Here is a 54,594-nt window from a genome sequence, read left to right as displayed (position 1 = left end):
TGCCTACTGCTTATTGGCTGGTACCCATTGATTCAGTGCGCCTCGCAGGCCTGGCCGTAACCGATAAACGTGGGAGGGGGATGTTGCAGCGAAAGTGAACGGGTCCCAGCAACGAAGGAAGAGCCGCAAGCCGTGGCCGAGAACCGAAACGGGCATCGTAGCCCTGGCCGTAGCCGAGCTCCTAGAAATGAGTTGCCGGTGGCTCCGAATGTTCTTTGCTGCGCAGTCATTCCTGCCATCACATCAGGAGGGTGTTTCCATTGAGCAATGTTGCGTATGAAGATTTGCCGGGGGCCGTGGCCGAGAACCGAAACGGGCATCCTAGCCCTGGCCGTAACCGATAAATGTGGGAGGGGCATCTTGCCGCGAAAGTGAGCGGGTCACAACAACGAAGGAAGAGCCGAACAACGTTGCCGGAAGCCGAAACGGGCATCGTAACCGTAGCCGTAGCCGAGCTCCTAGAAATGAGTTGTCGGTGGCTCCGAATGTTCTTTGCTGCGCAGTCATTCCCGCCATCACCATCAGGAGGGTGTTTCCATTGAGCAATGTTGCGTATGAAGATTTGCCGGGGGCCGTGGCCGAGCACCGAAACGGGCATCCTAACCCTGGCCGTTTGCCGCGAAAGTGAGCGGGTCACAGCAACGAAGGAAGAGCCGAACAACGTTGCCGGAAGCCGAAACGCGCATCGTAGCCGTAGCCGTAGCCGAGCTTGCACATGTCGACGAAGATGAAAAAGCCGGAGTAAGAGATCATGGGCTTCCTCGCTGACAGCATCTTTTCAGCAATTCTTCTGGTGGGCTCGCTCGATCCTGAGCTCGTCAACATCGTCTCGGTGTCGTTGAAAGTGAGCCTCAGTTCCACCCTGATTGCCAGTGTTGCTGGCATCCCGGCAGGCTTTTTCATCGCCTGCCAGGATTTCCGGGGCAAGCGGCTGCTGATCACTATTCTCAATACTTTGCTGGCTCTGCCAACAGTGGTGGTGGGCCTGCTTGTTTACAGCTTCATTTCGAGACGAGGAGTTCTGGGGGCTCTCAATCTACTCTACACCCAGAAGGCAATCATTCTTGGGCAGGTGATTCTCATCCTGCCAATAGTAACCGTGTTTACCATCTCTGCCATCAGCAGAATCGATGAACGCTACAAACAGACCGCCATGACTCTCGGAGCTTCTCCTCTGCAGACAGCTCTGATTATTGTGCGGGAAGCACGTTTTGGCATCGTGGCAGCGGTTATTGCTGCCTTTGGCCGGGTTATTGCCGAGGTGGGGATCAGTATGATGCTGGGTGGAAATGCCCGGGGATTCACGCGAACCATGACTACCGCAATGGCTCTGGAGTACGACAAGGGAGAATTTGTTCTGAGTCTGGCTCTCGGAATGGTCTTGCTCTCGGTGAGTTTCGCGGTGAACCTTCTTTTCAACTACGTACAGGGCAGAACCGAAACATCGGAGGCTTGAACAAGAGCGGTGCTCTACGAACTGTTTGAAGTGAAAAAGGTGTATGGCGATCGTGCGGTTCTGGACCTCCGTGAGTTGTCGCTGGAGGCGGGCAGAACCATAGGGCTCCTGGGACCCAATGGCGCGGGCAAGACCACTTTGCTGGAAGTGCTGGCATTTCTCTCTCAGCCCACTGTCGGTGAAATTCGCTTTCAAGGGAAAAGGGTTCTCTTCAATAGAAACAATTTGCAGAAACTGCGTCGTCGGGTGGTGCTCGTCCAGCAGCAGCCCATCATGTTCACGGGAACCGTCTGGAGCAATGTGGAGTATCCCTTGAAGATCCGGCAACAGCCAAAAAAATCTCGCCACAGCACAGTCAGAGAATATCTCGAACTGGTGGGCATGTGGGAATTCAGAAACGCTGAGGCATCCAGGCTCTCCGGGGGTGAAACGCAAAGGGTGGCCATAGCGAGAGCGCTGGCATGCTCCCCCGAGGTGATACTCTTCGATGAACCTACAGCCAGTGTTGACGTGGAGCACCAGAATGTCATCGAAAACATAATAGAGCACATCAGCCGCAGTCAGGGGATCTCCGTGATCTTCAGCAGCCATGACATGAGTCAGGTTTCCAGATTGGCTCAGGAAATCGTCTTTCTCTTTGAGGGCAAACGGGCGCCGTTCCCTTATGAAAATATTTTTAGCGGCCATGTCGAGCGTCGCCAGGATGGCAGCCTTTGTTGTGCCATACAAAGTGGTCTGCACTTGAGACTGCGGGAAGGCTCCCCGGGGATGGTGCGGCTAGCCATCAATCCAAGGCTGCTTCGGGTGGAAGGTGATGCGGCTTGTCTTCCACCTGAAAACACCTTTGCCGGCAGATTGCTGCAGTTGACAGAACAAAAGACAATGGTGCGGGCCCTGGTCGATGTGGGCCTTCCCATCAGTGTGCTCATCCCCAAACAAGACTTCTCCCCCATGCGTGTGGGGGAGAAGGTCTGGCTGAACTTTCCAGCGGAGAGCATAACAATAATCTGAGATTCTCTCTGTCACAACCCTTGTTGACTTTGTTTTACCTTTGCTCTAGGGTGAGAGCAAATCGTGCCGCACAGTTCAGATGCAGCTTGTCCTTTTTTTTACAGATTTTTACAGACCCTTGCCCTTGCCAGATTTCGGAGGTAGCTTGCCATGGCGATGAAAAGAAACAAAATCACAGTAGTAGGTGCTGGCTTTGTAGGTGCGACTGCGGCCCACTGGGCGGCAGCCAAAGAGCTGGCAGATGTGGTTCTGGTGGATATCATAGAAGGGATGCCCCAGGGCAAAGGCCTTGATTTACAAGAGGCTGCCCCAGTAGAAGGCTTTGATGTCCGGGTTGTGGGAACCAACGATTATGCAGACACTGCGGACTCGGATGTGGTGATAATCACTGCCGGCATTCCCCGCAAACCAGGAATGAGCCGCGACGATCTCATCAGCACCAACACGGGTATTGTGAAGGCGGTTACTGAACAGGTGGCCAAATATTCGCCCGACTCTTTTCTCATTGTGGTGTCGAACCCCCTCGACGCCATGGTGTATGTGGCTCACAAGGTGAGCGGTTTTCCCACCAACAGGGTCATGGGCATGGCCGGAGTCCTGGATTCGGCTCGTTTTCGCGCCTTTATTGCCATGGAACTCGGCGTGTCGGTGAAAGACATCCAGGCATTTGTTCTGGGTGGCCACGGAGATTCCATGGTGCCGCTGCCCCGCTATACCACTGTTTCCGGCATACCAATCCCTGACCTGATGCCCAAGGATCGCATAGATGCTTTGGTGGAGCGGACTCGTAAGGGAGGCGGAGAGATCGTCAGCCTGCTGAAAACTGGCAGCGCCTTTTTTGCCCCTTCAGCCTCTGCTGTGCAGATGGCAGAATCCATTCTCAAGGATCAGAAGCGGATTCTGCCGTGTGCTGCATATTGCGACAAGGAATATGGTGTGGGCGGCTATTTTGTCGGAGTGCCGGTCATGCTAGGTGGTGCCGGAGTGGAAAAGGTGATCGAGATCGAGCTCACTCCAGAAGAAAAGGCAGCGTTCGACAGGTCGGTAGCCGCGGTGAAAGAGTTGGTAGCAAATATCAAGATCTGATGGTCCATAATTGACCCGGGACATTGCCTTGCCAGGGTGTGGCATCGCTAAAATAGTTTGACTTTGGGGAAAGACCTTAATATAATTTTGTTGTTTGTGAATTTATTTGCAGTTACTCCAGATTTTGTCACTTCCCAAAAAGCCAGAGATCAAGAGTACAACCATCACTAGAGGAGAGCTATTCATGGAACCGTTGAAGCTTGAGGGCAGGCCGTTTACGCTGCGTGACCATTTCATGAAGGAGGAAGTCACAACTGGACCGGGGATTCTCGACCTCTGCCTTACCTGTGGTACCTGTGCTGGTGGCTGCCCAGTGACCGGAGTGGACGGTTGGGACATGCGCAAGGCGGTACGCGCGGTTCTCCTGGGCCTGGAACAGGAGCTCATCGACTCAAAATTTCCCTGGGTTTGCACTCTATGCGGCCGTTGCGAGCACGGTTGTCCGATGCACATCGACCTGGTCCGGATGATTCGCAGCGCACGCTGGCTGCGACCGCGGGAGGAGGTGCCCGGAGTTTTACACAAGGGAGTGGCCCAGTGCCTAAAGTCGGGCAACAACGTGGGCATCCCCAAGGAAGATTATCTGTTTCTGCTGGAGGATCTAGCGGCGGAGTTGGCTGAGGAACTGCCAGGTTTCGAGGTGCCTGTAGACAAGAAGGGCGCCAGGATCATGCTGACCATAAACTCCAAGGAGCCTTTTGGTGAACCCGAAGATATGTTCTTTTGGTGGAAGATCTTTTACGCTGCCAAGGAATCCTGGACCGTCCCCTCGGAGAACTGGGAAGGGGTCAACTGGGGCCTTTTCACCGGCGACGACGAGGCCATGAAGGAGATTGTCCGGAGGATTGTGGAGAATTATAAAGAGCTGGAATGCGAGTATCTGCTCTTGCCGGAGTGAGGCCATGCCTACTTCGCGACCCGTGTTGGTCTCGAACTGTGGTTTCCCGGTGAAGTCAAGTACATGAGCGTCCACGATTTGTTGAAGGAATACCTCGAAACCGGGCGCATCAAGGTGGATAAGTCCAAACACCCGGAACTTACCACCTTTCATGACCCCTGCAACTACGGCCGGAAGTCGGAGATGGTCTTTGGCCATGGCTACTATGAGGAACCGCGCTGGATCACCCAGCAGTGCGTGGATAATTTTGTCGATATGTATCCCAACCGAGCCAACAATCATTGTTGCGGTGCCGGCGGCGGCGCCTGGGCTTCGCCCTATGCGGAGGAGCGCATCTATTACGGCAGGGTAAAGGCTAGACAGATCAAAGACACCGGAGCAGAACTTCTTATAGCACCCTGCCACAACTGCCGCGATCAGATCATGAAGAGTCTGCGCAAAGAGTATGACATGATGAACGTGGAGGTGAAGTATCTCTGGGAACTGGTGGCCGACTCGCTGGTGATCGAGGGAGTAACTGACACGGAAGAATGATGCTCGCTTGAGCGTAGATAATAAGCCCCTGGTCAATGCCTTACCAGGGGCTTTTCTTGTTTGAGATTTACCGGAGAGTGCACAAAGAATTGAGGCCCAGTTTTCTCATTGACTTGATCTCGAAGTATCCATTACTTTTATAGGCTAACGGTTGATGGCAAAATGAAAGTGCACCTTGATAACCAATATTGGTCAACAGATGGTGCAGGAGGTTGGCTGCAGGGCAACAAGCTGGTAGCCGCAGGCTTTAGCCTGCGTTGCCCATTGTTGATATCCATTCCCAAAAGAAATTGCGCCATGCTCCCATAATGGCCGCAGGCGCAACCTGAAGGTTGCGGCCTGTCCAGAGACAATAATTAGACTCGGGAAATTCCATGACAAAAAAAAGACGCCGCCACAAAGAAAGAAAAAGACGAGCACAGCAGCCATTGTCAGAGGAAGATCAACTCCAGTTGCAAATGCTGCTGGATCGCATAGCCGCCCAGGACCCCGAGGGAGCCAGTTTTACGCAGTTCCTGGAAAGTGTCAAACCGCTGCTCTCTTCTTCTCCCGCCCTCTTTCATGCACTGGTGGATGCTCTGGGCAAGCTGGCAAACCCAGCTGCGGTTGCCGCCCTGCAAGCATTACAGGAGATCCCCGCTGACAAGCCGCTCAGGCGAGCGGTTAAAGCCGCGCTTTTTCGCCTGCGCCGCCAGGGTTTGCTGGCTGAAGAAGAGACTGCCGAACCCCGGGTGCTGGTGCCCAGACCTGCTGAGCGGCAGCCGCAGGCGTGGGCAGCGATGCCAGAGGCCCTCGGTAGCCAGGCCGTGGTGGTGAAGCTTCCTGATCCTGAGGGCGGCTTTTTTCTCACCCTGGCTGTGATGGATCCAGACAGGGGCTTTGAAGACTTCAGTGTGCTCAAGACGAGCCACAAGGAATTGCGCAGTCTTCTCAAGGAGATGGAGGAAAGGGGGCCGAGCAAACTAATAGAAATACCCATGGCTCACCTGCGCTATCTCTTTGAGGAAATGACAAAAATCCATCAGGAGCAGCATCTGCCTCTACCCAATGAGTCCGCGCTGCTGACAAAGTATCTTTCTTCCTGGGCTGCGGCTGCAACCCAGCCATACGTCTATGAACTCGTGAAGACCGAGGAGGTGGCAGGAAATCTCATGTTGTTGAGGTCTTCAGACAGTTTGCTCGAATTGCCGGTGCTGGATTCATGGCGGCTGCCTCCCGAAACGGTGCAACCTTTTGTGCAAAAGATGAAGGAGTTAACTGAGAGTCGCCTGGTCATTTCTGAAGCGATGCAGCTGGACAGAATGGAGCAGATCATAAGGGAGGCCACCGCAGAAATCTTCTCGGAAAAAGTTCGCCGGCGATACCGCAGGATAATGGAGGAGTGCAGTTTGCTTCTCTGTCTGGAGGAAAGTAAAGAAGAGGCAAAGCGGGCGCTTGCCGTGGCTGTTGACCTGCAAGCAGAGGTAAGCCTGCTGACAGAGAATACTTTCCTGCTGGGCCTTGTCAGGCGTTCCATAGGCGCCGACGTAATCCAGGATTTTGAAGCACAAAAAGAGGGCGCCGAGCGCACCACTGATTCAGGTTTGATCATCCCGGGAAGATAACAGAAAGAGCGAAGGTTTTCCCTCTGTGCTCAGAGGTTAGCGCCCCCAACCGGGAAAACGGCTTCGTATGGCGAGGCAGATGCCCAGCAATAGAAGTTCGGAGGCTGCCATGATCAAGACCATCCAGGTAAAGAGTTCGACCCGCACCGAGATGATAGATGTAACCAGCCAGGTGACAGGCGAGCTGGCGGGGACTGATATGCAAGAAGGCATACTCACCCTCTACGTGCCACACACCACTGCGGCCATTACCATAAATGAGGGGGCGGATCCCGCGGTCAAGGCTGACATTTTGATGGTTCTCAACAAAATGGTGCCCTGGGAAGCTCCTTATAAACACATGGAGGGCAATTCACCCGCCCACGTAAAGGCGACCCTGGTGGGGGCCTCCGAAACTGTTCTGGTCAAGGGAGGACGTCTTCTGCTAGGAACCTGGCAAAAAATATTTTTCTGTGAATTTGATGGTCCTAGAAATCGGCGTCTTATAGTTCAGTTTCAGGCCATATAGGTAGGCGTTGCTTTGCTGGTAGACTTGACCCGTGTGGGCGGACACCTGTACGTTTAATGGCAAAAAATGGTTCAACTCCGCGAAAATTTTCCTTGACATGTCGGGAATTTTTCCCTAAAGTGCACATCCTAGAAATAACTTTCACAAAGTGGCTTGCTGTTGGCTGAGTCCTCTTGGCCTGTCAGAGATGACGGGTTCAAGAGAAATTCGAAAATACCGATTACAACTATACAGAATATAAGGCTCTTCCCACGGGAGGAGTAAATGAGTTACACGCAACTAGGGTACCACCATCACAAATGGCTAGGCTTGGGCAAGCGAGCGTGCCGTACTGCATGGATTGCCAGTAAATTTGTTCCTGTCTGTGGGTGAGCCTTGATATGAACTTGACGGATTTTCTCGAGCAAAAAAGAGCCGCCATTTTAGACAGGTGGTTTGACATCATCTTGCAGACCTACCCGGAAGATACGAGAAGATTTCTGAAGAGGCAAAAGAACCGCTTTGCCAATCCCGTGGCGCACGAGATTATCACAGGCATGGAAGGGCTCCTTGATCAGCTTGCCTCGGGTTCTGAAGCTGAGGAGTTTTCTCCATTTCTGGACAAAGTCATAAGAATCAGGGCGGTGCAAGAGTTTTCTCCTTCTGAGGCGCTCGGCTTCATATTTGCTCTCAAAGATGTGGTAAGGGCGGAATTGAGCAAAGAGGGCCAAGAAGAACGATATGGCACCGATCTTTCCGATTTTGACCGGAGTATTGATGAGGTGGGATTGCTTTCACTCGACCTGTATACAAAGTGCCGTGAAAAGGTCTACGAACTAAGGATAAAAGAGGTTAAAAACCAGGTTGGTAGACTCTTGGAGAAAGCTGATCTGATTTGTAAGAATCCGGAGATCTCTGATGATCTTCGTGACATAAATCTGGATCTCGTAACTTGAAGCGAGGGGACGATACATGGGAGCGTGGTTTTCTTTTATCTCGGTTGTGGTCCTGATTCTCGTTGCCTGGGTGGGGGTAAAGGGTATGGGGCTCTATACCCTTTTCGGCATCATTGTCCCGTATCTGGCGGTGCTCACCTTCCTTGTGGGCATAATATACCGCATTGTCCAGTGGGCTAATGTGCCAGTGCCTTTCCGTATTCCTACAACAGGCGGGCAACAGAAGTCTCACTCATGGGTGAAAGCTAGCCCTCTTGACAATCCTACTACCACTGCTGGTGTCATCGGTAGGATGATTCTGGAGGTTTTCGCTTTTCGCTCTCTGTTCCGCAACACCCGGCTCGAATTAAGGGACGGCCCCAAACTCGACTATGGTTCCAACAAGTGGCTGTGGCTGGCAGCACTGGCTTTTCACTACAGCTTCCTGGTAATTTTTCTCAGGCACTTCCGCTTCTTTGCCGATCCTGTTCCCGGCTTTGTTACTCTGCTCGAGAGTGTGGACGGCTTTTTCGAGGCAGGCATACCAGGACTGTTCATTACGGATATCATCGTAGTTCTTGCCTTGCTTTATCTGTTCTTGCGGAGAGCGGCAGTTCCGCAATTGAGGTATATTTCTCTGGCTTCAGACTACTTCCCTCTGTTTCTGCTCCTTGGCTTGACTCTGTCCGGCATCCTCATGCGCTACTTTGTCAGAGTGGATATTGTCAGCGTCAAGGAGCTGGCCAGTGGTCTCGTGAGCTTCCGACCCACGGTCCCGGAGGGAATCGGCAGCATTTTCTTTGTGCACCTTTTCCTGCTCTCTGTTCTGCTTGCTTATTTCCCTTTCAGCAAGCTGTTGCATATGCCAGGTGTCTTTTTCAGCCCAACGAGAAATCTTGCCAACAACAGCCGCATGGTCAGACACATCAATCCTTGGGATTATCCTGTTAAAGTGCATACATACGAAGAATATGAGGACGAGTTCAGGGAGAAAATGAAAGAAGTCGGCCTCCCGGTGGAAAAGGAGTAAGGAATGGCTAAGGTTGCGCCTCCTGAAGAACTTGTACAGATTGAGCACAGGCCTCCTGACAAAGCATGGATGGATATTCCCCCCGAGTTTAGGGAGGGAAGGTGGTGTTACGGCTCAAAGCCGAAGGATCATAAAATTGTAGATTTTCCCAACCCCAGAGATTGGTCTCCCCTGGATGAGGACTGGAAACTGCCGGAAAACTGGCTCGAGATTGTCCTCGAGGGCATGAGGGAAAGGCTGCACAAGTATCGTTCGTTCAGACTCTTTATGGATATCTGTGTACGCTGCGGCGCCTGTGCAGACAAGTGCCACTTTTTTATCGGTTCCGGAGACCCAAAGAATATGCCCGTATTGCGGGCCGAACTCATACGCTCCGTCTACCGGGGAGAATTTACCAAAGCCGGTAAAATTCTCGGCAGACTTGCCGGTGCCAGAAAACTTACCTACCAGGTGTTCAAGGAATGGTTCTATTACTTCTTCCAATGCACAGAATGCCGCCGTTGCTCAGTTTTCTGTCCTTACGGCATCGATACTGCTGAAATCACCATCATCGGTAGGGAGTTGCTGAACCTAGTCGGCTGTAACCTGGACTGGATTATGGCGCCGGTGGCTAACTGCTACCGTACGGGGAATCACCTTGGCATCCAACCACATGCCTACGTTTCCATGCTGGAGTTTTTTTCTGAGGAAATAGAGGAGATAACGGGAGTCACAGTTGAACCAAGCTTTAACAGAAAGGGCGCTGAGATTCTTTTTATCACACCCTCCGGTGATGTCTTTGCTGACCCTGGTACCTATACCTGCATGGGTTACATGATGCTTTTTCACTATCTACAGGATCTTGGGCTCGACCTCACCTGGAGTACGTATGCCTCGGAAGGCGGTAATTTCGGCTACTTTACCTCGCATGAGATGGCCAAGAGGCTCAATGCCAAAATGTACGCCGAAGCCAAAAGGTTGGGAGTCAAGTGGATTCTTGGCGGAGAGTGCGGCCACATGTGGAGGGTGGTCAACCAGTACATGGACACTTTTAATGGCCCTGCCGATTTCCTTGAAGAACCTGTTTCGCCAATTACAGGAACCAAGTTTGAGAATGCCAAGTCGACAAAGATGGTTCATATCACCGAGTTCACCGCTGATCTCATCACACACGGCAAACTGAACCTCGATCCGAGCCGAAACGATCATCTTAAGGTTACCTTTCATGACTCATGTAATCCAGCCAGGGCAATGGGGATTTTTGAGGAGCCACGCTATATTATCAAGAACGTCTGTAATAATTTCTATGAGATGCCGCCGAATACCATCAGGGAGCAGACCTACTGTTGCGGTGGGGGTTCCGGTTTGAACACAGATGAATATATGGATATGCGAATGAGGGGAGGTTTTCCAAGAGCAAATGCAGTCAAGTACGTTCATGATAAGTACGGGGTCAACATGCTGGCCTGCATCTGTGCTATAGACAGGGCCACCCTGCCACCCTTGATGGAGTATTGGGTACCAGAAGTGGACGTTACCGGTGTTCACGAGTTGGTCGCCAATGCCCTCATACTAAAGGGGGAGAAGAAGAGAACCATGGACCTCCGTGGAGAACCTTTGCCTGGCATGGAAGAAGAGGAGGACGAGGAAGATGTATGATAAAGGTAAGGTCATCACCGGCATCGTCGTGTTTGTCATCTTTTTCACTTCTCCCTTCTTGATTGGGCTGGTACGACACGGGCCGGCTCCCGAGCCTGAACTTTCACCCAAGGCCAAGCAAGCTAAACAATGCGTGGAGTCCAAGGCGTATATGACTGAATATCACATGCAGCTGCTTGACCAGTGGAGAAATGCTGCCGTACGTCAAGCTGAAAGGGTGTATTTGTCCAGCACTGGCAAGCACTATACGGTAAGTTTGCAAAACACCTGTTTGGAGTGTCACTCCAACAAGAGCAAGTTCTGCGACAAGTGCCATAATTATATGGATGTGACCCCCTACTGCTGGGAATGCCATATTGAGCCGAAGGAGACGAAGTAATGGAGAGCAGCAGACGACGCTTTCTGAAGTTGGTGGGTATCTCCATGGCAGGGCTGGGGGCCCTGTCAGCTTTCGACCTGTTTGAGCGAGTGGAACTGGGTGCGCAGGAGCTTACCACAGACAGCAAAGCTCTGACAGGGAAGCGATGGGCCATTGCTGTAGACGTGGCAAAGCTTGACGAAGAGACAGTAAAGAAGGCCATTGACGCTTGCAACCGGGAGCACAACATCCCCCAGTACGATAATTCGGAGGAAGAGATCAAGTGGATCTGGCATGATTCTTTTGAGCACGTATTTCCCGGTCAAGAGTATGACTACCTGCCGGAGGAGATCCACGAGAAGCCGTTTCTCCTCCTTTGTAATCATTGCAGCAACCCGCCCTGCGTGAGGGTGTGCCCTACCAGGGCAACCTGGCAGCGGCCTGATGGTGTGGTCATGATGGATCAGCACCGCTGCATAGGCTGCAGGTACTGCATGGCGGCCTGCCCATTTGGGGCTCGCAGCTTCAATTGGAGGGATGCCAAGGCAACATACTGGAAGGAGAATGAACCGCCCAACCCGAAGTATCCTTTGCGGGGAAAGGGCGTGGTGGAAAAGTGCACTTTTTGCGATGAGAGGTTGGCTGAAGGGTTGCCTCCTGCCTGCGTGGAAGCGGTTGCGGATACCAAAGCGCTCATTTTTGGTGACCTGGACGACCCGGACTCTGAGATCAGGGAAGTGCTTCGCACACGATTTGCCATTCGTCGCAAGGCCGAACTGGGGACAAGCCCCAACATTTACTACTTAGTGTGAGGTGGCTATGTTTGAGACTGCGCTCAAAGGAAGCAAGAAATACTGGGGACTGTTGTTTCTCTTGTTTGGTCTCCATGGGTTGGGTGCCAGCTGTTTCCTCTATCAGCTGAGCAAGGGCTTGACCATAACCGGCATGAGCAGAGATGTGTCCTGGGGACTCTATATTGCTCAATTCACCTTCCTTGTTGGGGTGGCGGCTTCGGCGGTGATGGTGGTGCTGCCATATTACCTTCACAACGTCAAAGAATTTGGCAAGATTACCATCCTGGGGGAGTTTCTGGCTATCGCGTCGGTTTCCATGTGTTTGATGTTCATTCTGGTGGACCTTGGCAAACCCATGCGGGCCCTGAATGTAATTCTGCACCCCACGCCAAATTCGATTCTGTTCTGGGACATGATAGTGCTGAATGGCTACCTGTTCTTGAATCTCCTGATCGGCTGGACTGTGCTGGCCGCGGAACGGAAACAGGTAAAGCCGCCCGCCTGGATCAAGCCTTTTATTTACCTGTCCATACCCTGGGCAGTGAGCATCCACACTGTTACGGCGTTTCTATATGCTGGTTTGCCGGGCAGGCACTTCTGGCTCACGGCCATCATGGCCGCCCGCTTTCTCGGTTCAGCATTCGCTGCTGGTCCGGCTCTGCTTATCCTCCTTTGCATGATTGTCAGAAAGGTCTCCAAGTTCGATCCGGGGGAAGTTGCTATTCAGAAGCTGACCAATATTGTCCTCTATGCGACGATCATCAGTATTTTCTTCGTCATCCTTGAACTGTTTACCGCCTTTTACAGCCAGATTCCAGGCCATACCAGCACGTTTGTTTACCTGTTTACCGGTCTGCATGGACACAGCAACCTGGTTGCCTGGTGGTGGGCCTTTGTGGTTCTCATCTTGATAGCCACCTTGATGCTGCTCACTCCCTCTTTGCGACAAAACGACACCACCCTGGCCATTGCCTGCGCCATGGTCTTCCTGTCTTTGTGGATAGAAAAGGGAATTACCCTGGTGATTGCCGGTTTTATTCCGGATCCATTCGAAAAAATCACCGAATACGCCCCTACACCCCCTGAAATCGGCATTACTTTAGGGGTGTGGGCCACCGGCTTCCTGATCCTCACGGTTCTCTATAAAATTGCCATCACCGTGAAAGAGGAGACGGCCTAGCAACCATTCACACTGCTCCATAGTGGCATTCATGGCCCCCAGCTCGAGGTGGGGGCCATTTTTATTTAAGCCAGATGTTCTTGTCGGCACGTAGCAGCTCCAGGCCCTCCCCAGGATAGACCTGCCGATCTTCCTCGAATTCGCCCTTTTCCGAGATGGGCCACCAGTCTAAAGAAGGCTCGGGTCCTTCTCTGGTTGCTGCTGAAGGCGACCTGTCCACCATTGTGGGCTCCTTGCGGATATCGACCCCCTTCACACAATGACTGAACTCTATGGGAATTCCGTTCGGGTCGAAAGAGTAGAGTGAATGAATAAAGCCATGGTCGATTATTTCTGAGGCCCAGAAGCCTGCCAACTCGAGCCTGTTCTTGAGTTCCCAGAGATCATGCACACTTTCTACACCGAAGGAGACGTGATCAAAGATCACCGGACCAGCCACCGGGTAGCCGTGGTCCTTTTCCTTCACGGGTTCGGCTCCAGACCATTCAAAAAAAGCGAGCAGGTCATGTGGAGAAATTTCAAAAAAATAGTGACGATAGCCAGGTTTGCCGAGACCAGCAACCAGTCGCATGCCAAGAAGATCGCGCCAGAAGCGAATGGTTCGGTCCATGTCTGCCGTAACCATGGCCAGGTGATGAATGCCAGTGAATTTGATCATAGTTTTCCCCCAGCTGGTAAAGAAGTCCGCATACGGATCAAAAGAATAACACTTGACGGCTGATTGATCTACAAGTATAGAAAAGGCGCTTGCAACCCAGCTCTTTGCTCTGGGAAAGGAATACTGAGCCGATTCGACCAGTGAAATCATGAAAGGCACCTCGTTTTTGCTGTGTAGATCTTTTGCCTCGTACGCTCCAGGATCAAAAACGAGACGCGGCGGTAGCGAGAAAAGGTTGACAAAAGAAAATATTCACGATAGATTGGGCGCTGGCAGATGCTAGGTAGATTTTAAAGCATTAACCACTTGGAATCATTGTTTATCTTAAGAGTTACCTGGAACCGTATTTTGGTGAGGTAAACGCAGAACTTCTTAAGGAGGTGACGAATCGATGTGGGAAGTAACTGTGGATAAGGACAAGTGTACAGGCTGTGAGGAATGCGTAGAGGTCTGCCCAGTGGATGTCTACGAAATAGAGGACGGCAAGTCCGAACCAGTGAATGCCGAGGAGTGCCTGGGTTGCGAGAGTTGTGTCGAGGTCTGCGAGGCAGGTGCGATTACAGTGGAAGAAGTCTAGCACGGTTCGCACCCCGGATGTTCATGTTCATAGAAAAGCTTTGAAAGCCGGAGTCCTGCAAACAGGACTCCGGCTTTTCTATTGTCGGGAGAGAGGGTATTGTTAGCGGAGATTTCTGTCTGTAGCGAAAGGAAACCCTGATGGTCTGGTATTGCTTTACTGGCATAAAGAAAGATCAAGCCAAACAGCTGTCTGGCAGGAGGGATGGAACGTATGTGGCAGATTACTGTGGATAAGGAAAAATGTGTCGGTGACGGCGAGTGCGTTGATGTCTGTCCTGTTGACGTCTACGATCTGGTGGAAGGTAAGGCAGAGCCAGAGAGGGCCGATGAATGCCTCGGTTGCGAAAGCTGTGTTGAAGTCTGCCCGGTGGAAGCCATCACTGTAGAAGAAGTCTGATCTTTTGTGAAACATCTGGGCTTGAAAAGTTTTGGGGTCGCAGTTGACTCACTAGGAAAAAAACAACCGGGGCCACTTTCAAAAGGCCCCGGTTGTTTAGCTCAACAGCAGCAAATCCTCTGGCTGCAATTATAACAGTTTTTCTGTTACTTTTTCTTTGGATGACATTTGGCACAAGTTGTCGGAATTTTGGCGTACTTTTTCCGGTCTTCTTTCTTCAGCTTCTTGTGACAGCCAATGCAATTGTTGTGGAAGGCAAGTTTTAGATTGAGCTTTTTCTTGTCCGGCGGCAGCTTCATCTCGCCTTTCACGGTGGGCTCGTTGTGACAATCCTGGCATTTCTTGACAGGATCCCCCTCTTTCCAGACATTCTTGCCGCCCTCATAGTGGTGATGACATTCGGTACAGGCAATCTTGTACTTTTCAATGTGGTTTTTATGGTGGAATTCCACGGCACTCTTGGTGTGAGTCGTCCACAGGGTTGACTTCAGGCTGATCACATCAGGCACTTTGGGAGCGTCTGCTGCACCGCTCAAGCTCAAAAACACCGCACCGCTCAGAAAAGCCGCAATCGCGAGTACTATCAGAGTTTTTCGACCCATGACTCTGTTTCACCCCCTTTCTCGAGGTAGCCTCGTCAAACAAAACCTCACCCACAGAATAATGCATATACAATATATGATGTATACCGAAATGTGAAAATTTTGTCAAGCTGGATTCATGAACACCGCTGGTTATGGGTCATTGGGTATCGGTTGTCAGGAACAATTCAGTCGGTGTCTGCTGCATGCTGCCTAGTGTCTGGTGGTTCTAAAGTAGGAGCGGCATCTTGCAGCAAAAGTGAACGTCTCACAACAACGAAGAAAGAGCCGAGAGCCGTGGCCGCCAGCCGAAACGGGCCTCGTAGCCCTGGCCGTAGCCGAGCTCCCCGAGCGGAAGTGCTTGGCAGGAAGGCCTGCTCCGCAAAGAACATAGTCGCGCATTTCAGGCAGCCTCAGTTGGCCTTTGGGCATGGCATGTTTTCATATCAACCTCGGCAATTCACCTCGCGGGTAATGAGTTGTCGGTGGCTCCGAATGTTCTTTGCTCCGCAGACATTCCTGCCGTCTCACCAGGATGGCTGTTCTCATTGGCTTAAGTATCGGATAACAAGATTAGGCGAGAGCCGTGGCCGGCAGCCGAAACGGGCCTCGTAGCCCTGGCCGTAGCCGAGCTCCTAGAAATGAGTTGTCGGTGGCTCCGAATGTTCTTTGCTGCGCAGCCATTCCTGCCATCACATCAGGAGGGTGTTTCCATTGAGCAATGTTGCGTATGAAGATTTGCCGGGGGCCGTGGCCGAGAACCGAAACGGGCATCCTAACCCTGGCCGTAACCGATAAACGTGGGAGCGGCATCTTATCGCGAAGGTGAACGGGTCACAGCAACGAAGGAAGAGCCGAGAGTCGTGGCCGGAAGCCGAAACGGGCATCGTGACCGTAGCCGTAGCCGAGCTCCCCGAAATGAGTTGTCGGTGGCTCCGAATGTTCTTTGCTCCGCAGGCATTCCTGCCGTCTCCCTGGGAGGGCTTTTCTCTTTGACCTTTGTTGTAGGTCAAGATAAACCGAAAGCCGTGGCCGCCAGCCGAAACGGGCCTCGTAGCCCTGGCCCTAGCCGAGCACGTCAAAAGGGCAACGGCAACGAGTTGGTAGCCGCAGGCTTTAGCCTGCGTTGTCCTGTGTTGATAGCTATTTCGGCAAGCAATTGCGCCATGGCGCCAATCTAATACTGGGCGCTGGCTCAGCCTTCAGGTTAGCCGCAGCAATTGGCTAGTGAAAGGGGGGCACTTTCATTTTGCCACCAACCAGTGTTGCCTAGTGATTCACCGGGCCTCGTAACCGTAGCCGTAGCCCTCACTGCAGTTTCAAGCAGCAGGTTCTTCCTTTTCTTCAGCCGCAGGTGATTTCTTGCCAAATATCCTGGCAATCCATATGCTTAATTCGTAAAGCAGGATGAGAGGACCTGACATCATTATCTGGGTGACCACATCAGGTGGAGTGAGGATTGCTGCGACTACAAAAATAATGAGAATGGCATACTTCTGTTTGCTTCTCAGCAGCTTCGCATCTACCAGGCCCAGCCTTGCTAGAAAGAAGGTGAATAGCGGCAGTTCGAAAATTAGACCAAAAGCAAAAAGTAGTTTGGCCGCAAAGCTGAGATATTCTCGAATGCTCGGCAGCGCCTTGATGTTTTCGCTGGCAAAACCGATGAAGAATTTGAATCCGAAAGGAAACACCACGAAATAGCCGAAAAGCGCCCCTCCTACAAAAAAGAAAGTAGAAAAAAGCACGATTGGCAGGAGGGCCCGTCGTTCTTTCTGATAGAGACCCGGGGCGATGAAACGCCAGAATTCGTAAATGATTACCGGGGTAGCAAGACCAACCCCTGCCAGAAATGCCACCTTGAGATAAGTAAAAAATGCTTCAGGAAGAGCAGTAAAGATGAGCTTGTCACCCGCAGGCATGACCTGGATGAGGGGCCGCATGAGGATGGCAAAGAGCTGCTTGGCAAAAAAGTAACAGATTACAAAACCAACACCGATGGCCACGAAGCACACAATAAGGCGCTGTCGCAGTTCCTCGAGATGCTCGGTGAAAGGCATCTTGTCATCGAGAGTCTCATTCTCTGCCATGGGACGGTTTCTCAGGAGCTGCAGAGGCGGGCGAATCGGTTTCTGTATTGTCGTTTTCCAGGGTGTCGCCGGTTTCCGCGCTGTCCTCTGCCTTGCTGGAAGGTTCAGGAGGGATCTTGACGTCTGCCATTTGTGCCTTGGCCTCGCTTATGGTCTCTTTGACCTCGGAAATGGCGCTGTCCACCTCTAAACTGTCTTTGAGTTCATTTGTGGCTCGCCTGAATTCGTTGATGCCTTTGCCCAGGGCGCGAGCCAACTCGGGCAGCTTCTTGGGCCCGACCACAATCAAGGCGATAGCCAGAATCAAAAGAAGTTCTGGCATCCCTATTCCGAACATTTGAGGATTCTCCAATCCGGTAAGAGAAAATTTCTAATAAAATACTGCACTTGTAATGGGTGAATTGTAGATTCTTTTGCAGACCCTGTCAACTGTTTTCAGATGTTGATTGATTGAATCACAGTTCCATGATAAGTCCTATCCAGAATGAGATGCGAACGACATATGCCATAACAAGGGAAAGTCCATGGAGCTCAAGGTAAAGTGGTGGCTCGAGGAAAATGGCGGTCTTGTACTCGGCAAAGGTCGCTGTATGCTGTTGGAAGCAATTGATCGCAAGGGATCCCTGCGAGAGGCAGCAAGAGTCTGCCGCATATCCTACAGGGCGGCCTGGGGCAAGCTGCGAGCTTCTGAACAGCGGCTGGGTGAGCCCCTGGTAGAAATCAAACCCGGGAAACGAGGCATGGAGCTAACTCCACAGGCCAGAAAGCTGCTGGATGTTTTTCATGCCGTTGCCGTCGAAATCGAGAAAACCACTGCAGAAATCCAGAAAAAAAATCTCAATCCGGGCTAACAGGACCCCCGGCTCTCTTGACAAAAACTTTCTGCTCATATATACAGAGTGCTACATCATAGTTTATGTAAGAACAAGCACGAAGCATCCAATAGACCATATTTTCTCACCAGTCATAACCTGAGAACACAAACGTAATCGATTCTTGATCAACTGACGTACTTATTTGCATCGAATAGCTGTTAGTTGTACAGCCCAAAAGGCTTTTGGCGATAGCTCGAGGTCTTAAAGTTGAAGCCAGAATATGCCCCTGTGCAGAGGTTCAAGCAGCACTGCGGGGGTTTATTTGGCACCTGAGCAATATCTTGTTGGAGTTACATTTCTCTAGGAAAGGAGGGATAGCGGGTAGTTTTATTTGAGGGGAGCAAAGAGCTGATAAACATGAAGTGGATGGAGGGGTTTTAGATGAGTCTATCTCGAAGAGAATTTATCAAGCTGTGCGGGGCCTCCGCTGCGGGTGTCGGCCTTTCCCAATTGGCTCCGGCCCCCATTGTAGAGGCTCTGGAGAAAGCGGCTGCCGGCAATCCGCCTGTGGTGTGGATCATGGGACAGGGTTGTACGGGGTGCTCGGTATCCATCCTGAACACGGTGCACCCTACCATCGAAGAGGTGCTCACCAAGATAATCAGTATGAAGTTCCACGAGACTGTCATGGCTGCGTCTGGTGAGTTGGCAATCGAGGCGATGGAAAAGACGGCAGAGGAATATCCTGGCAAATTTTATCTCGTGGTGGAAGGTTCGATTCCCACGGACAAGGATGGCATGTATTGTCAGGTAGGCACGTATCACGGCAATACCCGAACAATTTTGACCGAAGTGGTAGAGCTGGGCAGGAAAGCTGCAGCCGTGGCAGCAGTGGGTACCGACGCATGCTACGGTGGCATTCCAGCGGCAAGACCAAACCCTACTGGCGCCAAGAGCGTCATGGAAATTTTCAAAGAATACGGGATAAAGACGCCGGTCATCAACATTCCCGGTTGCCCGCCTAACCCCGACTGGATGGTGGGGACGCTCGCCCATGTTCTGCTCTACGGAATCCCAGAACTTGATGAACTTGGCCGGCCTCTTCTCTTTTATGGCCAGTTGATTCATGACAATTGCCCTTACCGTGGCTACTTCGAATACGGTGTATTCGCCAAAAAGTTTGGCGACGAAGGATGCCGCTACGAACTCGGCTGCAAGGGGCCGGAAACCTATGCTGACTGCTGGAAGAGGCGTTGGAACAACGGTGTCAACTGGTGCGTCCAGAACGCTTTGTGCATAGGCTGCGTCCAGCCGGATTTCTGGGATAAATACGAGCCTATCTACGAATCTCTTGGATAGGGAAAATAAGGAGGAGAGAACATGGCAAGCTGTCTTACTCCGTCGGGCGGCAAGAAAGCTGCGCCAGCTGCAGCGGCTGCCGGGCCCCAAAAGATTGTGGTGGATCCGGTAACCCGCATCGAAGGGCATCTCAAAGTGGAGGTGACGGTGGCGGGCGGCAAAGTAGTCGATGCCAAGACGACCGGCGGTATGTTCAGAGGGTTCGAAATCATACTCAAGGGGAGAGATCCGCGCGATGCCAGCCAGATCAGCCAGCGCATCTGTGGCGTCTGTCCCACCGGTCACTGCCAGGCTTCGGTGCTGGCACTGGATGATGCCTTCGGCGTTACCCCGCCCACCAATGGCCGCATTATCCGCAACCTCATCTTGGGCGCCAACTACGTGCAGTCCCATATCCTTCATTTCTATCATCTGGCTGCTCTCGATTACGTCAAGGGGCCTGAAATCGCCCCCTTCGTGCCACGATACGACGGGCCTGATGTGTATCGTCTGCCTAAAGCCGTTAATGACGCAGCCGTAAAGCAGTACCTGAAGGCGCTGGATATGAGGATGAAGGCTCAGGAGGCCCTGGCCATATTTGGCGGCAGGATGCCTCATGTGCAGGGTGTTGTGGTTGGCGGCACAACAGAGAAGCCTTCGGCAGACATGATCGTTGACTATGTATGGCGCATGAAAGAAATTCAAAAGTTTGTCCACGAAACCTATGTGCCAACCGTGTACCAGGTGGCTGGAGTCTACATGGATCTTTTCGAAGTAGGTACCGGCTGCAAGAATTTCCTTTCCACCGGCGTCTTTCCACTGGACAACGAGGACAAGACTCACCTTCTCAAACGTGGGGTGTACACAGAAGGGAAAGACTACCCATTAGATCCCATGCTTATCAGGGAGCAGGTAAAACATTCCTGGTTTGAAAACTACACCAACCTGCACCCATTTGAAGGTCGCACTGTGCCCATGTACCCCAAGTCGGGCGCTTACTCCTTCATCAAGGCACCTCGGTATAACGGTAAACCGCACGAGGTTGGCCCGCTGGCAAGAATGTGGATCACCAATCCACCGGTGAGCGATCATGCCAAGAGGTTCCTCGGCGTTTCCACCAGCAAAGAGGTGCCATTCCGCGCTCTGGGCGACAAGGCATTCTCCATAATGGGACGCCATGCGGCCAGGGCCGAAGAGTGTGCCCTGATAGTCGACAAGTGCATAGAGTGGGCTATGCAGCTCAAGCCAGGAGCTGCCACTTACAAAGAGGCGCCAATTCCAGCCTCATCGAAGGGCATGGGACTGAACGAAGCGCCCCGGGGTTCGGTGACTCACTGGATCGTTATCAAGGACAAAAAGATAGACAACTATCAAGTGGTTTCACCGACGCTCTGGAACGCTGGCCCCAGGGATGACAAGGACATTCCGGGACCGATTGAGCAGGCCCTTATCGGAGCGCCTGTTCCTGACCCGAAGAATCCGGTGAACGTGGTGAGGGTGGTACGCGCCTTTGACCCGTGACTGGGATGTGCGGTGCACGTGCTGCACCTTGACAGCAAGAAGCGCTACGAGTTCAAGATTGCTTGATCTCGGAAAAGTTAAACTGCTCGATTGGGGGGCTGCTCAGAGGATGTTCTGGGCAGCCTCTTTTTTGGGATTGTCAGTTATCGCTTATTGGTTATCAGTAGACGTCTTGGCAATATATTGGTAGCCGCAGGCTTCAGACTGCGTTGTGAGGCTTTGGAGCATGGTTTGTGGCTACGGTTACGAAGCGCGTTTCGTTAGACGGTTGACGGCAAGGTGTAATGATTGGCCGATTGAGGTATCGCAGCGAGACGCTGCTCCCACAGAAGGATATGAGCAACAATTTCTTTCTGTGGGAGCGGCATCTTGCCGCGACAGTAAACGGGTCACAGCAACGAATAAAGAACCGATTGACATAGCCGCTAGTCGAAACTGACCTCATAGCCCTGGCCGTCAGCGTAATAGTCAAAAGGGTAGCGGAAAATGTTTGAAGGCAAAATCGTCATACTTGGTGTTGGCAATCTTCTCATGTCAGACGAGGGTGTGGGCATTCATGCTGTTCAGGAGCTGATGAGGCGCAAGCTCCCAGCAGAGGTGGAGGTAGTGGATGGCGGTACTTCCACGTTAGACCTGCTGCCGCATCTGCACAAGGCGCGCCGGGTAATCATTATAGATGTAATAAAAGCAGGCGGTGAGCCTGGGGACATATACCGCTGTCGGCCTGAAGACCTGCAAGAAAATCAAGAGCAACCCCTGAGTCTACACCAGGTGGATTTTGCTCATCTGATGAAGATGGCGGAATTGATGGGCTATCAAATTGGTCCTGCGGTGATCTACGGCATGGAACCAGCAGTGATCGGTTGGGGCATGGAACTGAGCCCGATTGTAGCAGCGAAGATGCCGAAGCTTCTGGAGCTGGTGCTGGAAGAGGTGAGCACTCATATAGAGAACACCCCATGAAGCTTTCCCTATCTGACCCAGCAGTAACGAAGGAGTATTGCACCAAAAGGATAGGCTGGTATGGCGGATGCATTACCAGTGAGAGATCGTCTAGAAAGTCTCATGAACATTTTTGTACACACTTACATGAATATGATTCTTTTAAGGTAAAGTAACTCTTGCATGCTGATATAAAAGGTGCTAGCGTATTTGCATATGGATTTCAGGAGAGAGGTATGCGAAGGAGAACTTTTCTCAAGAGAATGCTTGCCACCTTCGCCATGGCTCTTGGTCTGGATGGAAGCCTCTTCCAGAAGTTTTTCTCTGAATTTGCCCTGGCTGCTCCGGATTTGCCTCGGGTGGCAACTGGCACTAACCAGGATTATTCTCGCCTGCTTACCGACATCATGCATGCCCTGGGGGGTATGGAACGATTTGTCAAGCCCGGCCAGCGGGTGGTGGTCAAACCGAATATCAGCTGGGACAGGAGGCCGGAGTTTGGCGCCAATACTAATCCGCTGGTGGTGAAACGGCTGGTGGAGCTCTGTCTCGAAGCTGGAGCCGGAGAGGTAACTGTGATGGATCGTCCTTGCAACGATCCGCGGCGGTGCTATAGGGATAGTGGCATTCTGGATGCAGTTAGAAGTATTGGCAGTGACAGGGCAAAGATCAAACATTTGAATCCCAGGCGCTTTGTGGAAGTGAAGTTACCCCGCGGAGTTTCCCTGAAACAGTGGCCCTTTTACCGGGATGCTCTGGAGGCTGACGTCCTGATTGTCGCTGCCCCTGCAAAGCAGCATGGCAGTGCCCGTTTGAGCTTGAGCATGAAAAACATCATGGGATTGGTGGGCGGACGGCGGGAGCGGTTGCACGTGGGCGGTCTGCATCAGCACATTGCCGATCTGAACACTGGTTTGCGGGCTGATCTGAGCATTATAGATGCCACCCACATGATGGTGGCAAATGGACCTTCGGGGGGCAGCCTGGATGATGTCCGGGTGCTCAACCGGGTAGCGGCCAGTGCTGATCCCGTAGCGGTCGACTCTTATGCAGCCACCCTTTTTGGCCTGCAAGGTGAGGACATCGGTTACATTCGCTACGGATATCAGATGGGTTTTGGCCAGATAGACCTGAACAAAATCAACCTGGTGGAAGTATGAGCGAGCAGTCGGGGAACGGCCTGCGCCAGCGTGGGTTGGCGTGGCTGTGGCTTCGCCGTTTCAGCCAGGTAATTTCACTCTGTTTTTTCCTCTATCTTTTTCTTCGCTACCGTTACCAGGATCAAAATCTGTTGCAGGGCCCGCTTCACCTTTTTTTTCGGCTCGATCCCCTTCTCTGGTTATCTGAGATCGTTGCTTCCTGGCGATGGACGTGGTTTTTTCTGCCTGCCCTGGCTGTTTTACTGCTGACAGTTTTGTTGGGCAGATTTTTCTGCGCCTGGATTTGCCCGCTGGGGGCCCTGTTCGATGGCATTGGTACAGCCCTGAATGCACGGCGTGGGAGACAACCTGGCAACCTCTCTCCCTCTTACCGCCTGATCAAATACCTCCTGCTGCTAGTCCTGATTGTACTGGCGATCTTTGGCTTTAACTGGATTGGCATCTTTGATCCTCTGGCACTCTTTTTCCGTTCTCTTGCTCTGGCAATCTATCCAGCTGCTTCCTATTCCGGAGAGCGGCTCTTCGACTTGTTGTTCGGACTCTCCCCGGAAAAATGGGGCGATAGTCTGGATGCCATCTATAGCGTCTTGAAGGGGCCGTTGTTGGCGGAGCGCGCCCTGTCCTATCATTTACTAGTTTTTACTGGCCTGCTCTTCATAGGAGTGTTGCTCCTCGAACTGGTTGAACGCAGATTCTGGTGCAAGAACCTCTGTCCCCTGGGAGCCCTGTTTGGCTTGTTCGCCCGCTGGCGCCGTCTGCGCCGCCTGCCCGCCAAACTCTGCGGGGACTGTGGCGAGTGCAAGTTTCTGTGTAAAATGGATTCATTTGCAACAGAGAGCGGCCGTCAGAATCTCCGAGAGTGTATTCTCTGCATGAGCTGCCAGGTCAGTTGCCGGGAAAATAGGGTGCAATACAGGTTCAAAGCTTCCCAGCCAGCAGTGCCGCATCCCGACATTGGTAGACGGAGGATCGTTCTGGCAGTCGTGAGCGCTGCAGTATCTTTGCCCCTGCTCAAGGTGGGATCTAAGCGGGCGCAGGCACAAGCTATCAGGCCTGCTGGCGCCTTGCCAGAATCTGAGTTTCTGCAGCGCTGCCTTCGCTGCGGTGCCTGCATGAAAGTCTGTGTCACCAACGGCCTGCAGCCGCTCCTATTGCAAGGTGGCCTCGATGCCTTGTGGACACCAAGCCTTGTTCCCCGCCAGGGATACTGTGAGTTTCACTGCACTCTTTGCGGTCAGGCCTGCCCCACAGGGGCCATCAGGGCACTTTCGGTGGCTGAAAAGCAGCGCACTGTGATCGGCAAAGCAGTGACTGATCCGAGTCGGTGCATTCCTTACGCTCGTGGACAGAACTGTCTGGTTTGCGAAGAGCATTGTCCCACCTCGCCCAAGGCGATAGTGCTGAGACCCCAGAAAAAGATGAATCCCCATGGGAAAGTGGTCACAGTGAAGCTGCCAGTGGTGATTCTAGATCGTTGTATCGGCTGCGGTATCTGTGAAAACAAATGCCCTGTTGAAGGATTACAGGCTGGCATCAGGGTGCGCCCCCTGGTCTCTATGGAACAGCGGTTATTGGAAAAGGCGCAAGGCGCAGGGCGCAAGGCATAGGGGAGAGGGTTATCGGTTATCGGTTGACGGCAAAATAAAAGTGCACCCCCTTTACCGCCGCGCTGCTGCTGGCTAGCCTCAAAGCCAAGCCTGCGGCCGCTATTACAACGGTGCCACGGGACTATTGCTTCTCGAAATCGATATCAACACAGGACAACGCAGGCTTTAGCCTGGGTTGGCAAGTGTTGCCAGTTCTGTTGTTGGGCAGGCTTATGGAGCCCTGACCTCAACCGGGGTCCTCGAGCGGAGGTGCTTGGCAGGAAGGGCTGCTCCGCAAAGAACATAGTCGCAAATTCCAGGCAGCCGCAGTTGGCCTTTGGGCATGGCATGTTTTCATATTAACCTTGGTTGTTCTTTTGGCGGGTAATGAGTTGTCGGTGGCTCCGAATGTTCTTTGCTGCGCAGCCATTCCTGCCGTTACACTTGGAGGTTTTTTCCATGAGTTTTTCCAGGTAAATAGCCGAGAGCCGTTGCCGAGAGCCGAAACGGGCCTCGTGACCGTAACCGTAGCCGAGCTCCTAGAAATGAGTTGTCGGTAGCTCCGAATGCTCTTTGCTGCGCAGCCATTCCCGCCGTCTCACCAGGAGGGCTGTTCTGATTGGCCTATGTCTGAGATAATAAGAATAGCCGAAAGCCGTGGCCGCTGGACGAAACGGGCATCGTAACCCTGACCGCAACCGGGGTCCTCGAGCGGAGGTGCTTGGCGGGAGTGGCTGCTCCGCAAATAGCATAGTCAGATATCTCAGGTAGCCGCAGGCTTTAGCCTGGGTTGGCAGGTGTTGCCAGTTCTGTTGTTGGGTGGGGTTATGGAGCGCATTTGGGTAAACGGCTCACGTTAGAGGTGTGGTACTGACAGAGCAAGAAAACGAGTCACGTTGCCAGGCATCTTTACCCGGCACCCTGCACCATGTGCCTTGCATCTTGCTATCCTGGCATCTTTGTAGTATCAAAAAGGGTATATACATTCTGACCAAGATATGTCTTGTTTTGTCCGGGCCTTTTAATGACACATAATTTGGCTATCTCGGATTTAGAAACTGCTCCGACTCGGGGCATTTCGATTGGATAAGCACTGAACACCCAAGAGTGCACAGCGGGAGGGTACCTTATGATGTTGAGAATGGTGGCGCTGCTCCTCACAGGACTCTTGTGTATTCCCGCCTTCAGTCCGGCTGTGGAAATGAGCGGGCGACAGATTCTGGAAGAAGCGGGCCGGCGGCAGAAGACCAGGACGGAACAAGAGCTTTTTGAAATGATACTGGTGGACTCTCAGGGCAACCAGGAAAAGAGAGAGGTCTGCCGTTATATCAAAGAAGTAGAACCGGATATTTATCGGACCCTGCTGGTATTCTTGAGTCCCGCTGATGTTCGTGGTACAGCCCTGTTGCTTATTCAGCACAGGAATGAAGAAGATGAGCAGTACTTATACCTGCCGGCCCTGGGGAATCTGCGGCGGATTGCCAAGGGAAATCAGCGAACCTATTTTATGGGGACTGATTTTGCTTATGAAGACATGCGCACAGATGATTTGAGCATGCACGCCTATTACCGTCTGCCGGATGAGATCATTGACGGCAAACCATGCTTTGTTGTGGAGGCAGTGCCGAATACCAGAGAAGCCAAGAGAGACAGCGGTTACAGTAAACGGATCATCTGGGTTCGGCAGGACACATTTTTTTCTCCAAAAGCCGAGTTTTATGATAAACGCGGCAAGTTACTGAAAGTACTTCAGGGATCAGACTGGGAGCAGGTGACCTCTGAAGTATGGAGGCCCCAACAGGGGACTATGGAAAACGTCCAACGCCGCCACAAGACCATTCTCAAATCTCTCGAAAGAAAGATCAATATAGATATGCCCAATGAAATGTTTACCACCCATTTCATCCTGAAAGGTAAGCACGTAAAACAAGCCAAAACAAAGAAGTAAATTAAAAAACCGCCCTGACGCCACAATGATAATCTCGGAAGGCCTGTCAGGTGAAACGGGCTGGAACTGGAGATATGGAAGGCGGGGCGGATGACAGCAAGCATCCTCTTCCATAGTCGTGAATTTGCCCACAGCCTTCATTGATACCGCCGCTTGTAATGGCAACCGATTCTTTCTGAGAGGCTCCTTATGGCCAGGGTTATGATATGGTGCAGAGACCATGGCTTGCTTGTCCTGGCTATAATACTGGCCATTACCGTTTTCTTTGGATATTTTGCCCTCCGCACCAGGATAGATGCTTCAGCCTCGGGTATGATGATTGAAGGCGACCCGGAGCTGCACCTCTACCAGAATGCCCTGAAGACTTTTGGCAGCGACGACGTTACGGTTGTCTATATCCGTGACAAGAACCTTTTCACTCCCGGAGTGCTGCAGGCTGTGCAAGCCGTCTATTATGCTCTGCAGGATATTCCCGGCGTCACCAGGGTAGACAGCCTTTTCAATGCCGTAAATCTCAAGAACGACGGCGGAGTCATTTTTGCAGGGCCGCTACTGGACTGGATTCCAGAAGATTCTGAAGAACTGGCTCTGATTCGCCAGGATGCCGTCCACAACCCGTTGCTGTATAAAACCCTGATATCAAGGGATGGCCAGGGCATGGCCATAAACATCATGGTCGAACCGAAAAGCGGTGCGACTGATTATTACAAACGCATCACTGCGGATATTGAAACAGCCATCCAGCCCCTCAAGGGGCAGGTAGAGGAGGTCTTCCAGCTGGGGATGCCTTATCTGCGGACTGAGCTGGCAGAACTCATTCTTGGCGACCAGTTGACCCTGGTGCCTCTGTCAATCGGGGTAGTGCTGCTCATCCTGATGGTCTGTTTGCGCAGCGTCAACGGAGCCATAATTCCCTGCCTGACTGCGAGCTTGAGCATCATCTGGACTCTCGGCTTCATGGCCTTGCTGGATATTCCGGTAAACGTCCTCACTGTCATCGTGCCGTCTCTGATCATTGTCATAGGCTCCACTGAAGACATGCACATCGTTTCTGAGTATTTTGCCGGTCTGGAGGCGGGCCACGAGCGCATGGCTGCCATTGAACACACGGCCCACCAGGTTGGTCTGGCAATTTTGCTCACTGCCGTGACAACCTACCTGGGCTTTCTTTCCATCGCCGTCAACAAGATAACCCTGCTGCGAGAATTTGGCCTGGTGGCCTCCTTTGGGCTGGCGGCAAATTTCTTGATAACTCTCTCCGTGGATCCAGTCTACCTTCGATATTTTGGCGACAGAAAGTCGCCGGCACAGAGGCGAGTAAAGGTTAATGCTGCAGGTCACTCCTTTTTCAACCGGCTAGCAACGGTGGTGGTGCGGCTGGTAAGGACAAGGAGAGGTGTGGTGCTCTGGGGACTCCTTGCCGGGGCCTACCTCATTGGCATGGGCAGCCTCAAGATCAGGGTGAATAATGACCTGTTGGGCTATTTCAAACAGGACTCTCCCATTAATGTCAGGAGCAGAATGCTGCATCGGGACATGAGCGGCGCGCAAAACTTCTTTATTACCCTGGATGCGGGATTGGCAGGAGCGTTCAAGCTTCCAGAGAAGCTCGACAAGATCTTTGCCATAGAGAAATACTTGCAGGATGGTGGCCGGATTGATGCAACACTTTCTCTGGCTGATTACATAGCCCTGGTAAATCGCGAGATGAAAGGAGGACAAAATGAGGCCTATGTGATCCCTGAATCTGCCGACCTCATAGCTCAATACCTTCTCCTTTTTCAACGGTATGACCTGGAACGGTACGTCTCGGCCGACTACAGCAAAACCAATATTATTGTCCGGCACAACATTTCCTCCTCGCACGAGCTCAGAGGGGTGGTAAAGGACCTGGAGAGCTTCATGAGCAAGACGCTGGGGCCCGGAGTCTCTTATACTGTCACCAGTGAGGGAATTCTCATAAACAAGGCGGCAGATACCATGGCCACCGGGCAAGCCCTATCTCTGTCTTTGCTGCTTCTGGTCATCTTCATTTTGATGAGCTTCCTCTTTGTGCGATTCAAGGCGGGGTTCCTCTCATTGATTCCCAACCTTTTTCCTATCATTATCATCTTCGGAATCATGGGACTGGCCAACATCCCGCTGAATACGGGCACCGCCATGATTGCTGCTATAGCCATCGGCATCGCTGTAGATGATACTGTTCATCTGATGGTTCGCTACAATAGTGAAATGAAGAGACTAAATGACCAGGAAGAGGCTATGGTGACCTCTATTCACAGCGAAATCAGGCCGGTGATGACAACCTCCATGGCACTGGCTGTGGGCTTCGCCTTGTTGAGCTTTTCTCACTTTGTGCCAGTGATTTACTTTGGTGTGCTTTCGGCTCTGGTAATGCTGCTTGCCCTGATAGGTGATTTGTTTCTTACGCCTGTGCTGTTGATCTCCACACGTCTCATTACTCTGTGGGATATGCTCACCCTGGATCTCCGCGAGCGTGTGGTCAAAAAGTCGCCGCTCTTTGAGGGTATGAGTTCGTGGCAAATGAAGAAAATTGTGCTGGTTTCTCACGTCCAGACATTTTCACCCGGCTCGTATATTATTCGCAAGAATGAGCTCGAGAGGGTCATGTATATGCTCCTGGATGGCACTGCAAGGGCAGAAGTGGATAGAAAAGACGGCAGAAAAGAGCAATTGCAAGAGCTTCATCCTGGTGATGTCTTCGGCGAAATTGCCCTGGTGAATGCGGTGCGCCGCACCGCTGATGTGGTTGCAGTAAATGAATCCGAGGTCCTCTGTATAGATTGGGAATCATTGCAGCGCCTCCGAAGGATTTTCCCACACATAAGTTCGCGGCTATTTCTCAACATTTCCAAGATCCTTGGTGAAAGACTGGCAGTCAGGACCGAGGAGTGGATTTGTCGGCAGCACATCTGTGAGGTGTGTGGGAAACCGTTTTGACGGGTTAGTTGGGTTATTGGTCACTGGAGGACTTGGAAGCTAGGAGGCTGGGAACCTGGTGAGCTGTTATTGGTTGTCAGTTATTGGGAAAGGCGTTAGGCACAGGGCGCAGGGCTCATGGCAAGGGCTTCAGGAATTCGAATTTGGAATTGCGAATTTCGAATTGGGAGGCAGTGGGTTATCAGCTCTAGGTAGACGTCTTGGCAATATGCTGGTAGCCTCAGGTTTTAGCCTGCGTTGTGAGGCTTTGGGGGCACGGTTTGCGGCCAGGGTTACGAAACCCGTTTCGGCATTCGGTAACGTTGGTTGGCTTTTTCTTCGTTGCCGCGAGCCGTTTACCGATACGGGTTTCGTGGCCGTTGCCCTAGCCTTTACCGTTATCCAGATATGGGCCTGTTAACCATTGTCCACAACCGGTGCTCAACCAGTGAGGCAATGACATCATGGCGTACAACGAAGAAATATTCGGCACTTTTTATGAAAAGGGAGAGGTTGTGTGTCGTCAGGGGGAGCCGGGCGACACCATGTACATAATCCAGTCCGGCGCGGTGGAGGTAAGCCAGCTTCAGGGGGGGCAGGAAGTTGTGCTGGGGCTCATGGAAGCAGGAGATTTCTTCGGCGAAATGGCCCTGGTTGACGAAAAACCGAGATCAGCCACAGTAACTGTCATAAAATCAGGCAGACTGCTTTACCTCACCCGGGAGACGTTGCTCGAAAGGGTGCGTCAGGACCCTGGGGTGGCCATTCATCTGCTCAGGGCTTTGAGCAGGAGGATTGAGGAGACGAGCAAACTCTTGCAGCGGAAGGTTGAAGAAAGTGAATCTTTGCGAGTGGCTCTCGAAAAAAGAAGACAGATGGAGTGCCAGCTGTCGTTTACCGAAGAAAGGCGCGGCCGGGGTAATGACGGGAGCGAGACCTTTCTGCAGCTTCCCCTGAGTGCACCTCTGGACATCAAGGCACTGGCCCGTGCAGAAAGCGTTACCTTCGATTCTTACGAGAATATTTTTCGCCAGGGTGATCCAGGCGAGGCCATGTATATCATCGCCCAGGGTGCGGTCGAGATTTATCAGGAAAAGAGAGGTGTTCGATGTTTCCTGACTCGCCTTGGGCGTGGAGATATTTTCGGTGAGATGGCGCTTCTTACCAGCCGACCTCGCTCGGCATCCGCAGTGGCGACCGAGCGCTGTCAGTTGGTGCCGATCATGCGAAGTGCCTTTTTCAATAAAGTGAAACGCGATCCCGGCCTTGCACTCTATGTGTTGCAGGTTCTAACCCTGCGGTTGCGCCGACTCCATCAGGCCATGGCTGATCCGGAGAAATGGGTGGATATAGTCCAGATGAGCCTTTTGCCACCATTGCGAAAAGAGCAGCGAATCCGGATGGCATTGGTGTCGCTTTCTACCTGCGGTAGTGGTGCGGCAGTGCTCCTGGAAGATCAACAAAAGCTGGGAGAGTTGCTGGAACGCGTTCGCATCGTCTACTGTCCGATGCTGATGGATCAGAGCGAGATTTCTGAAGCAGACATAGTAGCAATAGATGGGGCGGTGCGGATGCGAGAGGATGAGGAACTGCTGCGAGAGGTGAGATACAAGAGCGACTACCTGGTAGCCTGGGGCACCTGCGCTGCCCAGGGGGGAATACCCAGTCTCGCCAACATGTTCGAGCTGGAAGAGATAGTTGAAGCATCTTATGGCGAGACTCAGGATCCTTTCGACTATTACCTATCTGGTACCAGAGCTGGTGCTGGAGGAACCTATCAACGCAGCCAGATGGCCCTGCTTCGTCGGGCTGGAAAGCTGGATGATTTTGTCCGGGTTGATTATTACTTGCCGGGCTGCCCCGCGCGGATAGATTACCTTATCCAACTCGTAAAAGAACTGAGAGGAGAGCAACAAAGTCTGAAGCTGCGGCAGATCGTCTGTGCCGAATGCAGCCGAAAGCCCAGGAAAGTGGAGGCTGATGCCATGTTCGTCTACCCTCGGCAGGACTGGGACCCTGCTCTCTGTTTCTCATCGGGTGCTTCTCTGTGCCTGGGTTTTCTGACCAAAGGGGGCTGCGGTGCCATATGCCCCAGCAATGGCCTGCCCTGCTGGGGATGCCGGGGACCATCAGCGAAGGTCCTGAAGCGTATGAAAAAGGGAGAGACCCTCGAGCAGATAATCCTGAGTTCCTTACGAAGACGTTGCCACCATGACGAAGAAGAGCTGAAGACAGTCATGAGAATCCTGCGCAGCTGTGGTTACAGCCTCATGAACTTCTCTCACAACATGGTCCTGGACCCATCGAGGATACGATGAGTAGGAAGATTCTTCTCGAGAAAGCAACTCGTGTAGAAGGAAATGCAGATATCCTCATTGAGGTGGAAGAAGGCGAGATCAAAATTGCCCGCTTTCTGGTGGGAGACTTTCGTGGCTTTGAACGGTTCTGCAAGGGAAGGCGGGTGGAATTTGTACCGCAACTCATATCCCGCGTATGTGGCTTGTGCAGCAGTTCTCACCAGGTCGCAAGCCTCAAGGCGATCGAAGAAGCACTTTCAGTGGAGGTGCCGGCCTCAATAAAGAATCTGCGGGAGATCATCGTCCTGGGTGAATGGATAGGCAGTCATGCCCTGAGCTATTTTTTCCTTACGGTTCCTGACTTTCTTGGCGCAGCTGGAGGAGTCTTCGAGCTCATGAAAACTCATCCAGAGATTGCCACAGAGGCGTTCGCCCTGCGCAAGGCCGGACAGAGAATAGTGGAACTGCTCGGCAAGCGCGCCTCGCATCCAGTTGCCATGGGGATCGGACGTTTTCTCATACCTCCTACAGAGAGTGAGCTGGAGCAGGTGCAACAAATTGCAGCTGAGGTGCAAGTACGGGCGAGAACACTGCTGGTGGAGGCTGGAAAAATTCAGCTTGACCAGGACAGCATCGAACTGCCACCTGACCAGGAAGCCCTCTGTCTGATATACGACGGTCGCGAAGGGCAGGATGTTTTCAGAGCCTACAGTAAGGAAGGCAGGACTGTGGCGACCTTTGCCAGGGAAGAGTTCGAGGAAAATGTTGCCGAGATGAGGGCAGAATGGACATTTGCCAAATTTCCCTATCTTCGCTCATTCGGCTTTCCTGCCGGCATGGTACTGGTGGGTCCGTTTTCCAGAAAATATCTCGAAGGCGGCTTTCTGGACGATCCGGAAATAGCTTCTCTGGAAATCGTAGCTTCTTTCAAGGAAAAAGAGCCCGCCAATCTCGAAAGCTACGATGTTTGCCGGTTGGCGGAGATCCTCTGGGCGGCCAAACGAATTGAGCATCTTCTCACGGAAGTGGATCTCAAACAGACAGCGGTGGATGTTGACTTCAAAGTGAGCGGTAAAGGCATTGGCGTATTGGAGGCTCCCCGCGGCGTACTGGTACACAGCTATCTAGTCAAACGTGGCTATCTGGAGCGAATGCGGCTTCTGGTGGCTACTCAGTTCAATAATGCCTACATCAATTTGCTGATAAAAGATCTGGCTCAGAAACACCTCCACAATGACAGACTTTCCCCAGCCGGTGAACGATTAATAGGCCGCTGCGTTCGTATATTCGACCCGTGTCTGAGCTGTGCAACGCATTAAAAAAGGGTTGTGAGTTGCGGGTCATAGATTTCGAATTTCGAATTGGAGGATGCGAGGTTCAGGCTACATTGTACCTAAAACGCTGGCGATTCATCTGTAGGAGCGGATCTCTAGCCGCGACCAGCAATCTCCCGGCTTCCGCCTTCGCCTTTGACTTCCGATTTCGCCTCCGGCTTCGGCGGACAAGTCATCGGACAAGACGGCGGACAGGGGGAAGCTGTTAAGCCGATGAGCTTTTGTTGGTTCTCGGTAAATGTCTGGGCAATATGTTGGTAGTCGCAGGCTTTAGCCTGCGTTGGCCAGTCAAGAAAATGAGGTTATCGGTTATCGGCAACGAAGAAAACGCCGACTGACGTTACCGACGAACGAAAAGGGCTTCATAACCGTTGCCGTAACCCAGACAGAGGAAGCGGCACCTTGCCGCGACGAAAGATACTTAACCAGGACAATTCGTGATGAAATTTCGCCTGAAATCATTATTCAGCCTTAATCCATTTTCCATTTCACTGGGTATCACTGTCCTGGTTGTGCTGTCGTTTCTAGTGGGAATACCTATTCTCGATTTGATCGAGTTGAAAACTTACGATCTTCGTTTTCTCTCCCGCGGTTCTGTGCAACCCACCGCGCCCGTAGTCCTGGCACTGATAGATGAGAAAAGTCTCGATGTGGAAGGACGCTGGCCCTGGCCGCGCTCCAAGTTCGCTGATCTATTGAATATCCTTTCCAAAGATGGAGCAAAGGTCATCAGTTTCGATGTGGGTTTCCTGGAGCCTGACGAGAATTCGCAATTGAGTTTGATCAGGGAATTGAACAGACAGGTTGCCTCTCTAGAGATCAAGAATCATCTGCTGTCTGAGTTTTTAGCCCGAACAAGGATGGCTGCAGATAATGACCTGCTGCTGGCCAGGGCTATCGGCAACTGTGCCGCCTCGGTGGTCCTCGGCTATTTCTTTCACATGGACGAAGGCAGCCTGGGATATAAGATAGGCGAGAAAGAAATCAAAGAGCAGCTTGCCCGCATCAACTCATCCAAGTACTCGCTCATTATTTTTGAAGGCCAGGACACGGGAGTTTCACCATTTATCAAAGCCTATGCACCGGAGAGCAATCTGAAAATATTTACCAGCAAAGCAGCCGCTTCTGGATATTTCAATGTAACCACTGACCGCGACGGGGTGGTGCGCTGGCTGCCTCTCGTTATCCAGTGTGGCAAGGAAGCCTTTCCTCCCCTTTCTCTGCTGAGTGCCTGGTTTTACCTCGATAAACCCCAGCTGATGATCAAAGTTGCTGTTTACGGAGTGGAAGGCATCCAGATGGGACGCCGTTTTATTCCCACAGACGAGAACGGCCAGATGCTCATCAACTATCTGGGTCCGCCCAAGACTTTTCCTCATTACTCCATAACCGACATTCTCCATGGCAAGCTTGCTGCCGGCACCTTTAAAGACAAGATCGTGCTGGTAGGGGCTACAGCTATGGGAACTCATGATTTGCGTAGTACTCCTTTCAGTCCACTGTATCCCGGGGTGGAAGTTCATGCCACGGTTATTGACAATATCTTCTCGCAAAACTTCATCACCAGACCCAAATGGTCGAAAGTCTACGACTTGTTTGCCATTATTGTACTCGGGTTCATCACAGCAATAGCCATCCCCAGAATGAGTGCTCTCAAAGGTCTGCTGCTTGCTTCAGTGCTTTTTATCTGTCATATCGCCATTGCTCAATGGCTGTTCGTGCGCTCTGGCGTCTGGCTGAATATAGTCTATCCCCTGTTTGTTCTGTCCGTAACTTATCTTGCCCTTACTGTCTATCACTACTTCACGGAAGAGAGAGAACGCAAGAAAATCAAGGGCGCATTCAGGCACTATGTGGCCCCGATAGTGATCGAAGAAATGCTCAGGGAACCTGGTCGCCTGAAGCTTGGGGGTGAAGAAAAGGTGCTCACTGTACTATTCAGTGATCTGGCAGGATTCACCAGTTACTCTGAGCGCTATGCACCCCATGAGATGATTAGCATTTTGAGTGATTATTTCGCAGAGATGACCGAACAGGTCTTCGCTTATCAGGGTACTCTCAAAGAATACGTGGGAGATGAGCTGATGGCCATTTTTGGGGCGCCCCTGGATCAGGAAGACCATGCCCAGCGAGCGTGCGCTGCTGCCCTGGCGATGCGGGATGCCCTGCATCGGCTGCGAGAGGAATGGACCAAGATTGGCAGGCCTCCTTTGACGGCCCGTACAGGTGTCAATTCTGGCCGCATGCTGATCGGCAACATCGGCTCTCGCTACCGCTTTGCCTACGGGGCACTGGGAGATCAGGTGAATCTTGGCTCCCGTCTTGAGGGGCTGAACAAGGTCTACAGTACGGAAATTCTAATAGGTGAAAACACAGCAGATCTGATTGGCGATTCTTTTCAGCTCCGTGAGGTGGACATGGTGCGAGTCAAGGGCAGGCAACAGCCGGTGCGAGTTTATGAACTGCTGGCCGAGGCCGGTACTTCCCTCCCACCGGAAAAAAAGAAGGGTTATGCTCACTTTGCCCGGGGGTTGGAACTTTACAGGCAGCAGCGCTGGCAGGAAGCTCTTACCCAATTTGAACGCGTGCTGGAGATCCTTCCTGAGGACGGGCCTGCCAGGGTCATGAAAGAGCGCTGTCTCATTTACTGCAAGAGCCCTCCCGAGGGGGAATGGGACGGTGTGTTCATCGCACGAACGAAGTAAAAGAACGGGCAAACGGCACAGGGCGCAAGGCTTGCGGCAACAGCATCTAGATTTCGAATTTGGAATTGCGGATTTCTAATTTAGAATACGAAGTCGGGAGCACGTTTTCCCCAATATTGCTGACGATTCTCCTGTGGGAACGGTTCTCTAACCGCGGCGAGCCCTATTGGAGGAATCCTTTCAGGGGATCGATTCATGCTGTGCTTGGTGCTTACTGCCTGCTGGTCCAATCGTGGGAGCGGCATCTTGCAGCGAAAAGAGTGGGTATGGCTACGTGTCACAGTACGGCGCTTGACATTGCCGAAAGACGAAACGGGCCTCGTAACCCTGGCCGTGATCCCTTTGCCTTGTGCCCTGGGCCATGTGCCGTCTTGCAATAACCGATAGGTGGGAACTTGGAACTTTTCGTATTGACGTGGTAAGAAAAACGTCGTACGGTAACCGTAGTCAACTTTCAAGAACGCTAGGTTTTCCCTGCCATGGTATCAGAGGACCCTCGAAAATCTAAAAGCTCTGCTTCTTCAAGGGCGAAGAGTGTCTATGTGGTAGGACCCAGTGCGGTGCAGAATGAGCTCATAGCCCAATGTATAAAGCGTGAAACTGGAGTGCGCTGTCTGGTCAAGAAAGAGATTTCTCAGGTGATTGCAGCGGAAAAGGAGGAGGGAGAATATGCCCTGGTGCTCCTGGATTCCCAGGGAAAAGATATGGAGCAACTTCTCACCGACCTCAGAACATTGGCCGCGCAGGATTCCACCAGATACGAGATGGTTCTTTTCAATGTCAGCTCTGAATTGGAAAATGAAGAAAGATGTGTGTGGGAGGGCGTCAGAGGGCTTATCTATCAACATGACCCCACGGATCACTTTGTCAAGGGCGTATGCAGGGTGCTCGAGGGAGAAATGTGGGTCTCCAGGGGGATTATGGCAAAGTGTATTACAGAGGGTAAAAGCGGACACGACCCCACAAGAAAGGGGCTGACTTTGCTCACTCCTCGTCAGGAAGAGATACTTGCCCTGGTGGCTATAGGAGCCACCAATGAACAGATCGCTGAGAAACTCTGCATAAGTCCGCACACCGTAAAGACGCATCTCTATAATATATTTAAGAAAATAAAAGTACCCAACCGTCTGCAGGCCGCTTTCTGGGCTGCCAAAAACCTCTAGCGAATAAGACGAAAGTACTAGTCTTCCCTTTCTTCCTAATACTATCTGCCTACTGGTTTCTTAGACATCCCCCCACGGAAAAATACGAAAAAAACCATACCATTCCCCGATTGTGTTTTATCTCAAAAACAAACAGGATAGGAGTTAATAACTGCAAGTTTTGGGTTTTGTGGGTTAGTCTGCAGCAAGGAAGGCTGAAAGGCCTCCGCTGGTTATCAGTAATCAGATGCCAGAAACAATGTGGTAGGACCGGAGCTCTAGCCGCGACCAGCTCTATTGTGAAGACCCTATCAGGTGCTCCAGTTATATTGTGCTTAGTGCTTACTGCCTGGTCAAACTGTGGGAGCGGCATCTTGCCGCGATACGGAACGTCAGGGGCAACGGTAACGAAGCCCGCATCGGCCAGGGTACACGGCAAGGTAGAAGGAGATATGGGATTTGGCATTGTGGAAAAACGAGTAGCCGTGTCGTTAATCTTCAGCCCTGTGCCCTAAACATGTACCCTGTGCCGTCTGCGCGTATAGCGCCGCTGCCTACTGCTTACTTCCTGGTGCCTACTGACTCAACTGGCCTGGTAACGGCAACCGAAGGCGTCACCTTCAACACGGCACCCATATGGTCGGTTGCGTTTACATAATATGGTACGGATCGTGAACCAGTAATTTTTAATTGGGCGCAGGCTCACATGGATTGAGAAAATGCAAGAGCGACGAGAGTATGAGAGGTTTTCTTTGGGTCTTCCCGCACGAGTCGAAGTGAAATCGCCGGTACAGAAACAGGTGTTCGATTTCCGTACCAGGGATATCTCGGCAGGTGGGGCTTTCATTGCTGGCAGCGTTCAGATAGCCCGGGGTACAGAGGTTCATCTGGACATCACGGTGGAAAATGAGCGGCTGCGGCAGCTCACCGGGTGTCATTCGTTAATACGAGTGAAGGGAAGAGTGCAGCGCTCCAACTCCGACGGAATAGCAATCAGATTTGACAAGGACTATCAGATCATGTGCCTGAACAGCCACTGAGCGGATGGCAGCAGTCAGTTGTTCCTCGTAGTCTGGTCGGACAAGGGCAATGGGAAGGATGGGAAAAACCAGAGGGTAGCGACAAGCAACTCCGAACGAAAGAAGGTGGGCCATGCTAAATCCTCAGAAGTTGTTGGTCCCACTCTTGCAGACGTGAAGGTGAAGCCTCGGATAATTCTCGAAGAAGAATACAATGACAACTGGTATCGGGCTGAACGAAACAAAACCACCTTTTGGGTAACCAGTGTGTCGCCCGGTATCAATGTGGAAGCCTTCACAGAACGCAGTTTTCTCTCTCTGGACTATGGCTTTGGTTACTATTGGCATAACTCCCAGAGGAGCAGTGTCAATGGTTCGGGACAGAATTACCTCGGCCATAACCTCGGGCTTTCAGCTGCCCATCGGCCCACTTCTAGATTGACACTTGGGCTCACAGAGGAGTTCTTTCTCACCCGGGAGCCTGCCTCCTCCGATCAGTTCAGTGACATTGTGAGCAGGAAGAAATACTGGCGCAACAGAGTGAGTCCGTCAATCAAATACGACCTTGCCGAAAAAGGGGCCATTACACTTGGCTATCGCAACGAGCGGCTGAAGTGGAAGAATCCAGATCCAGGGCAGGGAGATTCCTGGGAAAATCGAGGCATTGTGACCCTGACATACAATCTCAACTCCACCAATCACCTTGACCTGGAACAGCAATACTGGAGGCGGTCCTATGACGCCGGGTTGAGCGACTATGATGCTTACCAGGCCAAGCTCGTCTTCAGACACGAATTCAACACCTATCTCAGCGGTGAGGCGGGAGCAGGCTACCAGCGGCGGACATTCGATGAGAGTGGTCTCAGCAATCAGGACTCCTTCGTATTTCACACCACTCTTACCGGAGCTACTGATCGTTCGAAGCTGGACGTCTCCTTTGAACGTAACTTCGTAGATTTCACCACAGAGGACCAGTACTTTGAAGCATACAGATTTGACCTGTATGCTGAACATATTTTCCTGGAAAAAATCCGAGCATATCTGGGCGGCTATTACCAGAACAGCGACTACATCGGCAGCCCGCGTAAGGACGATACCTATAACGGTTTTGGCGGCCTGGGCTACAGGTTCTTGAGAGATATCTTTGAATTGAGTGTTGAATACAACTATACGGAGCGCGGTTCCAATGAAAGAGGCAGGCGTTACAAGGAAAACAGGGTGTTTTTTCGGTTGACTACCGTGTACGACATTACGGAGTTTTTTACGAGACAATAATGTGGACGGCTCAGGGCAGCGGTCACGAAGCCTGTATTGGCAACGCCTCACGGCAACGCCTTCAGGATTGCGAACTTGGAATTGGGAGGTGCCGGGTTACCGGCTATCGCCAGATGTGTTGGCAATATGTTGGTAGCCGCAGGCTTTAGCCTGGGTTGGTCAGTATGAAGGTGAAGTTATCGGCTATGGGGAAAGGAGCAAGGCTCACGGCTACGGTGTCTAGATTTCTAATTTGGAATTGCGAATTTCGAATTGGAGGGCATGAGGTTGAAAGTACGTTGTTCCCTGTAAAACTGGCAGATCAGCTGCAGGAACGGTTCTCTAACCGTGACCAGCAACCAAGGGAGCGAAAAATAAAAAGGTCTTTTGCACTTTCTGTGGGAGCGGCATCTTGCCGCGAAAAGAATGGGCATTGCAACATGTCTTGAAATGACGATAGCCATAACCCAGGTCGTCAAGGGACAACGGTCACGAAGCCCATATCCGTGGACAGTTTACGGCAACGAAGAAAAGCCGTTAACCGTGGCCGACAGACGAAACGGGCATCGTAACCTTGGCAGTGAGCCGTACTGGCCGCTCAGTGCCTGTGCTTACTGCCTGGCAGCAAGTAGGTTGGAGTGATTTGAGCCATGAAATCGCGAATTATTTCAATAACAGTATCGCTGCTGTTGATTATCACGACTACGGCTGTGTCAGCCCAAGACAAGCCGTACATCATTGGCCCGGGCGATGTGCTTTCCATCAATATTTTTGCAGGAGGCCAGTCTCAGGAGGCAATTGATCTCACTGTATCAGCCAATGGTACCATCAATTTTCCATTCCTCGGTGAAATCAAGGCAGAAGGTCTGTCTGTTGCAGAACTCACGCAGACAGTTAGCAGACCGCTGGCCGAGGATTATTTTGTCAATCCGCAGGTGCTCATCAGTGTCAGAGATTACAAGAGTAAAAGAGTTTATCTTACCGGAGCAGTGAAGATGTCCGGGCTCTTTCCCCTGGACAGCAGTACCACAACATTGCTGGAGCTGATCGCCAAGGCCGGAGGAGTCACTGAAAACCGCAGCAATTATGCCTACATCCTTCGTGGTTCGCTGAAGGATCTCGACAGCAACACCAAGATAAATGAACTTGTACAGAAGAAAAAATCCATCAAGGTCAACCTGCGGGAGCTGCTAGATCTCGGCATTGCCGAAAGAAATGTGGAACTCCAGCCAGGAGATGTGGTCTATATTCCGCCCACATCGTTTTCAGACCTCACCCAGTACAAGATTTATGTTCTGGGCAAGGTGAACCGGCCGGGTGTCTACGACTTTCAGGAGGGTCTCACAGCCCTGGATGCCTGTATTCTGGCCGGCGGCTTTGCTAAATACGCAGCCCCGAACCGCAGCACCATTACGCGCAGGGAGCCTGACGGCACTCAGGAGATAGTGAAGATCAACCTGGACAAGGTGAAGAATGGAAAAGAAAAAGACGTGCTCTTGAAGCCAGGAGACCGCATCTATGTGCCGGAGTCGTGGTTGTGAGGCACCAGTTAGAGGAAGATGGCGCAAGGCACAGGGCGCAAGGCTCACGGTAACGAAGCAAAGGCCGATTGACCCTGGAAACGAGACGGGCATCATAGCCGTAGCCTAAGCCGTAGACGTCATGGCAATATGTTGGTAGCCGCAGGCTTTAGCCTGCGTTGTGGAGCTTTGGGGTCACGGTTTACGGCAACGGTAACGAAGCCCGTATCGGCAAACGGTTGACGGTAACGGGAAAAAGCCAATAACCCTGGCCGGTTACGGTTACCGGTGATCAGTTATCGGTTTTCAGGAGCAATTCATTTGGTGCATAGTGCCTACTGAAACCGTGAGGACGGAAGACCAATGGAAAACACACATGTGAACATACAGGAAGAACCGGGCAGGCGGACCCATTTGCTGGACTACTATTTCGTCCTGCGAAAACGGCTCTGGTTGATCGTTTCCATCCTCTTCGTGACCGTGCTGGTTACTACCCTGTACACCTTTTCCATGAGGTCGGTCTACCAGGCCACTGCAGGGATTATCATCGGCAAAGAAGCCAAAAGGAGCCCATTGACTGGCAAGCTTCTGGAGTACGACAGCTATGTCTCTCAGCAGCTTACCTTCAGGACACACTTTCAGATGGTAACCGCACGTCCAGTCCTCGAGCGCGTCCTGGAACAGGTGGACATCTCAGATGACTCCCTGGAACTCCCTCCAATTGCTAAATTTTTCAGTACGGTGAAAACTAATATCAGCCGTTTGCTCAAAAGCATTTTCCCCGGGTCCAATGAGGAAAAACAGCCGCCCAGCCGCGAGAGCCTCCTTGCTGACAGGATCGCTCGATTGCGAAGCAAAATCAGAGTCAAGGAGGTCGAGGACACCCGGCTGCTCAGAATCCAGGTAGAAGATTACAACCCGCGAACAGCAAGAGATCTCGCCAATGCCCTGGCGGAGAACTACATCATCTATGATTCCAGTACACGACTGGAGAGCTCACGCAAGATGCTCCAATGGCTGAACAACCAGCTCTATGCAATGAGAAAGAAGGTGGAGGAAGCAGAAAAGGCTTTTCTTGATTTCAAAGAGAAGGCCAACCTCTTTTCCATTGAGGGCAAACAGCGGCTCAACACACAGAAAATAGAAGATATGAACGCCAGCTATCTGGAAGCGCGAAGTCAAAGGATGGCTGTGGAGGCCAAGATCAATGAATTGAAGAAGTTCATCAAAAACAGCGCCAATGGCCATATTCAAAATATTCCCACCTTCATAAAAAACAGCATAGTTGAGAGCCTTTACTCGGAACTGCTTGCAACAGAGATCGATTACAAGAAGATGAGCGGCGTTTTCAAACACAAGCATCCTGAGATGATAAAGGTAACCTCGAAGCTCACCGAACTCCGCCGCAAGATCCGCGAACAGATAGAAAAGTCATTGGTCAATGCCGAATCAGAACGCGCCGTTCTGATGGCCAAGGAGAAAGCTCTCAAGGAGGCAATGGCAAGCTATGAAAAGGAAGCTATCGATACCAATCGCAGTGAGCTGCAGTATGCGATTCTCAAAAGAGAGGTGGAGTCTAACCGGGAAATCTACAACATTCTTCTCGCCAAAATCAAAGAGGCGAACATTACCGATGAGATCACCAAGACCAGCCTGCGCCTTGTAGACCCTGCATCCGCTCCTTCGCGGCCAATACGACCAAAGAAGGCAAAGAACATTATACTCAGCATTATCTTCGGTCTCGTGGCCGGCATGGGATTGGCCTTCTTTCTAGAATACATGGATCAGACCGTGCACAACCGGGAAGAGCTCGAATGGTCCCTCGATCTGCCGGTACTGGCGGAAATACCCAGAGCCTTTTGCAAGACAAAGCCTCAGGAATCGCAAGATGCAGTATGTGGACCCACGGTGTTGAATCAGCCTCTTACAGGCCGTTTTTATGAGGCCTTCAGCACCCTTGCCACCAATCTCAGATTTGCAGATTTGAACCGGCGGGGGGTTTACATGATAACCAGCAGCTCTCCCAGTGAGGGAAAGTCCACCACCTGCCTCAATCTTGGCCTGACCCTGTCCCAGCTCGGCAGGAAGACGCTGCTTATAGATGCTGATCTGCGCTTGCCAGCGAACAAGAAGATCATAAGGTTTGCTGACAACGGCTCTCTCGTTGAAATCCTGGTGGATACCTTCAACACACCCATCACTCAGGGACTTCTCGGTGAGCTGGGCGCTGGTGACATTCACAGGCTACTGGAACTCCAGGAAAGAACTGGCGTGCTCACCTATGAAAATGGCACCGACGTGTTCACTGTCTCTTTCGAAAAGGGACAGATTATCCATGTAGACTGGCCCAGCCGCCCGAGCAGAACGCGGCTTGGCAATTTGCTGCTGCGCTGCGGCAAGATTACCAGAGAACAGGCTCAGATAGCCATGGCCAAGCAGCGAAGCACTGACCAGCGGTTGGGGCAGGTGCTGCTCCATCTGGGTTTTATAACGCCAGAGGAACTGGCTGGGCCTCTCAAGCTCCACATCAGTGAGAACGTCAGAGCGCTCAATAAATGCCAGCAAGATGCATGCAAGCAGGCGAGGTTCAGCTTCAAAGAAGAGCCGTCAACATCAACAGCGGCAGCGGATCCTAAAGAGATGGCGCTTAGAGAAGCAATGGGGGGGCTGGACGGCATTTCTTCGTATACCGCGCCCTATCTCCTTGCAGAAATAACAAAGCGGGTCTGTCAACTGCCTGGGAGCGACCTCTGGGTCCTTCCCAGCGGCAGCGTTCCTCCCAATCCACCGGAACTGTTGGCAAGCAGACGGCTGCGAGTTCTGATGGAGCTGCTGCGGCGTCAGTTCGACGTGATTCTAATCGACACACCGCCGGTGGCCACAGTGAGCGATGCAGCAGTGCTCGCGGGTGAGTGCGATGGGGTGGTCCTGGTGGTCAGGGCAGGGGCTACGGATCTGAGGCTCATTAAAAGGGCTCTGGATCAACTGGATGCAGTGGAAGCCAAGGTAGTGGGGGTGGTGCTCAATATGCTGGATTCTAAAAAAGACCCCTATTACTACGGCCGCTACGCTTCAGACTATGACGACTATTACCGCCGGCCTGAGGAGAAGACGGAGGTAGCGGAGGAAAGGCACGGCGAGACGTGAAATGGAAAAAGTAAAAAGTTATTCCTTGCAAGTAACAATTACTGTAGGAGCGGCTCTCTAGCCGCGATCGAATAGATAGACCGTGCACGTCATGATTTGCGAGCTGCGGGTTACCGCTAAACTAGGAAGCTAGGAAGCTAGGAGGCTTCCGGCTTCGCCGGGGTTATCGGTTATCAGTTGATGGTGGAGGTGTTGGCAATATGTTGGTAGCCGCAGGCTTTAGCCTGCGTTGTCCTGTGTTGATATCAATTTTGGCAAGCAATTGCGCCTTGGCGCCATTGTAATGCAGGTTAGCCGCCAGCAATCGGCTAGAGAAAGGGGTGCACTTTCATTTTGCCATCAACCGTTGCCAGTTATTGGGATGGGCGCAAGGCTCATGGTAACTTGTTAGAACCCGACGTTCGACGTTGCCGAAAAACGAAACGGGCCCCGTAACCGTAGCCGTGGCCTGAACTGTGGGAGCGGCATCTTGCCGCGAGAAGAAACAGGTATGATGACACTGCGCCCTGTGCCCTGCACCGTGCGCCGCGGCGCGAAGCGCCGCCAGGAAAAGTGAAACTGTCAATCACAAACCCTGAATTATTTTAATTGGTTGAAGAAACCATTATGGCGGAGCTCTGCCCTGGCTAACCTTATGCGAAGTCAATCGCCAATCCGGCAACAAGATACATCCGCCATGGACTCTTGTCTCTCCTGGGTGTGACAAAATGCAAGATAACCATCAGCGGATGAACGAGGATAGTCGGTAGAGATGAAGGTTAAGGAGGCAGTCATTGGCCTTGCAGTCATTGGACTTTTCTGCTATGCGAGCTTGCGGCTTTTCCAGTTCACCATAGCCGATCTGGAAGCGAGGGCCGGCAAGGCCAGCCTTGTTGCTGGTGACTACCACACAGCGGAGCAGGACTTTGCCCGCAGCATTGACAAAGCGCCGAGCAATGCTGCCTACCACAGGGTTTATGGAGACACTCTCTATGAAGCAGCGATCGATGCTGGGGGTACTGAAACAACTATCGAGCTGCTGCTGCGAGCGCGTGAACTCTACAGGAAGGCCGCGGAACTCAACCCGTACGAAGCTATACACTGGTTTGATCTCGCCAGGACCTCCTGGTGGCTCTCTAAATTTAAGGGGCATAAACAGGAGGGTGACAAAGTAGAGAGCCTTTTCCTCCAGGCCCTGGTTACAGATCCGAAAAATCCTGAATTTCTCTATCACGTGGTGAACTATTATCTGGTGTCTGGCCAGCCCACCAGAAGCCTGCCTTATGTCAAGCGGCTCGCTCAGGTTTCTCCGGGGATTTACAGAGACTTAAGAAAGCTTCCTCTCTGGACGACCACTATGGAAGATCAGTTCCGGCAGGGGTTGCAGGCAGCAGTCAGCAACCCTCTGGTGGCCAGGCAGGCCCTGGCTCAGCTGGCCGCAATGGCCGCCTCTGAAAAGGATTGGTTGAAGGCCGCAGCTTATACTGAAGAGCTGATCAATAAGTCGGGTTTCAATCCGTCGCCGGGCCTATATGTGAATCTCGGCCGCTACTACCTCCAACTTGGTGATAAGAGCAAAGCGCAGCAAGCTTTTCTCCGGGCCCTCGAATTTTCCCCTGACCGCTATGAGGCCTTGCAGCATTTTGCAGGGTATTTCAAGAACTCTGACGATCTCGGCGTTTATGTACAACTTTGTCAGGAGACAGCCAAATTCGAGCCAGCCGTGGCAGAATCTCTGCCGCTTATTCTCGGAAAAGCCTTCTATCGCAACGGACATCTAGAGGCTGCTGCTCACTATTTACAGCAGTCTCTACAGCATAAAGAAACAGCCGAGGCCCACTACTACCTGGCAGAGATCGCCGCAAAGAGAAGAGATTGGAATGCTGTAGAGCTGGAGAGCCAGAAAGCTGCCATACTGAAGCCAGCAAACAGCAGTTATCATCTGTTATATGTGCGCTCGCTTGAGGCTCAGAAGAAGTACGCAGCTGCACTGGAGGCCATCACGAGAGCCATTCGTTATGTATCTCCTACAAGAGATGATCTCTACAATATTCAGGCCCAGCTCTTTCTTAAGCTTGGCAACCGTCGGGCCGCCATTCAGGCCTGGCAGGCAGCCCGGAAAATAGTACCGCAGAATGCGAACTATCCACGACGAATCGCCAGAACCTACACCGAACTGCAAGAGTACAACTCGGCAGTGCGCTACTACCACCTGGCCCTGAATCTCAGACCAGACGACAAGAACCTCCGCCGAGAACTGGAGGAGGCGAAGAAAAGAAGTGAAATCGTTAACGGGCAACGGTAACGAAGCCCGTATCGGCAACGTGTATCGGTAACGAACAAAAAGCCGAACGGCGTAGCCGAGAGACGAAACGGGCCTCGTAGCCGTAGCCCTAACCCATTACCGTATAAAAGAGGAGGTGACCACATGAACCGAAGGAAAATGGATCGAAACCATCATAGACTATGGCTCCCTCCTCTCCTGATTTTTCTTGCCTGGTGTTTCCTGGCTCCGGTTCCCGCCCTGGTTGCTGCCGATGTGGTAGGAGAGGTGACGAGCTTTTCTGGAAGTGTCTATGTCGAAAGGCAAGGAAAGATCTGGCAGGCACAAAAAGGAGAAGCTCTGCAATTGCTTGACCAGCTCAAGACCGGAAAAGATGGCAAGGTCGAGATTCTCTTCATTGACAGAAGCCGGGTGAGAATGGCCCCAGGCTCCACCCTGGAGATCACTGAATATCTCTACCAGCCGGAAAACAAAAAGCGACAGACCCTTCTTTCTCTCTGGTCAGGAAAAGCTCGTTTCATCGTCAACAAGGTATTCGGTTTCAAAACGAAGGGCTTTGTAGTCCAGACCCCGAGCGGCACCGCTGGTGTAAGAGGCACTGACTTCATAGTGGAGGTTGAAGAAGTCAAGGCAAAGTAGTTAGGCGAGGCGGGTTACGAGTTAAGCGGGCAGAGACGCCCGCACCACCTTTCCCGGTAGGGCAGGCCTCTGTGCCTGCTGAGGCCGTTAACGGGCAACGGTAACGAAGCCCGTATCGGCAACGTGTATCGGTAACGAACAAAGACCGCTTGACGTGGCCGACAGACGAAACGGGCATCGTTGCCCTGGCCGTAGCCATAGCTGTAACCCCGAGGCGCTCGCCTCGCTGAAAGGAGATAGAGAGAATGCATATTGACAGGAAGAATTTTACCAGATGTCTACTTTGTTTCATGCTCCTGCTGAGCATGTGTTTGCTGATGCCGCCGCCTTCCCACTCCGCCAACGGTGCTGTAGGTGAGGTGGTCAGCTTCAACGGCATCGTGCGAGTAGAGCGGGAAGGCAAGAGCTGGCAGGTTACTGTGGGAGAGGAGATCCAGCTGCACGATCAGCTGAAAACAGGTACGGACAGCCGGGCAGAGATTCTGTTTGTAGACGAGAGTCGTGTACGGATGGCCCCCAACTCTACCCTGGAGATCACCGAGTATCTCTTCAAACCGGTGGAAAGAAAGAGGAAGAGCAAGCTTTCCCTCTGGGCCGGCAAGGCACGTTTCATTGTGAATGATCTGTTTGGCTTCAAGGAGAAAGGCTACGTTGTGCAGACCCAGAATGCCACTGCAGGCACTCGCGGCACTGACTTCGTTGTGGAGTACTCCCTGGCAGATGTCCCCCGGAGCCAGGCCAGACATCCGGCCCTTGCCGCTCTCAATAACATGCTGCCGGTCAACCTGTCAGTAGAACAGGGTGTTGCAGCGCGTGTGGCAAGCTTGGACCTCAGCAACCTGTTCGCCGCCAATGAAGAACCAGTAAAAAAAGACTACCGAACCAGGGTGCTGGTTCTCTCGGGGCTGGTAGAATTGTGCGGCGTGGTCATAGAAGAAACAATCTGTGATCTCATCGGCGCACGACAAATTGCTTCGGTTACATCGCGATACTTCGAAAGAGCTCGCGGAGCCACCGGCAGTGATTGGGATCTCCTGCGCGACCTTGCTGACCCTGTAGAAATTCGCACATATACAACAGGCGGCCCCGGGCGTATTGGTGTTACGCCGCCGCCTCAACCACCGCTTGGCACGGGTCACGACAGGCAATTCGACCGTACCATCAAGTCCACTGATGTCAGAAGCAGTCCTCTTCCCACAGGCAGTGAGAGCAAGAGCAGCAACACTGTGGAGTAGTCGTGATCATGGCCAAATGTCGGTAGCCGCAGGCTTCAGACTGCGTTGGCCAGTGTCGGTTATCAGGTATTGATTGTCAGGAACAACTCAGATGGTGGCTGGTGCTTACTGCGTAGTGCCTACTGGCTCAACCGTGGGAGTGGCATCTGCCTCAACAAGAAACGGTTCGCAGTAGCAAAAAAAGCCGATGGACGTGGCCGATGGACAAAACGGGCCTCGTAACCCTAGCCGTAACCCAGCTCCTCAACCGGCAACGTTAACGAAGCCCGTATCGGCAGCGTAGAAGGTCTTGTGCGGCGAAGCAGTGTGAGAAAGCGAACAGTGATGCAATAAATCCTTAAGCCTGTGCTTTGCGCCTTCTCTCGGAGCGGCATCTTGCCGTGAGAAGAAACATCCCGGCTTATGTGAGCTGATCTAACAACTCCCTGAACTGTTCATAGATATCTTTTCTGTGGCCGACATAATAGATTTCAATGAACTGTTCATCATCGTTTACCCTATAGATGATGCGATATCTTTTTGACTTGAACGACTTGAAGCCGGCAAGCTCCTCCTGCAGGTCATGGCCGGAGTAAGGAGCTTCACGGAGCTCTCGCAGGGCGGCCTTGATAAGCTTCTTGTTCTCAGGGTGAAGTTTGGATATTAATCTGGCAGCCTCAGCGGTGAATCTGATTCTGAAGCTTTTCATTCTGCCATAACCTGCTCGAAGTCAACCCATATTCCTTTTTTGGCCTCACGGATCGATTTTCGGATGGACTTCATGGCCTTCTCATCAGAGAGGATTTCCAGGGTTTCGAGAAGGTTCTGAAATTTGCTCATGCTGAGAAGAACTACCTCAGGCACCCCGTTCTTGGTAATGGCTATAGTGTCATCAGTCTCGCTGATCTTCCTGACCAGCTCCAAGAATATGCTCTTGGCCTTGGTGACAGGTACAAATTGATCAATAGGCTGCATAGGGCCCTCCTGCTTTTGGTATAGTCATTATAATGGTCGTTATGATTTTGTCAAGGTTTGTTCAGGTAGATAACCGGTAACCACTTCAGGTTGAGGCCCAAGAGTCAAGGGTCGGGGGTCAAGAGCTAGAAGTGAAAAGTAAAATAAACTCGACAAACTCGCGACGCAGAACGCGGAAGTTGCAACCTGCGACCCGCAACGCGGCCCTGGCAGCTGCGATCCAGCAAGCCGCCTTTTTCGGCCTGCTGATCTTCGCTCCTCTTGCCCGCGGGGCTACAGAGCGCTGGGCCTTCTGCATCTCTCTCTGGCTGGTACTCCTGGCGCTCACCGCCATGATGATCAGGAGACTCTGGCAGGGTGAGCCTTTGTTGCCTAGGACGGTCCTGGATCTGCCAATCGGTTTGCTTCTGCTCCTGGCAGGCGTGTCATGGTTCTTTTCTATGTACAGACAAGCCACTTCCTGGGCATTCATGCGCCTGCTTCTCTATATAGCCGCCTTCTACCTGACATATGATCTTGCATCTTCGAAGGCTGCTATCCGCAGGATGCTCGTCTTGCTCCTTGGCATGGGCGTGCTGATTTCCCTGCTGGGTTTTATCAAATATGCTGGTGGATCCATCCCAGCATTCTGGAAGTATAGACTGGATGGCCACCGATTGAACTCAACTTTTGTCAACCCCAATCACGCTGCTGGCTATCTAGAAATGGTGTTTCTGTTTGGTCTGGGCTATCTTTTTTTCCGTTCCAGGGCGGAGAAGATGCTCCTTGGCTCGTGCCTTGCGCTCATCTTCATTGCCCTTCTGTTAAGCATGTCCAGGGGCGGCTGGATTGCAACTTCTGCTTCACTCATGTTTATGGGTGCTGTTTTCTACAGCCGCCTGGGCTGGCAAAGGTGGAAGATCTCGCTGGCTATAACTTCTTTTGTGCTTGTGGTTACCCTTTGTTTCCTTGGATCCAATGACCTGTTCAGACGTATAGGGTCATTCAGCAATCAACAGGAAATTGGTTTCAATGGTAGACTGGGTGCAGCGAAGACAACCACTCAACTGATTGAAGAATACCCACTGTGGGGCACGGGCCTGGGCACCTTCCCGTGGTCATTTACTGCAGTAAGCCCTGCTGGGTCCAACATAAGATGGCGAGAGGCGCATAACGACTATGTGCAGATTGCCAGTGAGATGGGTCTGCCAGTGTTGATACCCCTTGGGTGGGGGCTTTTTCTGATATTCAGAACAGTATTCAAGAGGCTCAAGCATTCAGGAGGAGACCGTTTCCAGACGGCTATTACTCTAGGCGCCCTGGGCGCCATCGTGGCCATGCTAATCCATAGTCTGGTCGATTTCAACATCCAGATCACCTCGAATGGAATACTCTTTTGTGTCTTGGTTGGGTTGGCCCTGAGCGAGAAAAACAGCAGACATCGCTCAATAGGTTTAGAAGGTAGGAGTGCGGTTTTCGAGTATTGAGGATTTTGGCCAGGGTGAAGGTAACGAAGTCCGCATCGGCAATGGTTCCTGGCAACAAAGAAAAACCTCCTGACGTGGCGGTAGACGGAAACGGGCATGGTGACCACAGCCGATAACCGGCAAGCGCGGAGCACTAGTACCCACTGTGCTGCGCATACTATTTCAACAGCGGGAGAGGCACCCCAACCACCTCTTTGAGATAATTCAATGAAAAAAGCTCTAGTGTGTGGAGCCGGTGGCTTCATTGGCAATCATCTGGTCAAGAGGCTCAAAAAGGAAGGTTTCTGGGTCAGAGGGGTTGACCTCAAGTATCCCGAGTTTGCAGATACACTGGCCGACGATTTCGTCATAGGCGATCTTCGTGATCCACAACTATGCATAACAATAGTAGATCAAAGATTTGATGAAGTATATCAACTGGCTGCTGATATGGGTGGGGCTGGCTATGTTTTTACTGGGGAAAATGATGCGGATGTGATGCACAACTCCGCAATGATCAATCTTAACATGTTGGAAGCATGCTACAGGACGAATGCAAGGAAGATTTTCTATTCATCCTCTGCGTGTGTTTACCCTGAGTACAACCAGATGGATCCAAGCAATCCGAATTGTTCGGAAGATAGTGTCTATCCCGCCGAGCCGGACAGCGAATATGGCTGGGAGAAGCTGTTCAGTGAACGTATGTACCTGGCATTTCAGAGAAACTATGGTCTGGAGGTGCGAATAGCACGTTACCATAACATATTTGGACCAGAAGGTTCATGGTGTGATGGCAGAGAAAAAGCTCCCGCAGCAATCTGCAGAAAAGTCGCAGAAGCCCCTGATGGAGGAGAGATAGAGATCTGGGGCGATGGGGAACAAACAAGATCTTTCTTGTATATCGACGAGTGCCTCGAAGGCACGATCAGATTCATGCGTTCGGACTTTGCTGGTCCCGTGAATATCGGCTCAGAAGAGATGGTTTCAATAAATCAGCTTGCTGACTTGATAATGACAATTGCTGGGAAGAAATTGACCAAGAAGCACATCGAGGGTCCGCTAGGGGTGAGAGGGAGAAATTCTGATAATCGCTTGATCTATAAGAAATTAGGTTGGAAGCCATCGCAGCCTCTGGAGGTAGGGCTCAGGAAAACCTATACATGGATTGAAGACCAGGTCAGGAAAAGGAGAACAGCATCAGATTAGCAACTCAGCCGTCAATTGTTGCTGGAACGGTTTTTTTGGGAATGATCCGCAATCCGCACAACTCAAGATGTCACCTTCACAATCAGAATCGCGAAAGAGCACGAAGCCTTGAAATGATTTTGCAGGTCACAGCCAGAGAATTTAAACATTCCAGTGGAAGCAGGTTGCAGTCGGCATGCAAGAATTCGTTGTTTATTGTTTCCTGGTTTACCATTCTCATCTTTTTGGTGCAATTAGGCCAGATTCAAGCAAATGCTGAGGTTCTGGGGAAAAAGCATATTTTTGCTTTCTTGTATCTACCCAAAAACAAGAAGCCTGTCACTCTGCACTCAGCGAATTTAATTCTCAGCAAGCCTGGCGATTGGAAGTACTGGAGAGAAAGAGGGGTGATTACCTGCCAGGGAAAAACGTGGTTCAGTCTGCTTCGCAATCCTGTTTCTGAAGCTGTGAAGATTCTCGCTTCAATTGACTACGGCGGCAATCCTGAACCTGTGGTGTGCATTGACGAATTCGGCTTCGACTTTGGTGGGCAGACAGACCAGAAGACCGCCTTGATCCTCCGCGAGACCAGGAAGAAATCTCCACAATTGCGGCTGGTAGTCTGGCATATGCGGGGACCTATTTCGCCGGTTCTGGCCGAAGCATACCGTGAGGTGGTAGATCTGGTTTTGCCCGAAGCATATGTGGGCAGTATGGAAGGATACTGGCATATCATTAGCCAGGTTCGGGCAGCGCAGTATCAGGGCCTGATGCACAAGACCATTGTTGGTCTTGGTCTGGGCATTGGCGGCAATCCAGGCGACAAGTGGGCTGCCACCAAGAAGGAGCTCGAGCAACAGATTAGGTTTCTCCGCCTCATTGCACCGGAATCTCCCGGCGTGGCCTTTTTTGCTGCAGGAGTTAACCGTGGGGAGCCGGGGTTGTTGGCATACGCAGACGAGTTATGCAACAGATTTGACCAGATTCCAACGGATGGTTCAGGACTCCCCAGAGAGGTGATCGAACTATACAAGACATTTACTGAACCATGGAAGAGGCCGATGATTGTTGCATCCAGTCGATGGGTGGAGCCAGACAGGAGCTGGTCAAATCCCAGCAGACTCGTGGTACCTAAAACCATGCGCGTACTGCTGATGAACCTGGGCGAAAAAGATGCCACCAACATCAAGCTTCAACTTCGCAACCCGAAAGAAAAAGGCGGCGACGTCTTTGCCCGGGGAACGGTTAACGTTCCCGGCAAGAGTGTTGCAGTCGCGGTCTTGCCAGTTACTGCCAGGTGGAAATCTTGGAAGACCTGGCAGGTGGGAGTTGTGTGCGAAGGGTGTAAAGTGTTCGTTTTTCCAGAAACAAAAGAAAATTTGGATCTCTCGGCGGCGTCCACCGAAGGTAAACTTCATTCAACTGTATACTAACCCTTCCATCTATCCAAAAGCGGATGTTGCCACAATACTCGTAAATCAACATATCGAGGACAACGCAAACACCCAACATGTCTAGAGTAAACTCACAGTCGTCTCTTACTGAGCGAGTTCTCCGGGGGATGGGTTGGGTTTCTGCCAGCAAAATTATTGCACAGGCTCTGACCCTCGGCAAGGTTGTCATACTTGCTAGATTGCTCTCCAAAGCAGATTTCGGCCTATATGGTCTAGTCCTGCTTTCTATAGCTACCCTGCAGACTTTCTCCAGAACCGGCTTCGATAAAGCTCTAGTTCAGAGAAGGGGGGACATCAAGCCCTATCTAGATACTGCCTGGACTGTGCAGATTATCAGAGGGATTCTACTAGCACTAATTCTGTTTACGGCAGCCCCAGTAATCGGCTGGTTTTTCAATGAGATCCGGGTAGTGTCCCTCCTTCGGGTAATGTGCATCTCAGTTGTGCTAGGCGGCTGCGAAAACGTCGGCGTTGTGTTTTTTCAGAGAGAGTTCAAATTCCGAAGGAATTTTGTCTATGATGTGGGCTCAGCCCTGGTCAGTCTTGTTGTGGGGGTGGCTTTCGCTCTTCAGCTTCACTCTGCCTGGGCACTTATCTGGGCTGGCATGGCAGGAGCTGTAACCCGAGTAATTCTTTCCTATGTGCTTCTAGAATATCGTCCCTCGTTCCGTTTGCACAAAGAAGAAGCAGTCGAACTGTTTGAATATGGCCGATGGGTTCTTGCCTATACAGTCATCCTGTTTCTTGCAACTCAAGGGGACGACGCCTTTCTGGGTAAGTTGCTGGGAGCAAGTGCTCTGGGTGTTTATCAAGTTGCCTATCGCTTGTCCAATATGCCGGCAACCGAAATCACGCATGTGACAAATGCTGTAATGTTTCCTGCCTATGCGGAGATTCAAGATGAGAAGGAGAGGCTCAGAAGAGCGTTTTTGAGTGTATTTGAAATAATAATGACGCTTTCTTTGCCGCTAACCGTTTTCTTGATAGCGGCAGCCCCTGAAATCATAACCGGTCTTTTAGGTGCTAAATGGGAAGCCGCAATCGTGCCCCTGCAATTGTTGACTTTGGCCGGCTTCCTTCGATCGGTTGCAGCTGTGGGAGGGGCGGTGTTTACTGGAACTGGAAAACCGCAGCTGGACTTCTGGATGAATTTCTGGCGGGTTCTCGTTATGGCTCTAATAATATATCCTTTGACCATGCTATTCGGAGTTGCCGGCACCTCGCTCGCTGTGGTTCTGGGAATGCTGGCGACAGTTCCCCAGTGGAGCAAGGTTCTGGGAATAACAGGGGTTAGCTGCGCTGAACTTCTAAAGGCAAGTTGGCCTGGTGTTATGCTTGCCCTGTTAGTGCCAATTGCCGTGTGGGCTGCGAGGCTACTCCCTGGGGTTAGCGTGCAGATGTTGCTTTTGAAAGAAGTGTTTGCAGCAACTGTGCTATG

At 51.9% G+C, this 54,594-nt stretch carries 43 protein-coding genes; 37 read left to right on the top strand and 6 right to left on the bottom strand.

Features of this window, described 5'->3' with window-relative positions; genetic code table 11:
• The first annotated feature begins 751 nt into the window (after nucleotides 1–751).
• From JRI89_07240 to nrfD, 12 genes are all read left to right on the top strand, one after another.
• On the top strand, nucleotides 752–1,456 hold the full coding sequence (locus JRI89_07240) for an ABC transporter permease (GenBank protein ID MBW2071036.1): 705 nt from the start codon (nucleotides 752–754) through the stop codon (nucleotides 1,454–1,456).
• Nucleotides 1,457–1,465: 9 nt separating this feature from the next.
• Nucleotides 1,466–2,467: an ATP-binding cassette domain-containing protein gene (locus tag JRI89_07235; protein MBW2071035.1), complete on the top strand. Its 1,002-nt coding sequence runs from the start codon at nucleotides 1,466–1,468 to the stop codon at nucleotides 2,465–2,467.
• Nucleotides 2,468–2,623: 156 nt separating this feature from the next.
• Nucleotides 2,624–3,553 carry a malate dehydrogenase gene (gene mdh / locus JRI89_07230; protein MBW2071034.1) on the top strand — a complete coding sequence of 310 codons (930 nt, stop codon included), beginning with the start codon at nucleotides 2,624–2,626 and terminating at the stop codon, nucleotides 3,551–3,553.
• A gap of 235 nt (nucleotides 3,554–3,788) precedes the next feature.
• Nucleotides 3,789–4,985: a (Fe-S)-binding protein gene (locus JRI89_07225; protein ID MBW2071033.1), complete on the top strand. Its 1,197-nt coding sequence runs from the start codon at nucleotides 3,789–3,791 to the stop codon at nucleotides 4,983–4,985.
• 374 nt (nucleotides 4,986–5,359) lie between these two features.
• Entirely contained in the window at nucleotides 5,360–6,589 is a 1,230-nt protein-coding gene (locus JRI89_07220) for a hypothetical protein (protein MBW2071032.1), read from the top strand.
• A 109-nt stretch (nucleotides 6,590–6,698) separates the two neighbouring features.
• Nucleotides 6,699–7,097 carry a YjbQ family protein gene (locus JRI89_07215; GenBank protein ID MBW2071031.1) on the top strand — a complete coding sequence of 133 codons (399 nt, stop codon included), beginning with the start codon at nucleotides 6,699–6,701 and terminating at the stop codon, nucleotides 7,095–7,097.
• 380 nt (nucleotides 7,098–7,477) lie between these two features.
• A complete protein-coding gene (locus tag JRI89_07210; GenBank protein ID MBW2071030.1) occupies nucleotides 7,478–8,032 on the top strand; it encodes an RsbRD N-terminal domain-containing protein in 555 nt (184 codons plus the stop codon).
• 16 nt (nucleotides 8,033–8,048) lie between these two features.
• A complete protein-coding gene (gene dsrM, locus JRI89_07205) occupies nucleotides 8,049–9,041 on the top strand; it encodes a sulfate reduction electron transfer complex DsrMKJOP subunit DsrM (protein ID MBW2071029.1) in 993 nt (330 codons plus the stop codon).
• Between the two features lie 3 nt (nucleotides 9,042–9,044).
• Entirely contained in the window at nucleotides 9,045–10,679 is a 1,635-nt protein-coding gene (locus tag JRI89_07200; protein MBW2071028.1) for a (Fe-S)-binding protein, read from the top strand.
• Complete coding sequence (gene dsrJ / locus JRI89_07195) at nucleotides 10,672–11,058, top strand: sulfate reduction electron transfer complex DsrMKJOP subunit DsrJ (protein ID MBW2071027.1); 387 nt, start codon at nucleotides 10,672–10,674, stop codon at nucleotides 11,056–11,058. Before JRI89_07200 ends, dsrJ begins: the two co-directional genes overlap by 8 nt.
• A complete protein-coding gene (locus tag JRI89_07190) occupies nucleotides 11,058–11,849 on the top strand; it encodes a 4Fe-4S dicluster domain-containing protein (protein ID MBW2071026.1) in 792 nt (263 codons plus the stop codon). Before dsrJ ends, JRI89_07190 begins: the two co-directional genes overlap by 1 nt.
• Nucleotides 11,850–11,856: 7 nt before the next feature.
• Entirely contained in the window at nucleotides 11,857–13,011 is a 1,155-nt protein-coding gene (gene nrfD / locus JRI89_07185; protein ID MBW2071025.1) for a polysulfide reductase NrfD, read from the top strand.
• A 61-nt stretch (nucleotides 13,012–13,072) separates the two neighbouring features.
• Here the strand turns inward: nrfD and JRI89_07180 are convergent, their stop codons facing one another.
• A complete protein-coding gene (locus tag JRI89_07180; protein MBW2071024.1) occupies nucleotides 13,073–13,669 on the bottom strand; it encodes a VOC family protein in 597 nt (198 codons plus the stop codon).
• Nucleotides 13,670–14,060: 391 nt separating this feature from the next.
• Between JRI89_07180 and JRI89_07175 the strand changes: the two genes are divergently transcribed.
• Together JRI89_07175 and JRI89_07170 are read left to right on the top strand one after the other, a co-directional pair.
• The gene (locus JRI89_07175) at nucleotides 14,061–14,246 is read left to right on the top strand and encodes a 4Fe-4S binding protein (GenBank protein MBW2071023.1); all 186 of its coding nucleotides are present in this window, start codon (nucleotides 14,061–14,063) and stop codon (nucleotides 14,244–14,246) included.
• A 213-nt stretch (nucleotides 14,247–14,459) separates the two neighbouring features.
• Entirely contained in the window at nucleotides 14,460–14,645 is a 186-nt protein-coding gene (locus tag JRI89_07170; protein MBW2071022.1) for a 4Fe-4S binding protein, read from the top strand.
• Between the two features lie 146 nt (nucleotides 14,646–14,791).
• On the opposite strand, the gene JRI89_07165 is transcribed toward JRI89_07170, so the two are convergent.
• The 3 genes from JRI89_07165 to tatB all read right to left on the bottom strand — a co-directional run bounded on the left by JRI89_07165 (nucleotide 14,792) and on the right by tatB (nucleotide 17,650).
• Entirely contained in the window at nucleotides 14,792–15,247 is a 456-nt protein-coding gene (locus JRI89_07165) for a cytochrome c3 family protein (protein ID MBW2071021.1), read from the bottom strand.
• Nucleotides 15,248–16,545: 1,298 nt separating this feature from the next.
• Nucleotides 16,546–17,313: a twin-arginine translocase subunit TatC gene (gene tatC, locus JRI89_07160; GenBank protein MBW2071020.1), complete on the bottom strand. Its 768-nt coding sequence runs from the start codon at nucleotides 17,311–17,313 to the stop codon at nucleotides 16,546–16,548.
• Nucleotides 17,300–17,650, bottom strand: a complete 351-nt coding sequence (tatB, locus tag JRI89_07155; GenBank protein ID MBW2071019.1) for a twin-arginine translocase subunit TatB — start codon at nucleotides 17,648–17,650, stop codon at nucleotides 17,300–17,302. Before tatB ends, tatC begins: the two co-directional genes overlap by 14 nt.
• A gap of 187 nt (nucleotides 17,651–17,837) precedes the next feature.
• On the opposite strand from tatB, the gene JRI89_07150 reads away from it, so the two are divergent.
• The 19 genes from JRI89_07150 to JRI89_07060 all read left to right on the top strand — a co-directional run bounded on the left by JRI89_07150 (nucleotide 17,838) and on the right by JRI89_07060 (nucleotide 48,118).
• Nucleotides 17,838–18,164, top strand: coding sequence for a LysR family transcriptional regulator (locus tag JRI89_07150; GenBank protein MBW2071018.1), 327 nt, complete (start codon nucleotides 17,838–17,840; stop codon nucleotides 18,162–18,164).
• A gap of 405 nt (nucleotides 18,165–18,569) precedes the next feature.
• Nucleotides 18,570–19,487, top strand: a complete 918-nt coding sequence (locus JRI89_07145) for a hydrogenase small subunit (GenBank protein ID MBW2071017.1) — start codon at nucleotides 18,570–18,572, stop codon at nucleotides 19,485–19,487.
• A gap of 21 nt (nucleotides 19,488–19,508) precedes the next feature.
• The gene (locus tag JRI89_07140; protein MBW2071016.1) at nucleotides 19,509–20,987 is read left to right on the top strand and encodes a nickel-dependent hydrogenase large subunit; all 1,479 of its coding nucleotides are present in this window, start codon (nucleotides 19,509–19,511) and stop codon (nucleotides 20,985–20,987) included.
• Nucleotides 20,988–21,473: 486 nt separating this feature from the next.
• On the top strand, nucleotides 21,474–21,950 hold the full coding sequence (locus JRI89_07135) for a HyaD/HybD family hydrogenase maturation endopeptidase (GenBank protein ID MBW2071015.1): 477 nt from the start codon (nucleotides 21,474–21,476) through the stop codon (nucleotides 21,948–21,950).
• 215 nt (nucleotides 21,951–22,165) lie between these two features.
• The gene (locus JRI89_07130) at nucleotides 22,166–23,089 is read left to right on the top strand and encodes a DUF362 domain-containing protein (GenBank protein MBW2071014.1); all 924 of its coding nucleotides are present in this window, start codon (nucleotides 22,166–22,168) and stop codon (nucleotides 23,087–23,089) included.
• Complete coding sequence (locus tag JRI89_07125) at nucleotides 23,086–24,696, top strand: 4Fe-4S binding protein (GenBank protein ID MBW2071013.1); 1,611 nt, start codon at nucleotides 23,086–23,088, stop codon at nucleotides 24,694–24,696. The genes JRI89_07130 and JRI89_07125 overlap by 4 nt, the downstream gene beginning before the upstream one ends.
• A gap of 1,108 nt (nucleotides 24,697–25,804) precedes the next feature.
• Nucleotides 25,805–26,623, top strand: coding sequence for an outer membrane lipoprotein-sorting protein (locus tag JRI89_07120; protein MBW2071012.1), 819 nt, complete (start codon nucleotides 25,805–25,807; stop codon nucleotides 26,621–26,623).
• Nucleotides 26,624–26,812: 189 nt separating this feature from the next.
• The gene (locus JRI89_07115; protein MBW2071011.1) at nucleotides 26,813–29,584 is read left to right on the top strand and encodes an MMPL family transporter; all 2,772 of its coding nucleotides are present in this window, start codon (nucleotides 26,813–26,815) and stop codon (nucleotides 29,582–29,584) included.
• A 443-nt stretch (nucleotides 29,585–30,027) separates the two neighbouring features.
• Nucleotides 30,028–31,881 (top strand): cyclic nucleotide-binding domain-containing protein, encoded by a 1,854-nt coding sequence (locus JRI89_07110; protein ID MBW2071010.1) that lies wholly within the window; start codon nucleotides 30,028–30,030, stop codon nucleotides 31,879–31,881.
• Nucleotides 31,878–33,179, top strand: coding sequence for a Ni/Fe hydrogenase subunit alpha (locus JRI89_07105; protein MBW2071009.1), 1,302 nt, complete (start codon nucleotides 31,878–31,880; stop codon nucleotides 33,177–33,179). Before JRI89_07110 ends, JRI89_07105 begins: the two co-directional genes overlap by 4 nt.
• 455 nt (nucleotides 33,180–33,634) lie before the next feature.
• Nucleotides 33,635–35,899: a CHASE2 domain-containing protein gene (locus JRI89_07100; GenBank protein ID MBW2071008.1), complete on the top strand. Its 2,265-nt coding sequence runs from the start codon at nucleotides 33,635–33,637 to the stop codon at nucleotides 35,897–35,899.
• A gap of 542 nt (nucleotides 35,900–36,441) precedes the next feature.
• Entirely contained in the window at nucleotides 36,442–37,062 is a 621-nt protein-coding gene (locus JRI89_07095) for a response regulator transcription factor (protein ID MBW2071007.1), read from the top strand.
• Between the two features lie 698 nt (nucleotides 37,063–37,760).
• A complete protein-coding gene (locus JRI89_07090; protein ID MBW2071006.1) occupies nucleotides 37,761–38,081 on the top strand; it encodes a PilZ domain-containing protein in 321 nt (106 codons plus the stop codon).
• A gap of 159 nt (nucleotides 38,082–38,240) precedes the next feature.
• Nucleotides 38,241–39,335, top strand: a complete 1,095-nt coding sequence (locus JRI89_07085; protein MBW2071005.1) for an outer membrane beta-barrel protein — start codon at nucleotides 38,241–38,243, stop codon at nucleotides 39,333–39,335.
• Between the two features lie 629 nt (nucleotides 39,336–39,964).
• Nucleotides 39,965–40,855, top strand: a complete 891-nt coding sequence (locus JRI89_07080) for a polysaccharide biosynthesis/export family protein (protein ID MBW2071004.1) — start codon at nucleotides 39,965–39,967, stop codon at nucleotides 40,853–40,855.
• Between the two features lie 342 nt (nucleotides 40,856–41,197).
• The gene (locus tag JRI89_07075; GenBank protein ID MBW2071003.1) at nucleotides 41,198–43,981 is read left to right on the top strand and encodes a polysaccharide biosynthesis tyrosine autokinase; all 2,784 of its coding nucleotides are present in this window, start codon (nucleotides 41,198–41,200) and stop codon (nucleotides 43,979–43,981) included.
• A gap of 751 nt (nucleotides 43,982–44,732) precedes the next feature.
• Nucleotides 44,733–46,265: a tetratricopeptide repeat protein gene (locus JRI89_07070; GenBank protein MBW2071002.1), complete on the top strand. Its 1,533-nt coding sequence runs from the start codon at nucleotides 44,733–44,735 to the stop codon at nucleotides 46,263–46,265.
• Nucleotides 46,266–46,388: 123 nt separating this feature from the next.
• Entirely contained in the window at nucleotides 46,389–46,883 is a 495-nt protein-coding gene (locus JRI89_07065) for a FecR domain-containing protein (protein MBW2071001.1), read from the top strand.
• Nucleotides 46,884–47,128: 245 nt separating this feature from the next.
• Nucleotides 47,129–48,118, top strand: a complete 990-nt coding sequence (locus JRI89_07060) for a FecR domain-containing protein (GenBank protein ID MBW2071000.1) — start codon at nucleotides 47,129–47,131, stop codon at nucleotides 48,116–48,118.
• Between the two features lie 400 nt (nucleotides 48,119–48,518).
• Here JRI89_07060 and JRI89_07055 read toward each other — a convergent pair whose 3' ends face one another.
• A complete protein-coding gene (locus JRI89_07055) occupies nucleotides 48,519–48,806 on the bottom strand; it encodes a type II toxin-antitoxin system RelE/ParE family toxin (GenBank protein ID MBW2070999.1) in 288 nt (95 codons plus the stop codon).
• Nucleotides 48,803–49,072 (bottom strand): type II toxin-antitoxin system Phd/YefM family antitoxin, encoded by a 270-nt coding sequence (locus JRI89_07050; protein ID MBW2070998.1) that lies wholly within the window; start codon nucleotides 49,070–49,072, stop codon nucleotides 48,803–48,805. The genes JRI89_07055 and JRI89_07050 overlap by 4 nt, the downstream gene beginning before the upstream one ends.
• Nucleotides 49,073–49,251: 179 nt before the next feature.
• Here JRI89_07050 and JRI89_07045 point away from each other — a divergent pair, with 179 nt between their 5' ends.
• From JRI89_07045 to JRI89_07030, 4 genes are all read left to right on the top strand, one after another.
• Complete coding sequence (locus JRI89_07045; protein ID MBW2070997.1) at nucleotides 49,252–50,538, top strand: O-antigen ligase family protein; 1,287 nt, start codon at nucleotides 49,252–49,254, stop codon at nucleotides 50,536–50,538.
• Nucleotides 50,539–50,745: 207 nt separating this feature from the next.
• A complete protein-coding gene (locus JRI89_07040) occupies nucleotides 50,746–51,723 on the top strand; it encodes an NAD-dependent epimerase/dehydratase family protein (GenBank protein MBW2070996.1) in 978 nt (325 codons plus the stop codon).
• A 386-nt stretch (nucleotides 51,724–52,109) separates the two neighbouring features.
• On the top strand, nucleotides 52,110–53,135 hold the full coding sequence (locus JRI89_07035) for a hypothetical protein (GenBank protein MBW2070995.1): 1,026 nt from the start codon (nucleotides 52,110–52,112) through the stop codon (nucleotides 53,133–53,135).
• 77 nt (nucleotides 53,136–53,212) lie between these two features.
• Nucleotides 53,213–54,594, top strand: a 1,382-nt coding sequence (locus JRI89_07030) for a lipopolysaccharide biosynthesis protein (GenBank protein MBW2070994.1), incomplete at its 3' end; no start/stop codon positions are given.

Source organism: Deltaproteobacteria bacterium (assembly GCA_019309045.1).
GTDB lineage: Bacteria > Desulfobacterota > Syntrophobacteria > BM002 > BM002 > JAFDGZ01.
This window is presented reverse-complemented; position numbering and strand designations above follow the sequence as displayed.

Excerpts from the sequence above, each read along its gene's own strand:
- JRI89_07240 (MBW2071036.1), top strand. The coding sequence starts at position 752 with ATGGGCTTCCTCGCTGACAGCATCTTTTCAGCAATTCTTCTGGTGGGC.
- mdh (MBW2071034.1), top strand. The coding sequence starts at position 2,624 with ATGAAAAGAAACAAAATCACAGTAGTAGGTGCTGGCTTTGTAGGTGCG.
- JRI89_07220 (MBW2071032.1), top strand. The coding sequence starts at position 5,360 with ATGACAAAAAAAAGACGCCGCCACAAAGAAAGAAAAAGACGAGCACAG.
- JRI89_07215 (MBW2071031.1), top strand. The coding sequence starts at position 6,699 with ATGATCAAGACCATCCAGGTAAAGAGTTCGACCCGCACCGAGATGATA.
- JRI89_07210 (MBW2071030.1), top strand. The coding sequence starts at position 7,478 with ATGAACTTGACGGATTTTCTCGAGCAAAAAAGAGCCGCCATTTTAGAC.
- dsrM (MBW2071029.1), top strand. The coding sequence starts at position 8,049 with ATGGGAGCGTGGTTTTCTTTTATCTCGGTTGTGGTCCTGATTCTCGTT.
- JRI89_07200 (MBW2071028.1), top strand. The coding sequence starts at position 9,045 with ATGGCTAAGGTTGCGCCTCCTGAAGAACTTGTACAGATTGAGCACAGG.
- dsrJ (MBW2071027.1), top strand. The coding sequence starts at position 10,672 with ATGTATGATAAAGGTAAGGTCATCACCGGCATCGTCGTGTTTGTCATC.
- JRI89_07190 (MBW2071026.1), top strand. The coding sequence starts at position 11,058 with ATGGAGAGCAGCAGACGACGCTTTCTGAAGTTGGTGGGTATCTCCATG.
- nrfD (MBW2071025.1), top strand. The coding sequence starts at position 11,857 with ATGTTTGAGACTGCGCTCAAAGGAAGCAAGAAATACTGGGGACTGTTG.
- JRI89_07180 (MBW2071024.1), bottom strand. The coding sequence starts at position 13,669 with ATGATCAAATTCACTGGCATTCATCACCTGGCCATGGTTACGGCAGAC.
- JRI89_07175 (MBW2071023.1), top strand. The coding sequence starts at position 14,061 with ATGTGGGAAGTAACTGTGGATAAGGACAAGTGTACAGGCTGTGAGGAA.
- JRI89_07170 (MBW2071022.1), top strand. The coding sequence starts at position 14,460 with ATGTGGCAGATTACTGTGGATAAGGAAAAATGTGTCGGTGACGGCGAG.
- JRI89_07165 (MBW2071021.1), bottom strand. The coding sequence starts at position 15,247 with ATGGGTCGAAAAACTCTGATAGTACTCGCGATTGCGGCTTTTCTGAGC.
- tatC (MBW2071020.1), bottom strand. The coding sequence starts at position 17,313 with ATGGCAGAGAATGAGACTCTCGATGACAAGATGCCTTTCACCGAGCAT.
- tatB (MBW2071019.1), bottom strand. The coding sequence starts at position 17,650 with ATGTTCGGAATAGGGATGCCAGAACTTCTTTTGATTCTGGCTATCGCC.
- JRI89_07150 (MBW2071018.1), top strand. The coding sequence starts at position 17,838 with ATGGAGCTCAAGGTAAAGTGGTGGCTCGAGGAAAATGGCGGTCTTGTA.
- JRI89_07145 (MBW2071017.1), top strand. The coding sequence starts at position 18,570 with ATGAGTCTATCTCGAAGAGAATTTATCAAGCTGTGCGGGGCCTCCGCT.
- JRI89_07140 (MBW2071016.1), top strand. The coding sequence starts at position 19,509 with ATGGCAAGCTGTCTTACTCCGTCGGGCGGCAAGAAAGCTGCGCCAGCT.
- JRI89_07135 (MBW2071015.1), top strand. The coding sequence starts at position 21,474 with ATGTTTGAAGGCAAAATCGTCATACTTGGTGTTGGCAATCTTCTCATG.
- JRI89_07130 (MBW2071014.1), top strand. The coding sequence starts at position 22,166 with ATGCGAAGGAGAACTTTTCTCAAGAGAATGCTTGCCACCTTCGCCATG.
- JRI89_07125 (MBW2071013.1), top strand. The coding sequence starts at position 23,086 with ATGAGCGAGCAGTCGGGGAACGGCCTGCGCCAGCGTGGGTTGGCGTGG.
- JRI89_07120 (MBW2071012.1), top strand. The coding sequence starts at position 25,805 with ATGATGTTGAGAATGGTGGCGCTGCTCCTCACAGGACTCTTGTGTATT.
- JRI89_07115 (MBW2071011.1), top strand. The coding sequence starts at position 26,813 with ATGGCCAGGGTTATGATATGGTGCAGAGACCATGGCTTGCTTGTCCTG.
- JRI89_07110 (MBW2071010.1), top strand. The coding sequence starts at position 30,028 with ATGGCGTACAACGAAGAAATATTCGGCACTTTTTATGAAAAGGGAGAG.
- JRI89_07105 (MBW2071009.1), top strand. The coding sequence starts at position 31,878 with ATGAGTAGGAAGATTCTTCTCGAGAAAGCAACTCGTGTAGAAGGAAAT.
- JRI89_07100 (MBW2071008.1), top strand. The coding sequence starts at position 33,635 with ATGAAATTTCGCCTGAAATCATTATTCAGCCTTAATCCATTTTCCATT.
- JRI89_07090 (MBW2071006.1), top strand. The coding sequence starts at position 37,761 with ATGCAAGAGCGACGAGAGTATGAGAGGTTTTCTTTGGGTCTTCCCGCA.
- JRI89_07080 (MBW2071004.1), top strand. The coding sequence starts at position 39,965 with ATGAAATCGCGAATTATTTCAATAACAGTATCGCTGCTGTTGATTATC.
- JRI89_07075 (MBW2071003.1), top strand. The coding sequence starts at position 41,198 with ATGGAAAACACACATGTGAACATACAGGAAGAACCGGGCAGGCGGACC.
- JRI89_07070 (MBW2071002.1), top strand. The coding sequence starts at position 44,733 with ATGAAGGTTAAGGAGGCAGTCATTGGCCTTGCAGTCATTGGACTTTTC.
- JRI89_07065 (MBW2071001.1), top strand. The coding sequence starts at position 46,389 with ATGAACCGAAGGAAAATGGATCGAAACCATCATAGACTATGGCTCCCT.
- JRI89_07060 (MBW2071000.1), top strand. The coding sequence starts at position 47,129 with ATGCATATTGACAGGAAGAATTTTACCAGATGTCTACTTTGTTTCATG.
- JRI89_07055 (MBW2070999.1), bottom strand. The coding sequence starts at position 48,806 with ATGAAAAGCTTCAGAATCAGATTCACCGCTGAGGCTGCCAGATTAATA.
- JRI89_07050 (MBW2070998.1), bottom strand. The coding sequence starts at position 49,072 with ATGCAGCCTATTGATCAATTTGTACCTGTCACCAAGGCCAAGAGCATA.
- JRI89_07040 (MBW2070996.1), top strand. The coding sequence starts at position 50,746 with ATGAAAAAAGCTCTAGTGTGTGGAGCCGGTGGCTTCATTGGCAATCAT.